We start from the raw sequence: 53,192 nt of genomic DNA on the forward strand, positions 1-53,192 counted from the left end.
GGAACTTTAGCATTGCCTGTTTTAGTAGTGGCGCAAGTGGCGCGGGCTGCCCTGATACTAAGCCATCGACCAGTCTAGGTGAGATGACACTGATACCGGCAAAGGTATATTTATCGGCATCAGCAATAGGCTGTTCGCTTGCCAGTCCATTATTGATAGCAAAATCTCCACCATTATTATGCTCAGGATTGTCAATTAATAATAAATGAGCCAGCTGGTCAGGACCCAACTTATAGTCCTGCAACTGAGCAAAATCATAGGTCGTCCAAACATCAGAGTTGACTAAGATAAAGGGCGCATCTTGCAGCTTGCCTGTTTGTAGCGCACTAAAAATCCCGCCAGCCGTTTCAAGCGGCTCATCGTCTTCTACTGACCAATGCAGCGTGACGCCATATTGGCCACCATCGCCCAATGTCTGCATCAGCTTATCCGCAAGCCATGACGCATTGATAGTAATATCAGTAATGCCAGCAGCTTGTAGCGCTTTGATATGCCAGACAATCAGTGGTTGCCCGCCGACTTCAACCAAAGGCTTTGGCGTTTCAAGCGTTAGCGGACGCAGGCGTGTACCCTTGCCAGCTGCCAAAATCATTGCTTGCGTTATTACTGACATACACGCTCCTTATCGTTGGCTGTATTACTGCCTATTTTTAATTTTTGACCGTTTTAGACTAAGTAAAAGCAGCTGATATTCTTAACCACTTTTAATTTAATATTGGGGTTTAAATGTATTGTTGCACAAATTTACTTTGATAAGCAGGCAAGATAACCTCTCGCAACCATTCGTTAAAAGGCTTAACTGCTTGCTTCATATCCGGATTACCGTATTCTGCAAGCCATTCTAGCTCAAAAATCAGGTCACGCATGACTTTTGGAATATTGGCTAGATAGCGATTTTTGCCATCACGTTCAAATAAACGAATAAAAATACCCAACACTTTTAGATGCCGTTGTACGCCCATGACATTCACATCATTTTCAAACTGAGCCGCATTATCAGCGGTCAAAAGCCCTGCATGTTTTTGCAATTGCCAACAATCCTGTACCCAGCTCGTCACTTGGCTCTCTGGCCATTCTACATAGGCGTCTCGTACTAACGATACCAAATCATAGGTATACGAGCCCACTACCGCATCTTGAAAATCAATGACGCCTAAGCGCGTATGATCTGCTTGGTCTTGCATGAGATTACGACTGTGATAATCACGATGCACAATGACCTGCGGCTGCGACAAAATTTCAGCTATTAAGGCAGATTTGAGGTTTTCCCATAGCGTCTGTTCAAGCTCTACGCCAATATAAGGGATAAACCATTCGCTAAACAAATCCATCTCACGGTTCAACAGCGCCGCGTCATAATCTGGTAATTGATAGTCGGCTTTTGCAGTTGCCACTGGTACCGCTTGTAGTGCCACCAAAGTACGCATCGCCAATTGATAATAATCGTTAATCTGAGTAGGCGGCGCATCTACCAACAGATGAGCAAACTCTACCGCTCCAAAATCTTGTAATACCAAAAAGCCTTTTGCTATATCTTGGGCAATTAGCGTCGGGACATTGATTGCTGGTGACATCAGCTTTGCCACATTAATAAACTGCTGCAACGCCTCTTGTTCATCAGCAGAATCCATGACAATATAGCGCGCGCTTTCTACACCATCATCATCTAATAGCTGGATACGGTGATATTGGCGTGCGCTGGCGTCACCGGGCAGACTATCAAGAATAAATGGTTGATTAGCAAATACTTCTTGCAGCCATTGTTCTAACTGCTGCTGTCGAGTAGCGGGTACGCTAGGTTCTAACATGGTTTTATCGGTCATAAGAAACATCGCAGGTTAAATATCAGTCGTAAACGACTAAAGTAGTGATAAGTGAGGCAAATAGTTGTTAAAATAGGGAGCGCTTGGCTTACCTTAACAATCGGCTCTAAGAAAATTAATCAATGTATATTTATAAATCTGCTTAAAGTAAGTCTGTATATATAAGCTACTAGCTATAACTTACTATCTGGGCTAGCTATTAACTAAGCTCGGCCAGTTTATTGAGCTATATTATAAATTTTGCTAAATAGTGTAGCTGATTTGGTTTTTTTTGACTATGATTAGTCGTCATTATATATAAAACGTTCTGATTTTCGAGATTATCATATAAATTACTGGTTTATTAGCCGCTAAATATCGCTAAAATACCCAAAGTGATTTAATGATCGCAATCCAATAGGCTCTACAATCATACATAGGTGTGCCCTTGTTATATTCTCCGCTTTACCAAAGCATCCGTTTGATTTTATTTGGCGCCTTAAGCTTATCTAGCTTGACTGTCAGCGCCGCTATTAATAGTAATGATGCACAGATAAATACGCAGACCACTGAGCCGTCAGCGGTTAACAGTGCTAGCGCCTATGAGCCAAAAGTAGCGGCTGACGTCAATAACGATCTCAATGACAACATTAATAGTGTCAATCAAGACATCAGTTATCAAAAGGTACAAAGGCAAAATTCTGGCTTTGATAATGCTTTAGATAGTAACACTATCGATATCACGGAAATTAATGACAGTATTGATGCAACTGATAATAATCAAAATAATGCCGCTGCGCCAGTAAATAGTGCTGCTACAGCTGAAACTAAAGCCGATAACCGCCAGGTTAACGACAGTGATGAAAGTATTCAAGAAAGTCTCAGACGCTTGGCAGAATTTTATGAATTAACGCCTGAAACTGATCCTGCAACGTTAAATAATAATAGCAATGCTAATGTAGCAGATAACAACCAAAATGATATTCAAAATACGTTTACCGCGCGAACCATTCCGGCGGTAGGCAACGACTTAAAGCTGCTGCCAAATAGCGTCGATAGTGCCCAACGCTGCGAAGGTCAATGGGTTTACCCAAAGAAAAATCCCAATTATCAGCGAGCAGTCAATGAAACCGGTGCAAGCAACGGTCAGCCAGCACCCAATCTAAATGGCATTCCCAACAATCAAGCACCGCTGTTTGCAGAATCTGACTATGGCTACTATGATAATGTCGATTATGCTGAGCTATCAGGTAATGTGATTGTTGATCAAGGTACGCAGCATATCGAAGCGGACAAAATTATTATAGACTTGAATAACAATGTAGCAGCCGCGCAAGGTAAAGTGATGTTTACCGATCAAGCTACGGGGAATGGCAATCAATCTTCTATTCCATCCCAAGCTGGCAATGCTCAAAACAGCAGACCTTACAACAACAATATTCAAAATAATAATGCGAGCCTCACTGACAAAGCCTCAAAAGGTGGACTTATCGGTGTCGCAGACAGTTTAAATTATAATACTGAGACTGGGCAATCAACCGCTAGCGATGTCGCTTTTGCCAGCGTAGAATTACAAGCACATGGCTATGCCAAGCGCCTAAATCGACCTAATGAGACACAGTACGAGCTCGACGAGGTAATGTTTAGCACCTGCCCGCCTACCAATCGTAAATGGCAGTTTGATGCCAAAAGTATCGACTTAGATACGGAAACGGGTCGCGGTGAAGCTTATAATACGACTTTTCGTATTGCCGATGTGCCGGTATTCTATTTACCCTATTTTAACTTTCCTATAGACGATCGGCGCAGTAGTGGGTTTTTATTACCTAATGCTAGTATCAGTAGTGAAAGCGGTCTTGAAGTTGATGTACCTTATTACTTTAATTTAGCACCCAACTATGATGCAACCCTTAATACCCACGTCTATACCAACCGTAACCCGATGCTCTCAGGTGAGTTTCGCTATTTGACTGAAGATTATGGCGAAGGTATTTTTAACGGCTCATATCTGCCTAATGATAAAAAGTATGACGGTGAAGATCGCAGCAGCTTATTTTATGATCATTATTGGGCATCTAAAAGCATTCCGCGTCTAAGTGGCGATGCAAAATACAGCTACGTATCTGATGCGGACTATCTCAACGACTTTGATACTTTAGGTTTGTCAGACAACACCTTAAACCTACCACGCCGTGCGCGAGTAAATTATTATAATGACTATGTCAATGGTGAGCTAAAGGTAGAAACTTTCCAAACGCTGGATGCCATTACCAATAGTGGGCAACCCTTACAGGATAAAGATAAGCCTTACTCGCGTCTGCCGCAGCTCACACTGGACTATCGTCTGCCATGGGCAAAAAGCTTTGATATCACAGGGGTAAGTGATACCGCTTATTTTAAAAAGTCTATCGATGATGGTTCTGAAAATGAAAAAAGTGGTACGCGAATTTATAATAAGCTCAGCGCCGTTTACCCTATGGAAAAATCTTGGGGTTATATCAAGCCAAAACTCAGCTTACAGCATCTGTATACCTCTTATGATGAAGACAGTTTAGCAGACAACGACCTAAATAAGGACGATGGTAGCCAATCGGTATTTGTACCGCAAGCCAGTATTGACGCGGGTCTGCATTTTTATCAAGCAGGCTCACCTTTTGGCGCGTTTGATGATACTTTGGGTGGTTATCGATTACTCAGTCCGCGCTTAAAATACACCTACTCGCCGTATAAAGATCAAAATGAGATTCCTAACTTTAATACCCGTATTGCCTCTATCAATTACGAGCAACTGTTTTCTGATAGTTGGTTTTTAGGACATGACCGTTTGCAAGATTTGCATGCTTTTACACCGGGTATTAATTATCGTTACATCGACGCAACGGGTGTGACACGTTTTGATGGTAGTATCGCAGAGCAGTTTTATATCGACGATGGGCGTGTGACCCTTGATGACGAAAAACCTGTATTAACTTCATCGTCTTCAGGAATGGTATGGGATACGAGTACTCAGCCTTATAACAATGTCTGGATCGATATGAGCGGTGCGCTTACTAATAACTATGATTTAAACTACATCACTACTGAGCTACGTTATCAGCCATCTGATAACAGCTTATTTAACGTCGGTTTTGTGAAGCGTATGCGTGATGAAAACACTGACCAATTACCTTTGTCAGCGTTTACCGCCTCAGCGGTTTTCCCGATCAATAATAACTGGCGCGTATTGGCGCAAGGTCAGTATGATTATAATCGTGATAAGATGCTCGATTCGTTAGTTGGTGTCGATTATGAGGATTGTTGTTTCGGTTTTGCCGTTTATGGTCGCCGTTACTATAATGACTTAAATATCAAAGACAAACCGACGCAAGCGATTATGGCAGAAATCAGACTTAATGGTCTTGGTAGCGGTAGCAGCCGTTTAACGCGCTTACTTTCTGACAAAGTGTTAGGATTTGAGCCCGTTCAAAGCGCCTGGAAGGATTAATAAAGTGTCGTTTATACGATTATATTCACGTATGATTGATGACGTTATTTATAGAGTAGTATTTGTGCTATAACAGCATATAACAGTGTTTGTACCCTATTTATTATAGACAACCTTAGCCGCTACTTTAATTAAGAGTATCGTCAATAGGCTTAACCGATTACCATCCGATGCAATGACATTGATGAGGAGCATCATGAGATTTTTTTCTTTACGTCAAACCAGCCGAGCTGTATTAGTTGCTATGAGTGTGACTGGTGCTATTGCCCTAAGCCTTAGTGCGCAAGCAGCGACCGTTAAGCCTGCAAAAGCGCAAGCCTCTCAAGCAAATGTCGCAGCTGGACAAAATAGCGTGAATCGTTTGACGCCTGCCAATAGTACAGACGGCATCATTGCATTGGTCAATGAAAATGCGATCTTAAAAAGTGATTTAATCGCTGCTATTGCGCAAACCCAAGCACGTGCGCAAGCGGCTGGCGAACCGATTGCCAATTCAGCCCAGCTGCAGTCTGAAGTATTAAACGCCCTTATCTTGCGCGAATTACAGTTAACCATGGTCAAACGTGTTGGATTAAATCCTGATGAAGCAGCCATCAATCAACGCTTGGCTCAAATTGCCCAAGCGGAAGGACTAAATAGCATTAGTGAACTGCAGCAACGTTTGGACGCTGCAAAACCAGGTAGCTATGCTACTCTGCGCGCGCAATTGATTGAAGATGCGGCTATCCAAGCTTTGCAACAACGCCAAATATCTAGCCGCGTGCGCATTAGTGAGCAAGATATCGATGCCTTTTTGGCCTCTCCTGAAGCTAAGCGTTTAAGTCAAAGCGAATATCAAACCGTTCATGTCCGTATCCCCTATATGGATGATTACAGCCGCTTGTCAGAAGCTCAGCGTAATGAGGCACTAAAAGTCGCGCAGCGTCTACGTACACGATTACAAGCACCAAATGTTGATGTAATAGAAGCTATCGCAGCAAGTCAAGGCAGCTATCCCATTCAGTTGCAAGGTGGCGACATGGGTTTCCATAAAGCAGCAGCTTTACCGACTGAACTGGCAAGCGAAATCACCAAGCTTGAGGTCGGCGCAGTGAGCGCGCCACTCATAACCCCTGAAGGCATTGATATTATTAAACTGGCTGATAAAAAATCCAGTGATACCATGCTAGTACCGCAGTGGCATACGCGTCATATCTTAGTCAAAGTCGATGAGTTGCAAACAGATGCGCTTGCTGAACAAAAAATCAATGACCTCTATGCCCAATTACGTAGTGGCGCTGATTTTGCTGGTTTAGCATCGACTTATTCAGATGATTCCGGCTCAGCAGGACGCGGTGGCGATTTGGATTGGGTTGGTGAAGAGCAAATGATTGGTCCGTTTGAAGCGATGATGAAAAATACCGCGGTCGGCGATTATTCTGCACCATTCAAAACGCAATTTGGTTGGCATATCTTAAAAGTTGAAGGTAAGCGTCAACAAGATGTCAGCGATGAGTACCGTCGTAATATGGCACGCCAAGCGCTATATCAGCGTCTTGCCCCACAAGCCAAAGAAGACTGGCTACAAGAACTACGCGCCGGCGCTTACATTCAGGTACTTGGTTAGTTAGTATTAAGTTAACCAAATATTAGTTAAAGTATTTTATAAAGAAGGGTATATGCCAATGCATATGCCTTTTTTTAATCTGGATCATTTGTTAAAAGTACGATTGTTTATGAGATAAGTTCTACCTTGGAGTTTTAATCCGTTAACGCCTCTATTAACAGTTGCAAAAAGCTTTAAATATATATAGAAATCACAAACAAAGAAAAGCCCCGAACCTAGGGCGATGGGTTCAGGGCTATGGCGTTTCATATTGTTGTTATTATCTCTTCCGTGTTGACTCATCCTAAGTCATAAACAGTAACTTATAAGACAGCGGGCTGACCTGTGCTTTTATGGCTACTGTCTCAACACTGCATCCTTGCGTATCCTTGTGTTGATGATTGTATTCTAGGCCAATTTATGCGAGACGACTAGAGGCTAAAGACCTTATTTGACGTAAGCATTTGCTTACGTCGCAAGTGCTTTTTATCAGCATTTTATCTAGATACTACAACCTTCTTAGCAATCGCTCTTCTATTCTGCTTCTGCGTGCTCTTTTGATACTTTGCAGCCTTCTTTCTTGCCGGCTTCAATGGTGTTTTTTGCCTCTTTGACATCCTCTGCTTTTTCGGTGGGCGCATTGTCTTCTTGTTTACTCGCCTGCTCTGGCTCATATTGTAGGGTCGTCATTACCGGAAAGTGATCAGAGCCAATAGACGGCATGCGCTTGATATCGACCACCGTAAAACAAGCACTGTGAAAAATATGGTCTAGAGCCCAGCGTAAAAATGGGTACTTAACGTGAAAGGTATTGATAAAATGCCGTCCGATACGTGGGTCTAGCAAGCCTGAGATACGCTGAAAACGACGGGTGGTTTTTGACCAAGCAACATCGTTTAAATCACCCGCCAATATAGCGGTTTGGTTATTCTCTTTAATATGTTTTCCAACCATCAGTAGCTCGGCATCGCGAGTCGTAGATTTATCCGCTTCTGTCGGACTTGGTGGCATCGGATGTAAGCAGTATAACCAAATTATTTGTCCGCTTTGCAAGCGCATCTGTGTATGAATAGAGGGTATGTCATCTATAATCAAATACTTTACTTCAGGATTTATCAGCTCAAGCTTGGAATACAGGTGCATCCCGTATAGATTGTCTAATGGCACTTTTACCGTATACGGATAATCTGCTTCAATTTGATTGAGCGCTGTTTCCCATTTCTCATCCGTCTCTAAAGTAATTAAGATATCAGGCTGTTTATCTTTGACCAACTCAATCAGTTTTTGGGTTTCATCATTCGGCGTCAATACATTTGAAACCATGATTTTTAACTGACAGTCCTGAACTTCCGGCTTATCAACGGCGTTTTTTACTTCTTTTTTCCACAGTTTGGTATAGGGCAATACCATACGCAGCTGAAAGGCTAAAGTAATGCTCAAAACGATAAATAGCAGCCACTGCCCCAGTTGCCATTCTGTGCCAAATACCAGCATACCAACCCATGCAATGATACCCAATATCATAATTTGAATACGTGGAAACTCAACACCGCGCACCCACCAATGATCAAGTGGTAACCAGCCCCAAATGGTGACAAATGCGATTAGTCCCGCCAACCACTGTGCGCCATAATATAATAGGGAGAAATCCATAATATGTATCGACCGTTTATTAAATGAATGGCTAAGCCAATGATGGTATTGATTAATTGTTTTTACTAGGGCGCGTCCTCATTTTAAAAATGGTGATAAAAATGAGATAAATTGCAGCCAAACAAGGAAAATAGTGCAGTTAATATCGGGATATTACCCAGCTATTTGACGAAGTTTGGCAAAATTTAGCCATTTTTAGACCATTTAGATGTCTATCGATTGAATTGAGGACAAGCCCGAACTGATATTAAATTTATTTAATGTCTTTGCTATCCAAATTGTCGATATTTAAACTTTTAATATCAACGTTAATAGCCGCTGCTTACTTTAGCATTTCATGACAGCAGCGCCTACTATTGAAGATAAATTACGTTATAGTCACTATAAAAAGTTACAATCTAAACCTCTCGTTAGAATATGAACCTATTAATAGAGCACCCTTTTACTAAGTAACTATTTCCATAAGTAGTCAGCTGCAGATTGGATAGCAAATCTGACTGGCATCGTTAACCAATCCATCACTCAATGTTATAATGAACATAGCGATAAGTGTATGAAAAACCCTGAAAGTTCTCTAAAAAACCTTGCTTTTTAGGGCTATTCACGGCATTGTTATCGGTTGACGATGCAACAATTTATTGTAAAAAGGATTAAGTTTCATGAGTAATTTAACAGTAGGCTTGGTAGGCTGGCGCGGTATGGTCGGGTCAGTATTAATAGAGCGTATGCGTGAAGAAAAAGACTTTGACGGTATGACACCGGTGTTTTTTTCAACCAGTAACGCGGGCGGCGACGCACCAAGCTTTGATGGTATCAAGACCAGCCAACTAAAAGATGCTCATGATATTGAAGCACTTGCTGCTTGTGATGTGATTATTACCTGCCAAGGTGGCGATTACACCTCAAAGGTTCATCAACCACTCCGTGATAGCGGTTGGACTGGCTACTGGATTGATGCGGCAAGCACCTTACGCATGGAAGACGACAGCATCATCATTCTTGATCCTGTTAACCGCAGCGTCATCGATAGTGCGCTTGCAAATGGTAAAAAAGACTTTATCGGCGGTAACTGCACCGTGTCACTGATGCTAATGGCTATCGGTGAGCTGTTTAATAAAGGCTGGGTCGAATGGGTCAGCGCCATGACGTATCAAGCAGCAAGTGGCTCTGGTGCGAACAACATGCGCGAGTTAATCGAAGGCATGGGCGTACTCCATGATGCTGTCAAAGATGAGCTTGCCAATCCTGCCAGCGCCATCCTTGAGATTGATAAGAAAATCGCTCAGACTCAGCGCTCAGACGATTTCCCTAAACAATACTTTGGCGTACCATTAGCGGGTAGCTTGATTCCTTATATCGATGCGCAATTAGAAAATAAACAGTCTCGTGAAGAATGGAAAGGTGGCGTTGAAACCAATAAAATCCTTGGCAACTCTGAAACAGATAAGATTGCTATCGACGGCATGTGTGTTCGCGTTGGGGCGATGCGTTGTCATGCACAAGGCTTAACAATTAAGCTTAAAAAAGACATTCCATTAGAAGAAATTGAAGCGGCATTGAAGAATAGCGGTAATGAATGGCTAGACGTGGTGGAAGACGATAAAGAAGCCACTATGAACCGTTTGACGCCCGTAGCCGTGACTGGTACTTTGACGGTTGCATTAGGACGCCTGCGTAAGCTTAATATGGGACCTGAATACCTCGGCGCGTTCACTGTCGGCGACCAGCTGTTATGGGGCGCAGCAGAGCCATTACGTCGTATGTTAAATATCATCCGTGAGCAAAACCGCTAAATTAATGGGCTTAATCTTAAATTAGAGAAAGACAGCGCTTGCTGTCTTTTTTTATGGAAAAATTTTCGTTAATAATGGGTTATTTTGCTTGATAAGCGATCATTACTTCATTGCGGCGCATAAAAGGTAATGTCCAAGGGGGATTATAACGTGCCAGTTCTGGTGTGCCTATTATGTTTAATTTTTGCATTTGCATCCAAGACTGCAATTCTGCTGTTTTTGCAGCTACCTTTTCAGCACCAGCTAGCCCTGAGAATTTGATAACACCATAAGTCTGCGGCGGCACTTCGATAATTGTGATGTCTGGATTATTTGGCTTCGGTAACGTTTGCATACTATATTGGCTTGGCATAGTAAATTGTACGCGCCATTTACCATCGTTTTGTTGCTGGTGCTCTTGTTTAATAGACACTGGTGCTGTCATAGCAATTTTTTGCGACCCTCCATTTTTCTTGGTTGCAGATTGCTTTGCTTCAAATTGCATGGCTACGGGCGCTGTCGTGCTAATTTTACTACTCTCGCCACTCGGCGCAGTATTATTACCGAATATATAATCCGCTAATATCTTAAATCCTGCACGACTAGCCGCATCTTGGTCACCAGACACCCAAGTTTGCGCCACCAGCTGACTCTCATAGCGACGTAACTCAAAGTCTTCGGTCTGTTTTAGTACAGTATATTTCGGCTCTTCGGTTGCCATAGCTACTCCTGATAGTAATAACGCACTGGTTAATAATACGCCACTTAATAGCGTTCTATTCAATACCGTTCCATTCAAAAGCGAATGTTTCGATGATAGGTAGCTTGCTTTGCTCATACTTTCTCTCCGCTGTGCAAAAATAGCGTTCAATACTCTTAAATTTGCAGCAGTTATTCATTTACTGTAGCAATTACTGGGCAAAGTTGTCTGTGTATTTTAGTTATATTCCTCTAATAGAAAATACTAATTTTTAACCCTATGATTTATATGCTGAGGCTATTTTTATAATTGCTTTTCCTATCTATGCAGATTATCTGACGCATAAATATCGTAGTCCCCAAAAACGCCCGATAATGCTATAATTGGCGTTATTTTCTTAGCTTAAATAGCGGTTAACTTATGCAATTTGTCTTACATAAAACGGCCAGCGGCATTACGCGTGCGCGCCGTGGTACGGTTCATCTCAATCATGGTGACGTGCAAACGCCAGCCTTTATGCCAGTGGGTACTTACGGTACCGTTAAAGGTATGCTACCTCGTGATATCGAAGCGATTGGCGCGGATATTATCTTGGGCAATACTTTTCATTTATGGTTACGTCCGGGTACGGATATTATTGATAAATTTGGTGGCCTGCATAAATTTATGCATTGGGATAAGCCAATCTTGACTGATTCGGGCGGATTCCAAGTATTTAGTCTGGGTGCAATGCGTAAAATTACCGAAGAAGGCGTAACTTTTAAATCGCCTATCGATGGTGCCAAAGTCTTTTTATCACCAGAAAAATCGATGCAGATTCAGTATAGCTTGAATTCAGACATCGTCATGCAATTCGATGAATGTACGCCCTATCCTGCCACTCATGACGGAGCTAAAAAATCATTGGAGTTGTCGCTACGTTGGGGACAGCGCTGCGTCGATGAGCACAAAAAACTTGGTAGTACCAATGCGTTATTTGGTATCATCCAAGGCAGTATGTATGCCGATTTGCGTAAGCAATCACTTGAAGGCCTGCTCGAGATTGGCTTTGATGGTTATGCGATCGGTGGTCTGTCTGTTGGCGAGCCAAAGGAAGAGATGATAGAGGTTCTAGATTACATCGCCAATGATATGCCAGCTGATAAACCGCGCTATCTGATGGGTGTTGGTAAGCCTGAGGACCTCGTTGAGGGCGTACGCCGCGGTGTCGATATGTTCGATTGTGTCATGCCAACTCGCAACGCGCGTAATGGTCATTACTTTGTCACAGGTGATGCCGATAACGCGGGTGTGGTGCGTATACGCAACAGCCAGTACCGTACTGATGAAGGTCCGTTAGACCCTGAATGTGATTGCTATACTTGTCAGAACTTTAGCCGCGCTTATTTATCGCATTTGAATAAATGTAAAGAGATGCTGGGCGCACAGTTAGCGACGATTCATAATCTGCGTTACTATCAACGTTTGATGCAAGGTATTAGAGATGCTATCGAAGCGGATAAATTTGATGAGTTCGTCAATGAGTTTTATGCCAAGCGTGGACAAACAGTGCCTGAATTAAATTTGCGTTAATTGCTTTGAATAGATTCTGACTTAATAATAAACCTGTTATTAAAATATTTTAAGTACAAAAATGCCAGTCGGCTTAAACTGACTGGCATTTTCTTTTATAACTCTTAAAAACTTTAACGCTTATAATATTCTATGCTTAAAGATTTAAAAGTTATCATCTGGTACTTGACTCATTGGCACATCTGGATTGTTTCTTAGATGTATGATGGAAGCAATCAAACCGCCCCATATAAGTACCATTGAGATAATCATAAAAATAATAGCTGAAGTGCTCATAATAAATTCCTATTGAAATGTTAATCTACCTGCTAACTATTTAGTTCACTAACTAGCGCGCCTCATCAATGGCACGAGCTTTAGCATCTTCATCATCATGGACACCCTTCATACGACTTAGTATAAATGCACCTAGACCGAAGAATACAACTACACCCCAACCAAATAGTAATAGGATAGTTGAAGAATAACCTTCATAAGGTGTTTTAACCAAATCAATAAACTTAAGACCCAAAGCGATAGTCAGTACCGTTGGTGTAATAACAGTTAGCATGAATATCCAAGCACCGCCTAGTTTGACGCTAGAGATACGATTGCTATGAGCCAATAGACTTGGAATTTTATTACGGTTAAACCAAGTGACCAATACAATTGACATTAAACCACCAGCAACGATACCGATATTATTAGCAAAGTGATCGATGACATCTACTAATACCAATGAGCTACCAGTAGAGAATGCTGAGATAGAGATCACCGCACATACGCCACATATTATAGAAACCGCTTTTTTGCGTGACCAATCAAATTTTTCTTGGAAAGCAGAAATAGGTACTTCTAAAATACTGATGAGAGAGCTAATACCAGCAACGACTAAAGAGCCGAAGAATAAGAAACCAACGATATCGCCACTCGATCCCATAGTAGAAATGATTTTAGGAAAGACGAAGAACGCAAGTCCAACACCGCCGCTAGCAACTTCAGAGACATCTTGACCTGTTGATACTGCCATAAAGCCAATAGCAGCAAAGATACCAATACCTGCAATAAGCTCAAACGATGAGTTCGCAAAACCAACGACTAAGCCTGCGCCTGTTAGGTTTGTATTCTTTTTAAGGTATGAGGCATAGGTGACCATAATACCGAAACCTACTGATAGCGAGAAAAAGATATGTCCATAAGCTGCTAACCAGACGTTAGGATCTTTCATTTTCACCCAGTTTGGCTCAAAAAAGGCATTGAGGCCGACGATAGCACCCGGTAAATTAACTGCTTTGTATACCATAATGCCAAACAATACCAGCAACAATGGCAAACAAATTTTATTGGCAAGTTCCACACCTTTACGGATGCCACCAAACATAATTAATATAGATACTGCCCAAACGATGACCAAACCTATGAACATCTGTGGTACAAATACCGAGGTTAAATCTCCTGTATGTCTTACAAAGTCGCTGACAAAAAAGTTCGTGGTGTCTTCACCCCACTTTTGCCCGAACGAGAAAAACATATAACTGCCAGCCCAAACAATAACAGCTGCGTAATAAATAGCAATCACGAAAGATACTAGCGTCTGCCACCACCCTACAAACTGTCCAGATGGTGAGAATTTTTTATAAGCACGAGGCGCCGCCGTACGATATTTATGTCCTATAATATAATCTAAAAATAATAGTGGGATACCTGCTGTTAATAAAGCAATCAGATAAGGCACCATAAATGCCCCACCACCATTATCATAAGCCACATAAGGAAAACGCCATATGTTACCTAAGCCTACCGCCGATCCAATAGCGGCTATGATAAATCCAGTTCTACCAGACCAATTTTCCCTTTGCTGTGCCATGTAACACTCCTAAAATTTATCAATCATCTCTTCGATTATTTTCAGTATTTATTTTAAATGAATTGGAATAATCAAAAAGATCACAAATCAGCTGTGAGTTAAAATAAGTTGCTGTAACCTTACTACAGGCAATAAGTCAGTTTCTGCTAAGCAACTAAAAAAGTCAAGTAATCATAAATATAAAAAGCCATAACTATTAGTTATGGCTTTTTATATTTATGATTAGTATTTATAACATTTAGTTTTTATAATAAAAAACGTTTAAAATGTATTATCTATCTATTAAAACAGGATTTAGCGCACAACCCCACGACGACTTTTCTGTAGAGAATCAATAAGCAAAGCGATTTTAGGTTCTTGTGGCAACAGCTCTTCCTTCAATATCTCTAGCGCTTGAGGCGTCGTTAAACCCGAGCGATAGACAGTACGATACGCTTGACGCAGTACATCGATGGTTTCTTTAGACCAGTCTTTACGGCGCATACCTTCGACATTTAAACCATGCGCTTTTGCAGGATTACCAGATACCATGGTAAAAGCAGCCACATCCTTTAGGATAAGACTGGCGCCCCCTACCAAACTGTAATCATCAACGGTACAAAACTGATGAATACCTGAGTTACCACCGATAATTGTATGATTACCGATGGTTACATGTCCTGCAATACCGACATTATTGGCCAACACATTATGGTCTCCAATTAAGCAATCATGAGCAATATGGGTATTGACCATCAAAAGGTTGTGACTGCCAATTTTAGTCAAGCCGCCGTCTTGTTCGGTACCACGGTGCAAGCTACACGCTTCGCGAATGGTATTATGATCACCAATCTCAAGCCAAGTGCGCTCACCAGCGTACTTTAAATCTTGCGGGTCTTCACCGATGCTGGCAAACTGATAAAACTGATTGTACGCACCGATACGCGTCAGTCTTGCCACTACTATATGCCGATGCAAAACAGTATGTGCGCCAATGGAAACTTCGTCACCGACAATACAATAAGGGCCGATAATTGCAGTTTTATCAATCTTAGCAGACGGTGAGATGAGTGCTGTTGGATGGATCTGACTCATAATAAGGGCCTTTGTATCATCTGATGCGAGTAAATGGTAAAACCAATACGGCCAGTTTAGCCTTAGGAATTATCCTAATACCAGCTCTGTGTAAAAATGCGATTGTGCCTAACAAACCGGTTCTGTCTAAAATACAGATATAATTGTCATCATATTTATTGACGACAAGTTTTAGCTGCTTTTACCAATTAGCTAATCTTACCAACTTGTCCGCACAATTCGTCAGTGTATTCTATTGTTCCTGACGGGCAATCATAATTTGAGCACTAGCAGCAAGCTCATCTTCTACATGGACGGTACAATCAAATTTATAAATACCCTGCTTTTGCATCACCGTTTTGGCACGGATAATCAGCTGATCACCAGGAATAACTTGACGCTTAAAACGCACCTTATCCACTCCGGCAAACAGATACAGATAACCATCCTCTGCCGTCAATCCTGCGCTAATAAAACCAAGAACCCCCGACACCTGAGCCATTGACTCAACCATCAATACGCCTGGCATAATCGGCTGATCAGGAAAATGGCCATTAAAAAACTCTTCATTAATGGTCACATTTTTGATAGCAGTAATACATTCGCCAGGTGTACAAGATATCACCTTATCTACTAGCAGAAAAGGATAACGATGCGGCAGATAATGCTTCAGGGTATGATAGGTTAATGGCAGTGCTAAGCCTTGTTCAGCCAAGCTTTTAATATCTTCATCACTAGGTCTATCAATATCAGTCGTGCTCATAATGGCGCTTCCTTGCTATATCCTAAGCTTTGCTTTTTTAAGCATTGCTGTGTTTTTAAACTCTATAAATAATTGAATATCGTATTAATTAAGCACTTATTGTCAGGTATTAATATCGCTGTACTAGTCACGCCCAAGCTGGCGAAAACGTACCGCCGCACGGCGCCAATTGGCAGTTGGCATGGCGGCTGTTCCAGAAGAGTACGAGCCCGACTTTGTAATGGATTTGGTCACCATAGTCATGCCAGACAATGTTACATCATCGGTAATGTCAATATGACCGGTAATGCCAACAGCGCCACCGATAATGCAGCGTTTGCCAATAGTGGTACTACCTGCAATGCCAGTTTGCGCCGCAATGGCAGTACCGTCACCGATACGGACGTTATGGGCAACTTGTACAAGATTGTCAATAATAACATGATTGCCAATCACCGTATCGTCTATAGCGCCGCGATCAATACAGGTTTGGCTACCTATTCTTACATGGTCACCTATCACGACGCGTCCAAGCTGAGCGATACGCTCCCAACCTGTGATACTAGGATTGCTCGTAGGCGCAAAACCAAAACCTTCAGCCCCTATGCTAACCCCAGCGTGCAATCTAACATGATTACCAAGCACACAATCATGCCCGATTACCACTTGCGATTTGATCACACAATCGGTACCAATATTGCTATTCGCTTCGATGACCACATTTGCATCAAGTACACTACGTTCACCAATTTGTACCTTTTCACCAATGACACAAAAAGGTCCAATAGTCACCCCATTACCAATTACAGCGCTTTCGGCTATTACAGCGCTTGGATGAATACCACTCATCAAGGACTGATAAGCAAAAAGCTGACTGGCGCTAGCATAAGCCAAATAAGGCGCAGAAACGACTAATGCGATAGTATTTTGACCAACTTTGTCCTGATGTTCTGTAGTGGTCAGCACAGCCCCTGCCTGACTATTAGCCAGACTAGGAATATAATGCGGATTGGCTAAAAAACTTAATTGCTGCGGATTGGCAGTGGTTAAATTACCAATACCGTCTAAATGTAGACATAATTGCGCAGCGCTAAGTTCAGCCTTGTTAAGAACAGGCTGACGCTGCTCAATCCGAGTGATGAGTTGCTCAATCGTTATCATAATTGTTATTAGTATATTGCTATAAGTGTCAGTATGAATAAGATGGTCGCCAAGTTGAGATATCATCTTGGCGACCGCTAAAATTTAAATGACTTTTAATTTACTTATTTATATAAACCAAAGCAATTAAATGATTATACAGGGATTGGTTAGACTAAAAAGTGTTACCAATTTGGAACTGAACTTTTTCAGTCTCATCGCCTTCTTTATCACCGATAGGCACCGCGTAACTGAGTGAAATTGGACCAATTGGCGTATACCAAGTGACACCTAAACCAGCACTAAAACGCATCTTATTATCTTGGGTTAATAATGGTACACCGGTATCTTTTCCAGTAGCCGGATCGATAAAGGTACGATCTTCTTTATCGGTCGTATCAAATACCTGACCACCCTCAGCAAATATTACTGGACGTACTTGATCTGCCCAATCGCCTTTGAATGGCATTGGTAAAATCAGTTCGGTACCGAAGCTAACGAGCGCGTTACCCCCAATCTCTTCTGGTTTCAATGATCCTGGCTTATCACTAACCGCATCATAATAGCTTTGCGATTTAGGTCCTAGCGTTGACGCTTCATAGCCACGTACTGAACCATAACCACCGGCATAGAAGTTTTCATAAAACGGCAAATCATTACCATAACCAAGCTTAGTATAACCGCGCGCCACCCAATCTTTATAGATAGGTTGATAAATATTGCCACGATAAACCAGTTTCTGATAACTGGCATCACCAAGACCAATGGTTGCATCGACCGTATGGCTCATGCCTTTATTTGGAAATACTGGGCGATCTAACGTGCTGTAATCCCAGCCAAATAGTAAGTTATAGCTTTGATATTCATTTTTAAAGCCGGTACGACCAGAGAATTCGTTGTCATCATTATTATATTTCTCAAACGTACCGCCATCGTCAATAATTTGCTGGACGTTTGAGACACCAAGGCGGCTACCACCACGTACGGTCGTATTATCAATATTCACACCCGCACTGACGCGTTTGGTTTCATCAACAGGGTAACTATAGTTCAGGGTAGCACCATAAGCATCGGTGACATAGTTACTTACGTTTCTGTCATCGTACTTGGTTTCACGATAATAAGCGCTGACACCTTGTGACACGCCATTCTCTGTAAAGTACGGGTCAGTATAACCTAAGCTATAAGAATCGCGCGTCTCAGAACGTGATAGTGCTGCTTTCACACGGTTACCAGTACCCATAAAGTTATTTTGGGTCAAGTCTAACTGGAACGTTACACCGCCGCTTTGTGAGTAACCGGCAGCAATGGTTGAGCTACCAGAAGGCTGCTCTTCAACCACATAATTCACATCGACTTGGTCTGGCTGATTAGGTACTGGTTTGACATCGACATTAACGCCTTTAAAGAAACCGGTTCGCATCAAACGTGTACGTGACAACTGAATTTTATCACTAGAGGCAAGTGTGCCCTCTAACTGACGCATTTCACGGCGCAATACTTCATCTTGAGTTTTTATGTTACCCGTAAAGTTGATACGGCGAACATAGATAGGACGCGCAGGATCAATATAATAATCGACATCGACCACTTTGGTTTCATCATTAATACGCGGAACCGGTCTGATTTGCGCTAAATAATAGCCTTCATTGCCATAACGGCTCTTAAGAGCGGCCGTTGTCGCATCAAGTTTGGCTTGTGAATATTTTTCATTGGGCGCAAACGTGACCAGCTCTTTTAGCTCATTGTTATCAAAGGTTGGCTTACCTAAGAAGTTCACGTCACCAAACTGATATTGTTCACCTTCACTCAAGCTGACTTCGATAAACACACTGCTTTTATCTTCGCTGATATTAAGGACGGCATTGTCTACTGAAAAACGCACATAACCATCGTTTTGATAAAGCGCTTTAAGGTTTTCTAAGCTGGCTGCCAATTTCTCTTTGGCATAGCGATCAGACTTAGACAACAGACGTGTCCATGAAGACTCTTTTACTGCAAAGACGTCCTTAATCTGCTCATCACTAAAGTGCTTATTACCAATGATATTGATATCGACTACTTTAGCAGGCTTACCTTCAATAAAGCGCACATCCAGTTTTACGCGATTGCCATCTAGCAGCGTTTGGTCGACTTCAATATTGCTATTGTAATAACCTTGACTGATATATTGCTGTTGTAGCTCGTTGGCAACACCTTGCAAGGTAGCTTGCTTAAGTACATCGCCGACAGATAAGCCCGCGTTACCAAGCCCTTGCTCAAGCCCTTCTTTTGGGATGAGTTTATTCCCTTCAAAGTTTACTTCAGCGATGATAGGACGCTCGACAACATCAAAACGTAGCTTGCCACCTTCGACACGGCTTTGAATATCGGCGAAGTTTTCAGTCGCATATAGCGCCTTAATACTGGCAGCCAAACTACTATCATTAACCGTCTCACCCACCGTAATCGGTAAAACTGGATAGAGACTATCAGGAGTTAGGCGTTGTAGACCATTGAAACCGATGTCAGTGACCACAAATTCTGCAGCCTGAACCGGCATACTCATCATTGCTACAACTAACGGCAACCCAGCCGCGCTCATAAATAAAGGCGTACGCATAAACACTATCCGTCAATAAAAAACTTGCTTAAGTTAAGGTAAAAAGCACATCTTGTCCAGCCTATTTCGCACACAATCATTTATGCACTCATGGCAGACTCAGGACACTTTATATAAAACGCATCATAAAATAAACTAAAAAATGAAATTAGTATAGTAGCGATATTAGAAAATAAACGCCGTATTGCTCTCATTGTTTGCTCTAGAGAAGCACACAAGCATTAATCTATCGCACCTTGGTTATCAAAGTGCCGTATCTTTTGTCAAAACAGCCGACTGATATCATTACCAATTGCTAACACCATGAAACCTGCCAGCAAGAGTAAACCGATATTAAGACCTACCATTTGCACGCCTTCAGAGAGTGGTTTACCGCGTATCAGCTCAATAAGATAGTAGACAATATGGCCACCATCTAAAACTGGAATAGGCAAAAGATTCAATACGGCTAGGCTTAAACTTATTAAAGCTGCTGTCGATAATACCATCTGCCAGCTAATATCAAAGCTTTGTTTGGCAACTTTAGCAATGGTAATCGGACCTGATAAATTCTCTAAACCAATCATGCCAGACAGCATCTTACCCATTGAGCTAACAGTCATCACCGCTAACTGTTCTGTCTTCTGGAATGACTTAACCAGTGACTCGCCCGGACCATATACGACAGTGGTTTTGTAGGCATCAGGAATGACGATTTCAGACTCTGCCACCATAGCACCAATTTGCCCATAATCGTTACCTAAATTGTCTTTTTTACCTTGCGGCATAATGGATAACTGAACCTGTTCGCCGTCACGCAATACGGTAAAATTGAGCAAAGTTTCAGGACTATCGCGAATGACACGCGTGGCGCTGATCCAGTCTTTAATCTGTTCATCATTAATAGCAGTAATGCGGTCGCCCACCTTTAAGCCTTGACGACTGGCTGCCCCATCGGGCGTTAAATCGCCAACTATCGGTGCGATGTTTGGTTGCCACGGTATCATACCAAAGCTTGATAACGCATCTTTGCCTTGCGCAGCGCCTTGCATAAACTCTTTAACAGGCGCTTGGTAGGTCTTGGTTGTACCTTTATCTACTTCTGATTGCAAAGTAACGCTTACATTAGCCGTCTCGCCCATGCGCCCAGCAAGGCGATAATTAATACCTTCCCACGTTTGCACGTCATGACCATCAATCGCAACAATTTTATCACCAATAGGCAACTGCGCTATCGCCGCAGGAGTATCGGGTAATACTTGCCCTATCTTTGTCGCTAATTGCTCAGATGGGGTCATAAATAACACCCAAAACAGCACAATAGCGATGACAAAATTCATGATAGGGCCAGCCGCAACAACCGCAATTTTCTTCAGCGGATGCTGACGATTAAAGGCCAGATGCAACTCGTCTGCTGCGACTTCGCCTTCACGCTCATCGAGCATTTTAACATATCCACCAAGCGGTAGCGCCGAGATGCGATAGTCAATGCCGCTTTTTTTACTGGTCCAGCCAAAGAGTTTGGGACCAAAGCCGATAGAATAGGTAAGCACTTTAACACCACAAAGACGCGCAACAATGTAATGACCCCACTCATGCAGGGCGATGAGCGGACCTAAGACAAATATTGCCGCAAGCAGCGTTAATAAAAACGTCATCATCTTTTCTCAGTATTAGCTCTTAGTATTGTCTCTTAACATCGTTTATGACTATCACTTCTTAGCGCAATGCTTCGCGTACTTTTTAGCATCGCTTATCAACATCACTTTTTAACAGCATTTTTTCGCAGAACGTATCAAATAACTGGATTTTTATAGCTTTATGCCAACTTCGCCACCAGCGTATTAGTATGCTGGCGCGCTATTTTATCAATCGCCAAAATATCTTCAATATCGGCAGTCTCATCTAATACGGACACTTGTATCTCATCTAATACTTGCGCATTAATATCCGCAATATCAGTAAGACGAATTTGACCATTTAAAAAGGCTGCAACGGCAATCTCATTAGCAGCATTTAACACAATCGTGGCCTGCGTACCCGCTTGCATGGCCTGCCTTGCCAAACGCAAACAGGCAAATTTTTGCAAATCAGGCTCAATAAACTCTAAACCACTTAACGCAAATAAATCTAATGGCTGCGAGCCACTATAGATACGGTCAGGATAACTGAGTGCATGGGCGATGGGCGTCTTCATATCGGGACTGCCTAGCTGCGCTAAGAAGCTGCCATCGCTATATTCTACCATTGAGTGAATGATACTTTGTGGATGAATAACCACATTTATCTTATTTTCTGGCAAATCAAATAAATGGCAAGCTTCGATGAGCTCAAGCCCTTTATTCATCATCGTTGCTGAGTCAACCGATATTTTTTGTCCCATCGACCAATTAGGATGTTTGACCGCTTCAGCGACGCTAGCTTGCTGCATCTGTGCAAAAGACTGCTGCAAAAATGGCCCACCAGATGCCGTCAACCATAATTTGCGTACCCCATGATTAGGCTTGTGAATTTGGGTATTGTCTTGTTGAATCGCTAAAGGTAAACACTGAAAAATGGCATTGTGTTCTGAATCTAACGGTAACAAGGTCGCATGATGCGTTTTAACCGCATTAATCATGACTTTCCCTGCCATAACCAATGCTTCTTTATTGGCCAATAAGATGCGTTTACCTGCGCGTGCGGCAGCTAAAGTAGAAGGCAGACCAGCTGCGCCTACGATAGCCGCAACCACGGTATCGGTTTGCGGGTCGGTCGCAATATCGACCAGCCCTGAGGCGCCACCTACCACATCGATATTTAAACCCGCGGCGCTAAGACGCTGAGCAAAATCATCGACCGCTGCTGTCGGTACACTAACGCGTTTTGGCGAAAATTGCTGGCAAAGCGCCAATAACTTATCTAAACGGTGGTAGCCTGATAAGGCATAAACTTCATAGTTCTGTGGTTGCGCCGCTAAAATTGCTAACGTGCTATCGCCAATCGAGCCTGTCGCGCCTAGTACGGCGATGCGTTGGGTCATAACCATCTGTGCCTATAATACGGTGAAATTAAATGAGAAGTAAGGAAAATAGATTAAGGTATAAGAATTAATAATAGGCAGCTTAGTCGCTATCAAATATATAAGCCTTAGCTGTTTTTATATTATTTTTAGTCTGATAGCTTTTTATTCTTAGACTACTTATTGTTATACGACAATTAAACCAAGCTGCTGTATCGCCCAAAAGCCCAGTGCAAATATCGGTGTGGCAGATAGCAGCGAATCAATGCGGTCCAGAACCCCACCATGCCCCGGTAAAATTGTTCCAGAATCTTTAACGTCAGCACGGCGTTTGAGCATCGACTCAAACAAATCGCCCAATACGGACGCTAAAATTGTCAACGCCGACAAGGCTACAAAAGCGATTAATGGAACACCAGTCAATTGTAGTTTAAAGACACTGATGACGATGACCACAAGCAAGCCTGTGATTAATCCGCCTGCCAGCCCTTCCATACTTTTATTGGGTGAAACATTTGGCGCCATCTTACGGCGACCGAACTTACGCCCAACAAAGTAAGCGCCACTATCGGCACACCAGACTAGTAAGAATACATACAATAGCCACCATGCTGATAGCTGCCATAAGTAAAACATGGCAGTAATGGCGGCAGTTAATATAACCGCACCCATCAATGCCAGTTTCTTACCGTACCAGTTGGTATGAGTGGGAAATACTCGTACCCAAGACAGCGCCATAAGCCAGATGAGAAGTGACGCCACCCACCAAAATAGCCAAGTGACTTTAAACATCAGCGATACGATGGTCAGTGCTAAAACCAAGAGTACAAATAGTGCAGGCTGCTGCCATTTCGGCATCAGTTTGGTCCATTCGTGGGCAGCGATAATGACACCAAGCGCTAGCAGCGGTGCAAATAAAATAGGGGTTTGGCTCGCAAACATTGCAATACCAACGATAATAACGAGAACAATTGCCGTCTTAATTCGTTGCCACATACTTATCGAGCCTTATATAACGAAGAATGTTTGGTCAAAATACATCATAATCATAAACTATAACAGTGAGCCACAATCATGAATCATAAGAATGAATCACAATCAGGCATTATGCCAGTGAACCATAATAGCCCATTAGTCATGATTACCGCTCATTAAAACAGCTTATCATTAACCAAACAAGTGTAATTCAAATTACTAGAACTTCTTAACCTATCATTTTTACAGTCTCTATTGCTTGCGCTCGTCTTAATGAGTTTGTTGCTCGATCACTACTTGTTCGCTGGTTTTGCCAAAGCGTCTTTGGCGCTGAGCAAATTCTGCTATCATTGCAGCCAGCTCTGCTACTTTAAAATCTGGCCACAGTGTTTGGGTAAAGAACAATTCAGCATAGGCAGATTGCCATAATAGGAAGTTCGACAGACGGTACTCACCGCCCGTACGTATCAACATATCGACCGCTGGTGCGTCGGCTAATTGGACATATTCACCGAGCATCTCTTTATTAATATCTTCCGCGCGTAAATTACCCGCTTCGACTTGCTTGGCTAACTGTTTGGCGGCATGGGCAATGTCCCACTGACCGCCATAACTAATAGCAATGACTAATGTCATAGCTTCAAAGTCAGCCGTTTTTGCCTCAGCATCTAGCATCAAAGCTTGCAAAGCTTCACTAAGCTGGCTGCGATCGCCAATAAAACGCAGGCGAATGCGATATTTGAGCATACGCGGCAATTGCTCATTAATCGTTAAGCTCAACAAATGCATCAGCAGTGCAACCTCACTCGGTGGACGTTGCCAATTTTCACTAGAAAATGCAAAGACGGTTAGTACTTCAATACCCGTACTGACACAGCATTCGACTATAGGATCTAGTGCATTTTTGCCAGCGATATGCCCTTGACCTTGACCTAAATGATTGATTTTACCGTAACGGTTGTTGCCATCCATGATAACAGCGATATGACGAGGAAGAAGAGCGGGAGTTAAAGCATCTGGAATAGACATAGGCTAACTTGCTTGTTATTTGGGTAAAGTGATGGTACGCGAACTAAATTTATGCCTTGCAACAATTATTGCCTATTTGCCAAAGCAATTATTAACAGACTTAGACGTATTAAAAGACATATACGTATTAAAAAATCTTGTATATAAGGTTTATGGCAAAATAAAAGCTTAATTTCTTATAAAGCAATAAACAGCCAATCACCATTTAGTATTGGCTGTTTTTTATAGAAAAATATGAATAGCATATCGTCTTCAATTGAAGAAGAAAGGTATCGCTTACACTGCCATCAAATCACTTTCTTTTTTGCTTAAGCGGCTATCGATAGTCTCAATATATTTATCAGTGATTTTTTGAATGTCATCACTGGCGCGGCGCTCATCATCTTCTGAGATTTCTTTCTCTTTCGCCAAATCCTTAATATCATTCATCATATCGCGGCGGATATTACGGATAGAAACGCGGCTGTTTTCAGCTTCGCTACGGGCAAGCTTTTGCATATCGCGGCGTGTGTCTTCAGTCAATGCTGGCATCGGTACACGAATCACGTCAGCGGTCATCGGGTTCAAGCCCAAGTCTGCTTCACGAATTGCTTTGTCAATCGCTTGTACCATAGTACGCTCAAATGGCTGCACCAATAGCGTGCGTGAATCTTCGACGTTGACACTCGCCACTTGATTCAGTGGCGTATCTGCGCCGTAGTAGCTGACCATCACACCAGATAACATACCTGGATGGGCACGACCAGTACGTACTTTACTAAAGGTGCTCTCAAGCGCTTCTAGCGTCTTTGCCATGCGCGCTTCGCCGTCTTTCTTAATCTCATTAATCATTACGTATCCTTATTTATCGCGAGCGACAAATCATTCATTGCTGTTAGGTATAAAGCTGTTAGGTATAAATCTTATTTAAATGCCGATGCTTAATACATCAGTAACTTCATATTCATATAAATGATAAAGCCTGTGCTTAATGATAAACGCGCGTGCCTTCATTTTCGCCCATAATAACGTTTAATAAGGCGTTAGGCTTGGTCATATCAAATACTTGTAGCGGTACGTTGTGCTCACGGCATAAAGCGATTGCCGTTAAGTCCATAACACCAAGTTTTTGCTCGAGCACTTCATCAAAGGTTAAGCCATCATATTTTTTGGCATCAGCATGTAGGCTTGGGTCTTTATCGTAAACACCATCAACCTTGGTCGCTTTTAAAATCAAACCCGCTTCGATTTCGATACCGCGTAAGCAAGCGGCAGTATCGGTGGTAAAGAAAGGATTGCCAGTACCCGCAACAAAGATACAAACTTCGCCGTTTTTTAAATAACGGATGGCATTACGACTGCTATAGCTTTCAGTGACTTCACCGATTGGCAAGGCTGACATCAAACGGGTTTTGATGTTGCGGCGCTCAAGGGCATCACGCATGGCCAGACCATTCATCACAGTGGCTAGCATACCCATCTGGTCACCAGTAACCCGACCGACCAAGCCTTCTTTTTGTAGCTGCGCACCGCGATATAAGTTACCACCGCCAACGACGATACCGACTTGTACCCCAAGTCCACGCAAGTGGGCGATAGACAAGCTCATCTTATCGAGCACTTCGGTATCAATTCCCATCTCCTTGCCACCAGCTAAGGCTTCGCCAGAGAGTTTCAGCAAGATACGAGAGTAACGCGGGTTTTTGTCAGACATGAGGGCACCTTGTTAGCATTGAATTATAAGTAAAATGAGCGGTAAAACACAAATAGAGTTCGCCTTTGAACTGACTCGAAATGCCATAAAAGCACTACCACTGATGACAAACGTGTAAAAAGGCTAAATTGCGCTAATTGTAGCAAAAACTGCCCACGATTGGGCAATTTTCACGCGCCTATTGTAGTGACTGCTTAGCCTTTATAACTGGCAAACAAATCATACTCGCTAGCGTCATCGATCGTGACGGTTAGGAACTGTCCAACTTTGACTTGGGCAGTGATCTCATCAACGTAGACGTGACCGTCAATCTCTGGGGCATCCGCGTAGCTACGGCAAATCGCAATACCCTCTTCACTATCAATCTCATCGACCAATACCATTAGAGTTTTACCGACTTTCTCTTGTAATTTCTGTGCTGAGATGTCCTGCTGTAACGTCATCAAACGCTCATAGCGCTCTTGCTTGACGGCTTCAGGCACATGATTTGGCAAGTCATTGGCAACCGCACCTTCAACTTCTGAATACGTAAAGGCACCGACGCGATCGAGGCGCGCCTCTACCAACCAATCAAGCAGGCATTGGAAATCTTCTTCCGTCTCACCAGGGAAACCAACCACAAAGGTTGAGCGAATAACGATATCAGGGCAGATCTCACGCCACGCTTTAATACGCGCTAAGGTATTTTCGCTATGCGCTGGGCGCTTCATTGCTTTTAGAATACTATGGCTAGCATGCTGAAATGGAATATCAAGATAAGGCAGTAGTTTTTTCTCGCCCATCAATTCAACGACTTTGTCCACGTGAGGATACGGGTATACATAATGCAGGCGTACCCAAATACCTAAATCATTTAATGCTTGGCACAAGTCATAAAACTTTGACTTGAGCGGCATACCATTCCAAAAACTGGTCTTATATTTCAAGTCCAGCCCATAAGCAGAGGTATCTTGCGAGATAATAAGCAACTCTTTTACACCAGCGTTTTTAAGCGCCATGGCTTCATTCATCACGCTATCAATCGGACGCGAGACCAAATCTCCGCGCAAACTTGGAATAATGCAGAAGGTACAACGATGGTTGCAGCCTTCCGATATTTTTAGATAAGCATAATGGCTTGGCGTTAATTTGATACCCGCCTCATTAATCAAATCTATTTTTGGATCGTAGTTAGCATCCTGACTGCGGTTTGGTCTAGGCACATGCTGCGCTACAGCGGTAATCACCTCGTCATAAGCATGCGCGCCGGTCACAGCTAACACGGCTGGGTGCATGGCACGAATTTTTTCCGCTTCTTTACCCAAGCAGCCTGTGACAATCACTTTACCGTTTTTACTAATCGCTTCACCGATGGCGTCCAATGACTCTTGCACTGCAGACTCAATAAAGCCGCAAGTATTGACCACGACCAAGTCTGCGCCTTCATAATCACTGGCCACTTGATAACCGTCACGGCTAAGTTCTGTGATAATGCGCTCACTATCGACCAAGGCTTTTGGACAACCTAACGACACAAAGCCAATCTTTGGCGCTGCGTTCACTGGCGCATTCATAGTCGCTGCTGTCGCTTTAGCTGATGCCGCTGCAACCACATCGCTGCTTTGCTCAATGCTACGGTTTTGATTGTGGTTGGCTTTATGGTGATAAGGTTGAACACTGTCAGTCGAGCTTTGCGCGGGCGTTGCTGTCGGCTTAGCAGGATTAAAAATAGTGGCAGTGTCTTTCGGCATAGAAGCTGTTGGCATAGAAGCTAATGATGTAGAAGCTGGCTTTGAAGTGGCAATAGTCGTATTAAGCGACTCGGTATAAGTTTTGGGCATGGCTGACCTTGCTAGAGAAAAATGGCTGTGCGCATTGTACGTTTTTTTTGCAAAAACCGCCAGTTTTGCCGCGCTATAGTGTTGATTTATGGTTAAATATTATATCGCGCATCTCTTTACTCTAGGCCGCAGTCATGACAGCTGATTTGATCACCGAAAAACCGACGCCAGATTTGATATTTATATCACAGCATTTATTTACGGCTATCTTATGGATTGACGATGAACTGTCTATCACTTGGCTAAATGCCCAAGCTGAACAATTACTGGCCATCAGTAGCGGACGCTTGCTTAATCAATCAATACTGACGCTACTTGCACCCGATGAGCTAACGTTAAAAGACAGTCTTATTAATAACAATCAAGAAGATAAAACTTACTCTTTGACTGAGCGCTTTTCTCAAGCCCAGCACTATCAACAGCCGTTTATCGATCATGACTATCTCATACACACCCAGCTCAATGGCGGACTGACACTCTCCGTAGATTATAGCGTGACACCGGTTATTTACGAGCAGCAACCTTATTTTATTATTGAGATGTGGGGAAAAGACCGGCAGAGTCGTATTTCAGAAGAACAGCGTCAACAGCAGCAATATAGCGTTGCCCGTCATATGCTACGTTCGGTCGCCCATGAAATTAAAAATCCATTGGCGGGCATTCGCGGTGCGGCGCAATTATTGCAGCGGCAATTTATCAAGTTTAGTGATATGTCTGCTTTTGACAGAGAGGCTACCGCTGCTATCCTCAATAAAAATACCGATTTAAATCAGAATAACAACCTGCAAAAAAATGCAGCAAAGCTCCGTAATTATACCAATATCATTATCTCAGAGACCGACCGTTTGACCCAGTTGATTGGGCAGTTCCTTGGCTCAAGTCAGTTACCAAAATGGCAAATGCTAAATATCCATGAGCCGCTCGAGCATGTTCTAGCCTTAATAGTTAATCAATATCCAGAAGTGATGCTACAGCGTGATTATGATTTGTCATTACCTGAGTTATGCGCTGATAAAGATCAATTAATCCAAGTGTTTTTAAACCTTATTAACAATGCTTGTGAATCCATGACTGAGTTTAAGCAAACGCTGCAGCAACATGTTCCAGCCATATCTAGTAATTTACCATCAGATATTGCGCAAAGTTATCTTGACGTTGATAGCAGCTATCAACCAAAACTGCATATCCAGACGCGGATTGCCTTTCAACATACTATCGGTAGCCAACAGCATAAACAGGTCTTGCAAATCACCATCACTGACAACGGCTCAGGAATAAATGATGCGCTAATTGGTCAGATATTTTTTCCGATGGTGACCAGTCGCGCCGCCGGTACTGGGCTTGGCTTATCTATTGTGCAAGATATCATCAGCCGCCATCATGGTATGATTGACGTCAGCTCAAATTCATCACAAAGCGATAATCCCAGTTATAATTACAACAACAGTCAGACCCGTTTTACCCTTTACCTACCTTTTCAGCAGCCAATCACTGCAATTTAATGCTGCCACCTACTTCTTCTCACTGCTTATTAGGCGAAACACATGAATCAGGATAATGATACTCAACACCACCTTACGAGCAATGAGCAAATCCCAATGGTCACCGTAAATAATGCGTCTGATGATAATCCTGCGACGTTATGGCTTATCGATGATGATGCGGCGCTGCGTTTGGTATTGGCAGATACTTTTGAGGATGCCGGTCTCAACGTTATTAGCTTTACCCAAGCGCAAGCGGCGTGGACACGCCTTAATGATGTCTTGCAACAGCACGAATCAGTCAACCAATTACCAGATGTGATATTGACCGATATTCGTATGCCGATGATGGATGGTTTATCGTTTAGTGATTGGGTACATAAGCACTTTCCTAAGCTGCCAATTGTCATTATGACAGCTCACTCCGATCTTACTTCTGCTATCAGTAGCTATCAAACTGGGGCATTTGAATATCTGCCCAAGCCCTTTGATTTAGATGACGCGGTCGCTACGATTTATAAAGCCATTAATTATCAGCCGAATAAGGAGCTAGTAAATCAGTCAAATGAGCCTGCTACCGATATAATAATTGACACTCCATCTGAGGCCATTTCAAAAACCAATGCTTATTCAAAATACAGTAATAAGACAAAGCAACCGATTAAACCTGTTAGCAAGATTCATACTATCAGTAAGCCTAATAAAACCACCAAAAATAACGCTGAATTTAAAAGTAATGCTAATAGCAATCCCAGCGGCATTATTGGTCAATCACAAGCGATGCAGACGGTATTTCGCGCTATTGGGCGCTTAGCACACTCACCTATTACCGTCTTGATTACAGGAGAATCAGGTACGGGTAAAGAGTTGGTTGCTAGCGCACTCCATGAGCACTCTCCGCGAGCGCAGCAACCTTTTATTGCTCTTAATATGGCAGCAATTCCACATGATTTGATTGAATCTGAGTTATTCGGTCACGAAAAAGGCGCGTTTACTGGCGCAATGACGACTAGGCAAGGTCGTTTTGAGCAAGCTGATGGCGGAACGCTATTCTTAGATGAAATCGGTGACATGCCGTATAGCACCCAAACGCGTTTGCTGCGCGTACTGGCCAATGGCGAGTTTTTTCGTGTGGGCGGACAGCAGCCGGTCAAAGTAGATGTACGCATCATTGCCGCCACCCATCAAAACTTAGAAGAGCTCGTCAAAAAAGGCAAATTCCGTGAGGATTTATTTTATCGCCTCAATGTGATTCGTCTGCCATTACCGCCATTACGGACAAGACCTGAAGACATTCCAGCATTAGCCAACTACTTTATGCAGCGCGCCGCTAAACAGATGAATAGCACGGAGAAGCAGCTTCATCCGACAGCGCTACAGGTGATGCAATCTTTTGAGTGGCGTGGCAATGTCCGTCAACTTGAGAATGTCTGCCTTTGGTTGACCGTGATGGCAACGGGCGATACTGTCATGGTAGAGGATTTACCACCAGAGTTACTTGAAAATATGCCCTCGCCTCTACATCACAAGCAGTCCTCAATAGAAGCAACTCAAAATCAGCAACACAGTGATGGCGCGTATAGTCCCAATAAAAACCATCAAAACAAGCAAAACGTTCAAAACAATCAAGTCAGTCAAAATAACCATAACCATAACCAGAGCTGGCAGCAGGCACTTGCCACATGGGCTGAGCAGTCTCTACAAACTGGTGAAACAGATATTTTGCAAACCGCAACGCCAGAATTTGAACGTGTGTTGCTTAAGGCTGCTTTAAACCATAGTGGTGGCAAAAAGATAGCAGCCGCTAACTTACTTGGTTGGGGACGCAATACTTTGACGCGTAAATTGCAGCAATTAGGGATTACCGCATCAGAGGCGCCAAATAATTGGAATTAAAACTACAAACTGCCGAATTAAAATATTAGTAATATCAATAATTTATAGAACCCATTAAAATTAACTGCCAAATAATTAAAAATAATCACAAATAGGGCTTGCCAAACCATTCAAACTCTATATAATAGCCAACCACTGAGACGCACTACCGAATCAGTTAACTATCTTGATAGCATTTGAATTTAACTGCTTTTGATGATAGAGTAACGAAAATGGGGCTGTGGCGGAATTGGTAGACGCACCAGATTTAGGTTCTGGCGCCGCAAGGTGTGAGAGTTCGAGTCTCTCCAGCCCCACCATTTTTCGATAGTGATTAGATTGTCTCAAACCTATATAGAACCTGCCCTCAAGCAGGTTTTTTTATGCCTAAAATTTGATGTGAGTATCTCCCGTGGGCTTAATTGTGGAATAGCATAAACTATACCCCTATCCTAAAAGCCTTGAAACGTAAGTGTTTGGAGAGTTTTTTGTAGCTCTAGCCCATATTCTTCCGTGGGCTAGAATCAGCTTTTACCTATGTTCCCTCAATTACATTATGTAAAGAGTATTTCACTAAATAACGCACCAAAAAAACAGCCTCATAAGTTAATAACTTATGAGGCTGTTTTTTATTCTAGACCGAACTGTTCGATCTAAGATTCAAAAAATTCTGAAGTGATAAATTGAGCAAAGCTTATAGTAGGAAATCTTTTTAACTCAATATCATCTATATATTCTATATCTTGAATTTGTTGAGAATTGACATACTCTCTAAGCTCTGTAGCAATTCTGACTTCATCTTGTTCTAAGTCATAGCAAAGTCCATTTGATCTCAAGAAATTCAAAAAACTGATGAATGTCGTAGGCTTTTTTTTATAGTATATTTCGTCTCTCAATGCGTAAGCTCTCACTTCTAAATTTAGCATTGACTCTTCAGATTGGTAATCTAGTTTAGCTTTTTCAATAATTTCTTCTTCGTCTTTGAGCAAAGACTCCAATCTTGAAATATCTTTATTCTTGATATTTTCAATATAATATTCAATAGCTCTTGCTAAAGTATGTATGTAGAAGCCTCTAAAATCTTTCGTAAAATTTTTCACATCTATTTTGAAGATCTCATCAGGATTGATCGAATCTGCTATAGCATGGTTAGCGAGCGCCATTGTTCTACCAAGTAGCTCTATCACTACCTTATTGTTTAGACTATCGTAGCCAAGATTATATGAATCGGGAGAACTATAGGAACTAGAAGAATCATAGCCAACTACCAAGGACCTATACATATTAGCTACTGACGACGATCTATCTAATTTCAATCCTAAGACTGACTTAACAGTAGCATAGAAGCTTTCTTCATAAACACGACCTGTATCATCTAAACCTATTACTAGCCCAACATAGTCATCTAGTAGCATATCCATATCATCTTCTCTATAAGTAGTTATTATTTCTAATAGTTTGACTGTATAAGTTAGCTCACCATTAAAAAATTGGACTTCTGTTTCCTTAATGATATTACCATCAGTGTGCTATAACTACATAGCAATATAATGCTCATTGGATAGAAAATATTATGGAGTATATTTGGGATATTTTAATTCTGAAACGGGCGGTTTTTTAATAGACTTATTACTAGACGATGTTTCTATTTCTCGACTTGTTACAGGTGCTTTATCATTTTCTGATGATAGCTGATACTGTTTACGCTCCGTTATTGGGTCGATTAAGAGAGCAACTATTAGTTCGTTTTCAGCTTTCTCGAGTACTTTACGTACTTCTTTATCGTCAGAATATGAGTTTAATTCCTTTATGTCTTTTAACTTATTTAACTGACGTCCATTGAACTTAGCTTTAGTTTCATTGTGGACTAGTGTCCCGGTGCTACCATTACCTGACCAATCACTTCTGACACCTGTATATTCATCGGTAAAAACTTTGATAAAGGTTAATACTGCTGTATCTAATCTGTATTTTTGTGCATCTTCCAAACTATTAATAGAGTCATCAGCACTGATAAAATTGTTGTTATCAACACTGACATACCCAACTGTTTCAATGGTTGAGACATCAATACGCTTATTAGCAACATTGTTACGACGAGGGATAGGATCATTGTTGCTATCGTGAGCAATTTTAAATGAGCTAAAATTGAAGGGGCTTGTGCTTGGGCTGCTAGCTGCTGTTGTGTTGCTAAAGCGCTTTGATAGTCTTTTACTACGGTTCTTAACCGTACTGCAAAGTCGTTCTCTTGCTCTTTTAATGTCAATTTCGTTTTCTCGTAGCTCTGCGCCTTCGCTTGTGCTATGCGATCTGCTAAGTTTTTCGACTTCAAATTCTCGCTCATATATCTCACCCTTGAATCGAATATTATTTTTGCCATCAGGATTCTTCACACTAATGCTTGTCTTTGTTTCTCTCGCCACTATTAATCCTAAACTATCGAGAGCTCTTAAAACCTCATAGCGGTTTGTTATGTGACCTTGTTCGATTTCTGAGACAATAAAATCATGAATATCTTCTCGTGTTTCAGCAGATTTTTTCGGTAAGTCTGAAACAATTGAAAGTATTCTTCTGCGTTTAGGGTCGTTTGGATCAGCAAGATCGTAAGTCGCATTTATTACATCACGCCATGAATCCACTAAATTAATATCGTTCCTATGAAAATAAACAGGGAGTGCTTTACCGCTCGTCAATTCAACATTAGCGAAAACGAAATTTAGTTCCAATCGTCTTTGCTTCTTACCTTCTTGATCAAGAACTGGATTACTGTCTTGATCGATTAACACCTTATCTGTATGTTCTACCCAGTACCCTGTATATTGATTTACGGTAAGATTGGGAAATAGTGTTTGCTCAAAGCTATCTATAATTTCAAGCTTCTTTTTATCGTTGAGCTTGTCCCCTTCCCCATAATCAAATGCTAAAACGCCACTTGTATATATTTTTGCAAAATTTAAACCGTTAATAACTTCAGTGGTGATTTCAGGCTCACCTTTCAAAACTCTTGAATATCTTCTGTTGTTATCCTTACCAAGTAAATAATCTCTTACAGCTTTCCCACCGCTCGACTTTCTGTTATCAGTCGTGCCACCTCGTCTATTGAAACTGACTAGCATATTTTTTCAACTCCTCTATTTCTTCCCGAAGTAACATAAGTTCTTCCCTTAACTCAATTTGTCGTAGGCCATAGCCATATGTATTGACCTGTTTAGCAAGCTGATTAATGTTGTTACAAGCACCTGCGAAAGCTCGCATGAATTCGGGATTTACTTTAGGAAGCACTTTACGTTTGGATATTTCCTTATTAAGGCAAATCTCACGCATGAAAGGAGCAAGTGGTCTGTCCTCTGCTCTCTCTTTAAGGTATTCTAGTTCGGCTAATGTAACTCGAATTTTTATTGATTTAGTTCGTAAACCGTTAGCCATATTTAATCCATTTATTCTGTTTTTTGCTTTTGGGGTTAAGGGGTTTCCCCTTACAAGAACGATAGCGATAACTATGAAACGAAGTGCAATAGGGGTCGCTGTCTGTGCTTGCTACAATACTATTTATTATACTGAATACTTAGTATGAGTCAATGATACCAAGGGATTCAGTGAAACACTTCACCTTATGTGCCGTATTCATCGCTAAATAATTTAGACAAAAAAAAGCCCATCTGAGGATGAGCTTTAAATTTAATATTACACTAAATCTAGTATCGTTTATTGTCGAAAATTAGCTAGATTGACTGTAAATGAAGGTATCACTCTATACTGATCAGTAGTCTCAAATAAAAGACATATATCAGTTTCGTACTTCTCTGCTACTTTTTTACCTACGTCTAAAGCTTCGTGGAAATCCTCAAAACGTAACCCTAACTCAGGAGATTTTGCGTAACTAACACGTCTCTCATCGACTGAATCACTAAAACTAGCCAAGTATTCATCCGACTCTACAATATTGATAACGTAGCCTAAGAAATCACTATCTTCAGGCAGATCAAATTCTTGATAAATCTCCTCCATCGGCTTTTGGCTGATATCAAGTGATTTCATCTGTTTCTCTCTAGCTTCAGCTATACGCTGCTCTTTAGTGCCTCTATTTTTTGCCTGTCCCATTTTGACATCCTATATATTTATATTGTTAATACTATATGATACTTATACTTATACTTTTTGCTTTTTCCTCACTCTGTCTTGTTCTAAACGGACAAACTCAGCTTCTAGCCATTCACAAAAACCTTCTATTAGCGAAGCTGTTTCATCAATTTTAGGCTGATCCACATAAACACGAGGGTAGCTAAACCATGTGTTTTTTGAGCCCAAATAACTAGGATCTACAAACGTAGGTGAAGGAAATCTAGCGAGCTCTTTGGGTAGGTGAGTAACAGTGTTGCTAGTTATATTATCGGCATGCTGAACCCTATTTCTGGCTAAAACTAGCTGCTCCAAAATATCTAGGTCTAACTTACAAGTAGTAAAATCCACTCCACAGTTTCGCATCGCTTTTTTCATAGCATCAAACCATCCCTTTTTACCCTTGCGTTTAGAACTCGGTACGTTAAAGCGATCCAACCATGCATTCATATATATCTGTAATGACGATGAAAGCATCGACAATGAAGCTAGACCTATAGACTCTATACCATCTCGTGCTTGTAGCCACTCACTCATAAACTGAGGCTCACCTGACTCATCATAGACAGGCACATACGGATGTTGTTCTCTCTCAATCAAATCTATAGTTTCTTGAAACGGAATACATCCATTCTCATAAAAGTACTTAGTAAATTTGATTCGCTCTTTCGTAAAATACTCAATATCCATATCTAGCCTACCCTAGTGCTTGTATTGGTTTTCAAGTTTGTAAAACATACATTTACTCAAGCACCAAATCAGGCAAACCATTCACTATCTTCTGAGTCTTTAAGCTCACGTTGATGACACGCAGTAGTAGCTCTAACGGGTAGCGTGCGTTATTCATGGTCTCAAGCGCCCAATCGTTAGCATCATTAGTTATCTCAGAATTTTTATCAGTCTTAACAGATTGACGCTCTATGATCCATTCAATTGCGGGCTTTCCATTTACCACGTAGTCATATGCTTCTTCAGGTATATGTTCTATCGTTATCTGATTGTTATAAACGATTTTGGTAGGATCATCTTCATTCTTACCTGTCTCATCATTTTTACGCTTAGCGTACTTCATCTTAGTAACATAAAACTGATCATCGCTTATATTAGATTTTGCCCAATTTTGTCCGTCTGCAAGCTTTAGGTTAGTAAGCTTAGAGTTGAACTTTACTCCTTGGTACATATCTACGTTTTCGTAGTTAATATGCAAGTCTGCTAAGTTACGACCGGCTTTGCTAAAATCGATAAAATCTTTGTATTTCTTAACTCTTGGAATGTTTGGTAGCTGCTTCATGAGATTTTCAGCATAGCGCTCACGGTAGTCTTCACTGTTGAGAAGTCCATAAATATAATAGAAAATATCTTCTTTAGTGATGCTATCGCCTTCATTCATTTGGCTACTATAGTAATTGGCAAAATGAGCTAGTCCTTCGTTAGTAATGGCATCTGTACGTTTATATAACGGAATACCATTTTTATCAGTTACGGTATACGCACTATTTACAAGTTCTTGCTTAGAATCTGTTAATAAATCAAAGTTTGCTCCTTTAAATGTTTCGTCATCTTCTATCTTTTCATACAAATATAAGGGAAAGCATTGACCATTACCCATTAACTGAATATCAGGTAAAGTATCAGTCATCAATGCAGAAAAATCCTTAGTAGTACCCAATCCCACTATAGAAATAACTAAGTTATCAAGATCAGCTGAAGGTTTAATCTTTGGGAACTGATAAACCCTTTCGTTAAGGGCTCTATCATAATAGATAAACGTTTTAGTATAAGGTCTATACAGAGCAGTAGTTATATTTTCTAGGTTTTTAGTTATGACTTCCTGTCGGGTTAAAGACTGTACAAGACCACCACTCCAACTAATAAGTTTTGGATCATTCTCAATATCATTCTTACCAAGAAACTTTTCAACATCTTGTAACTTAGCCAATTCACGATTATATGTATTCAAAGTAGTATCTAAATTATTAGAAAGTATTTTACGTGAGAAATTATATATCCATGCATCCCTATTCGTTTTTACTCCTGCAGAATAAGTATGAAATATGGTTGTAACTTTTTTATCTTTCTTATCACCTAAAGATATGTAATTATCGAAATTAAGATCGCGTTGGTTGATCCAGTCACCAAATTCGTTAGGCACAATATGCTGCCAACTATCTGTTTCAGTGACACCATTAAGATCTTTATACCTAGTGATTGTTTCTAGTTTTTGTTCGCGAGTTAGATAATCTCCAATATCATGTATTTTTATCTGACCTAAATGTTTAGCGTCAGGGTTTTTGATTAAAATGGATATAGCAATTGGTGCTCTACTACCTGACCCAAAAATTTTACCGCCTTCTTTTCTAGAGCGTTCACCGCTAGTACGCTGATTGCCTCGCAAATGAAAAATATATAGGTCACTAAACTCTTCAATTAGGCATTTTCTAATACCGTCAGCTGTACCACCTTCAATAAAACCTGCATTAGTAACAAATCCGATTACCCCTTTATCGCCAATACGATCTGAAGCCCAACGAATACCACGAATATAGCTATCATATAAAGAGTTTTTATTAGTGGCTGTAGATTTCTCTGCATACGTTTCTCGGATGCGCTCATCAAGCGCAGGGTAAGCAACATTGGCATTGTCATCATTAGCATTAGTTTGACCAGCTGAATATGGCGGATTACCCATAATTACCCGAATATCTAAAGCCTTTTGGCGCTTGCGACGTTCACTATTATCCTCTAATAGCTCACTGACCAAGTCCTCTTTCTCATACATCTCAAAGGTATCTGTTAGGCAGATGCCTTCAAAAGGTTCATAACCGACTTCATTACTCTTAGAGTTGTCTGTAGTGTCGCCAATCATCACAGAGTGATAGACCGTTTCGATATTGATACAGGCAATGTAGTATGCGAGTAGCACAATCTCATTAGCATGAATTTCATGCTTGTACTTATGAGCTAGCTTATCATTAGGAATAATGCCACTCTGCAATAGACGAGTGACGAAAGTGCCCGTGCCGGTGAAAGGGTCGATAATATGGACATTTTCGTCAGCGAGGCTAGAACCAAATTCATCATTTAAGACGTTTTCGATACTGTGGATGATAAAGTCTACGACTTCCGTAGGTGTATAGACGATACCTAGACGTTCAGTAATACGTGGGAAGGCGTTTTTAAAGAACTTATCGTATAACTCAAGGATGATGCGCTGCTTACCTTCAGCACTATGAATACCGCTAGCACGCATTTTTACTGACTCATAAAAAGACTGCAGCGTCTTGGCTTCTTTATCGATATTGTGCGATTGCATCACGTTAAGCAGATCTTGCATGGCAACTGATATAGGATTTTTCTTGGCAAACTCATATTCTTCAAACAGCGCATCAAAGACAGGCTTAGTGATCAAGTGCTGTGCTAGCATCTCAATTACTTCTTCGTCAGTAATACTACTGTTTAAATCATCACGTAGCTCGTTAGCAAAGCTATTAAATAATGCGATTTCCTTTTCATGGCTATCATCTTCTAAGATAGCTTTGATACGATCAATATGAGTATTGGCGATTTTAGAGATGTCATTCGCCCAATCCTCCCAATGATGTCGGTTGCCACATTTTTTGACGACCTTGGCATATAGGGCGCGTTCGATTTCACCAACTTCAAAATCCATTGGCAACTGTTCAGGTAAAGCGTCTACGCCTCTGTTTCCACCACCGATACCACGACCCTTACCTTTGGGCTTACCCTTTCCTTTACCACCACCACTCGTTCTCTTCTGAACTTTATCAGTAATTGCTATGACTTCCATCTTACTAGTGTCACGACCATTGAACTCTAGCTTATTAATCATAGCGTCAAAGCTATCATCATGTGAGCGTAGGGCGTTAAGTACTTGCCATACCACTTTATATACCTGATTGTCATTAAGCGCGTCAGAAGGATCCATTCCTGCAGGAACGACAACAGGTAAGATAACATAACCTTGCGTCTTTCCCGGGGCCTTACGCATCACACGGCCAACGGACTGCACCACGTCAACCTGTGACTGTCTTGGCGTCATAAACATCACAGCGTCAAGTGCAGGTACGTCCACACCTTCAGATAAACAGCGTACGTTAGACAGAATGTGACAAGTATTATCTTCTAGGTCTTGTTTTAGCCAATCTAGCTTTTCTTGCTTTTTACTAGCATTCATACTGCCATCAACATGCTCAGACTTACAGGATAAAGTTAGCGATTTAGATATAACTGCGTTTTCATCTGCTTCTAGTAATGCAGCAATTTCAGCTTGTTGATAAGCCTCAACAACATCACTAAACATCTCAGATATGAGTTTAGAAGATACCTTGTGTTTTTTACCTTTATAGTCAGTGTTGATAACTTGGCAGAAAGCAACTGCTCGCTGCATTGGGTCACCTTGACCTTCTAAACCTTGCTTTGATAAAGCTTTCCAACAACCAACGATTTTGGCAGCATCATCCACATTAAGCTGATTATTATCATCTTGAAGTAACGTTTGTAATCTTCGGTTAATCACACTTTCTTCAACGCTTAAAACAATTACCTTATAATCCACTAACAATCCCAACGAGACCGCAGTGGAAAAATTGAGTACAAATAGCTCTCGACCAAATAGCTTCTCATTATCCATAGAAACAACCGCGACCCCATCAGTCGCTTTTGCATCTTCACTATAAATACGCGGTGTAGCGGTCATATACAGTCGTTTTTTTGCCATGATATGGTCATCATTATGCACCATGACGAAATTGGACTCGTCTTCACCATCAAAGGTTGCGCCCGTAGTACGATGTGCTTCGTCACATATAATGAGATCAAACTCACCAATGTTGTAACTCATTTGAGCGTCTGATAGAACATTGATCGAATGATAAGTACTATAAACGACTGTCATATACTCATCATTATGTAATCCCTTAATGCTATTGGCTAAACTCTTCGCATTAGTCGTCGATGGAAAATCTAACTCTGAGCGAATAGCCACAACGCGGTCATCTTCACTTATCTTTTGCTTACCTATATCACTATCTGAACACACGGCAAAGTTCCTTAGCGGTAGCTTTGCTTGTTGCGTCCATTCGTTCAATGTTTGACTAAGTAAAGCTAAGCTTGGTACTAAAAAAAGCACCTTTTTGCCTTTACCTGCTAAAGTCTCAGCTATTCTCAATGAAGTGAATGTCTTACCTGTGCCACAAGCTAAAATCAGCTTACCTCTTTCAGCATCGGCTAAACCTTTGACAACCGCATCATGAGAGCTTTTTTGATGCGGTCTTAGATCGTATTTTTCGACGGTTTTTATTTCGTGATTCTTGTAATACAAATCCCAATCAATCACTGACTGTTCTAGATCGAATAAGTTGATTGTACTTACAGGTGGCATCTGATCTTCAAGCATATTACTTGCATTATCCGTCCAATCCGTAACAGTACTGATGATAATTCTGTAGCTGAAGTAGTTCTTACCTGATGCGCTCATAAAGCTATCTATATCAGACTTAGCCATCTTATGGCTAGGCATATAGTTCTTACATTGGATAGCGTGATGCTCTCCTGAATAATTGGTTGCCACTAAGTCGATACCTGCGTCCTTCTTATTAGGTATATTCAGCTCTTCTTCATATTTTTCTGCCCAATCCGCATAGGTTAAAACAGTCTTATACTCAGACTTAAACTTTGGCTCATTCTCAAAATACTTAATCATCAACTCTTCGAACAACGTACCTGAGTCCCTTTGACTTTGAGTCACTTCACGATAGTCATTAAGAATTTGTTGCAAGGTAGATGGTGTGACATTATTCATATTGGCTTCCAAAATATTATAAAACTAAAGTAGGTTTTTTTAATGAATATCCAAAATTTATCTCTATCATTCTACTTTAGAGAAGGCATTGTTAAAGCTATCTGCACGATATCCTTGAGTGTATAGTCTGTAATGCTCGTAGCCCCCGCTCTTTGCAGTGTATCTTCCACAAGAATTAATTTTTCCAAAACTTCGTCATACCTATTTTCATCTCTATTTGGCAACAAACGTTTACCAAAAGAAGGTTTTTCATCACCCCTAACAACGCTGTCTAGGTCATTAGCCCATTCACGCAATGTTTCACCTGTCAATATATACATAACATCAAAGCCCATCGCGCGTAGCTTAACTAGGAGAGAAATAGGCATATCTCGCTTACCTGTCTCATAGTTACGATAAGTACTTAAATGTATATCTAACGCTGAGCAAACCTCTGAGTTTTTTAAATTTAAACGTATTTTTTCTAGCTCTATTCTTTTACCAATCGACTCGTTACTCTCATTAATCATATAAATCTCCTATAAAATTTAAAAAATAACTCAGATAAATATTAATCACATATAAAAAATAAAGTTATACAACTAAATTTGGTCATTATATGTTCAGTAAAGATTGTCACATGTTCAGTAAAGTTCGTCATATGAAAAAATAATTGCCAATCGTCTATTAAAATGCTTGCATATCCCCTAAATACTCATTAGAATTTAATTATCGAAGCAGAGCACTTTAAACCAAAGCACAAGGTAACAGATCATGCATACACTAGATTCTACACCAAAGAAACAGCTACTCAAATCGAAGCGAGTCTCAATATCTATTCGTTTGTTAGATGATGATCACACAGAGCTGAAAGACACAGCTAATGAGCAACAAAGATCTATGAGCTTCGTCGCTATGAGACGTTACATGAAAGGTCGTAATCAAGAGTTATCAAGTATTGATATCTATCATGATAATACAAACCTAAAAGAAGGAGTTAAAAATGTTAAATAACGTCGATATCTATCCAACTCTTCAGGAACAAGAGTTATTAGCTCAAAAAGCTGCTCAATATAATTTGAGTGTAAGTGAATTTATTTTACTTATACTCCGTAGAGCAATAAATGAAAACAATAATGTTCATAATATGTAGATCTAAAAAATCAATCCGCATTTAATTATTATTTTTACTTCCAATAAATACCCATCTGTATAGCATCTAAAGAGTAAACAATGAAACTTATGAATATTCGAACTCGGGACGAGCTAATAACTCGTCTCATAGGGGATTTTGCACTCAAATTTTCTTCAGATGGTCAACATCTTGAATATGGTCGTTGCCCTTCATGCTTTGAAAATGAATTATTCATTGATGCTAACAGTCCCTACCTTATTCAATGTGGCCTAAAAAGCGATTGCAACTATGAAATATCAGCCATCCAACTTTACCCCGATATTTTTGATAATTGGTATGAGTCTTTTCCAACTACTATAACGAACCCAAGTGCGACTGTAGAGGCTTATTTACAGTCCGAGTGTGGTTTTAATATTGAAAAATGGCGTGGTAGCTATAGTCAAGAAGTTTATAAAAGTTACGAGTCAGACTTTACTTGCCCGACAGTACGTTTTCATATTACTAGTGAAGGCAATACAGTTGGATATTGGGAGCGCCTTATAGATGCTACGTCAGATATAAATAAAGATAAAATACAGATAGGCTTTAATTATAAAGGCCTAGCGTGGATACCTCCAAAGCTAAATTTGACAAATGGAGTATGGCCATATGTTGAAGAGCTTTGGATTACTGAAAGTATTATTGATGCTATGGCACTTACTGAGAATGGCATTCACGCAATCAGTAATATCACTGCCAATAACTATCCTAAAACTACCATAATCCAAATTAAAAACAGACTTGATGAACTCGGTATATCTTATCCCAAAATTATAATCGCTCTTAATAATAAGACTTCTAGAACTCAAACAGATAATTTAGTAGCGCTTGCTCGCCAACAAGGTTTTACAGCAACAGCTGCGCATTCAAGTAATGAGCATAATGAGTCAAGAAAATGGAGCGAATTACACAAAGACAAAAAGCTCAGTAAAACTGATATTCAACTTTATAAGTTTTATGGCGCACTTTTAATTGCTAATACCGCCAAAGATAAGGCTTTATTAGTCTACAACTATTATGGTAATACAAATTTTTCTATGTTTTTTAATCATTCTACTTATTGGGTAAAAGTAAGTATAGAAAATTTCGACAAAGCAAAGAAGGCGGATGCAAATAGTGAACCTAATGAAGACCAATTTTCTTCTGAAAAAGAATTTAAAGAAGCATATCAGCTTTGGAATGATGATTTGATGCAATCATGCATTACCTTAACTTTACTTATGAATTGTCAACCTAAAGCTTTATATTTTCAACGTAACCAAATCACAGATGAAAGTTGGTACTACTTTAGTATAAAGACAATCAAGGGTATTTCAAAAAACACGTTTACAGGTAGTCAACTGTCAACTGCTAGTGAGTTTAAAAAGCGTTTGTTAAGCATTGCGCTAGGAGTAATCTATCAAGGTGATTCAAAGCAGTTAAATGCCATCTTACTTAATCTACTTAAAGATATTAAAACTGTAGAAACTATTGATTTTATTGGCTTTAGTGAAGAACACAATACTTACGTATTTAGTAACATTGCCATTAGCAACGGTCAATCTTATTTGCTGAATAAAGACGACTACTTCGATTTACCTAACAATAAAAGTCTAAAGACATTGGCTTCTAGCCCGATTATAACTATAGAAGAACGACCAAAAAAGAGTGTTGATTGGCTTGGGGATCTAATATTAGGTTGGGGTGCTAAAGGCGTCATTAGTTTAATAGGATTTATAGGAAGCTTATTTGCCCAACAAATTCGCAGTAAGCAAGCTTCGTATCCATTCTTAGAGATTGTTGGGGAGCCAGGCACCGGTAAATCAACACTGCTTAGCTTTTTTTGGCGACTTTTAGGTCGTAAAGACTATGAAGGAATTGATCCCAATAAGAGTACGAAGGCAGGCCGCTTACGCTCATTATCGCAAGTATCAAATATGCCAAGCGTGTTTATTGAGTCAGATCGTGATGGTGCAGGAGTTGGCGGCAGTAATAGCCAATTCGATTGGGATGAATTAAAAAATTTATTTAATGGCGGCACTATAGGTACACGTGGGGTAAAAAACGGAGGTAATGAGGTTTATGAGCCTCCATTTAGAGGAACTGTTGTCATTAGTCAAAACTTGCCTGTTGTAGGTTCTCAAGCAATTATGAGTAGGATTTGTCACCTATTCTTCGATACAAAAGCTCAAACAACTGAGACTGAAATTGCTGCTCGGTGTATTGAAAGCCTAGGAACTGAGAGTGTAAGTCACTTTTTAATGGACGTTCTCAAACTTGAAAGCGAGATATTAGAAGCCTTTTTCAAAACAAAAATGACTCATGAAAAATGGCTTAAAGACATGGGTATAAAAAACTTTCGTGTCGCTCACTGTCATGCTCAATTATTGGCATTATTCGAAGCATTTAAGCTTAACCTCTTACCTGAGCTTGCAAAAATTGAAACTGAAGTTTGCGAAGAGGTATTAAACATGGCTAAGGAACGTGATCGTACTCTAAATATTGAGCATGCACTTAACATTCAGTTTTTTGAAGTTTTATATAGCTTGAATAGTATACCTAATACTCAAGTCGAAGTAGGTCATCATATAAGACGTTCGCATCTCAACCATTCAAGAGATGAAAATCTCCTAGCTATTAGTTTAGTAGATATATATCAATTATCTAATGAATATCGTTATAACTTACCACCGCAGAAAGAGATGGAACAAGTACTGAAAAAGTCACGTCAATTCAAATTTATTGCGGCAAACAAAGTTATAAGCTCAAGAATAACTGAAAAAAGCAAACGTTGTTGGGTTTTCGAACAGTCTAAAACAGACCCTATTATCTAATTATAAAATAAAAGAGAATAATATATGTCAGCCGGGATTGAAAAGCTTAAAACTAGTATAAGAGTATGGTGGCGTATTGATGGTGTTAGAGATCGAGAGACACTGTACGATACACCGCCCACACCAAAAAACATTAAGGATGCTCAAAATTTAGCAAATGCTATAAAAACTCAAATAGAAAGAGGCGTATTTGATAGAGATCAGATATTTCCAAACTCGGCTAAGAAAAAAGAATCCTACTTCGGACATTACATTAATCTTTGGATAGATACAGCATCAATCACGGTTGCGCCTTCATCATGGTCGTCTTATCTGAGTAAAGTAGAAAATCATGTTACGCCCTATTGGAACGATAAACAAATCGCTAAAATTAAAGCTGAAGACGTTGAAAAATGGGTTTATAAGGAGCTTATGCAAGCACTAAGTCCGAAAACCATCAAGGATATATTAGGCTTGTTTCAGACCATATGGACACTATGGGCACGTCATCAGAAGAACCCTAATGATCCTACTCAATATATTAAACTTAATAGACCTGATAGTGACGATATAAACCCTTTTACACGAGAAGAGATCAGCATTATCATAAGTAATGAAAAAGAAATATCATTAAGAAATTTGTGGACTGTTATGATTTGGTCAGGATTATCGAGTCATGAATTATTACCCTTAGCAGTCGAGGATCTTAACCGTCATAAAGGTCATGCTCATATCAGTAGAGGCTTTGTAAAAGGTGTTTATCGCGTAACCAAGAACCGTCGTCGCAAACGTCAGATTGAGCTACTACCTATCGTTTTAGAGGCCTTAAACAACCAATGTCAGAAAGTAGCAAGCCATAGCCCTGCATCAATCAACATTCTAGATAGAGATAACCATAGCTATCGTCAGCAAAATTTAACATTTTTGTGGCACAATCCTAATACTAATAGTCATTACACTTATTCTCAACTAGAAAAACGTTGGAAAAGACATCTTGATCAATGTGATGTGCCTTATAGGCCCTTAAACAATGGACGTCACACCTATGCTAGTCAAGTATTATCTACAGGCGAAGTATCAGCAGAATGGTTAGCAAATCAGCTTGGACATTCGAATACTGAGATGATCCATAAGCATTACGGTAAGTTCATACCTGAAGACTCTAAACACATTATTAGTAGACTATCGCAAGCTCTCTCAAGCGAGATGCTTGATACTTAGTTTCAGTACTCAACATACAATTAACAGGTAAAAAACTGAAAAGGAAAATATAATATGTTTTATAGAATGCAGATGATTGTAGAGCGTATGCAGGGTGGTGTCAGACGTTCCGAACACCCTCTAATAGCAGCATTATTTAATGCTCAGAACTATATAGATAATAATCGTATGCAGTTTCGCGTCGGTCATGTTTACGTGGGAAAAATAAGTATTCATGCTGATGAAGTGATGACATACACTAGAGAAAGTTTTGCTATTGTTAGTTCTCACATCGTAACTAGTCTAAGCACCGAAAAGTTTAAATCTCATTACTCTCAAGATGAAATAATAGGGTTTTTAGAATGGGCTAATCTTATCCTAAGTTATGATACTTGGGAGACACAAGAAGAACTTAGTGCAGATGATCGTAGTAAGCTACTTAATATAATATCAAAAAATTTAGATAGATTAAGGTTCAATAATATTGAAAGCTAGATATTAAGCGCTACATTCAGTGTATAGGAAAGAAAACAGTCGCTATAGGCTTCTGAACAACGGACTTCATACCTATGCTAGTCAAGTATTATCTAATGGCGTTGTTACTGCGGAGTGCTTAGCCAAGCAGCTAGGTCACGCTAATACCGACATGATCCACAAGCACTATGGTAAATTTATTCCTGAAGACTGTAGGCACTTAATTGATAGACTTTCTAAGGCATTAGAAAGTACAAAAACCAATATATAATCAGTCTTTTAAATAGTATATCTAAATCTTGAGTTGAATATTTCATCACCCAAAAATTTAGTATATTATCTATAAGACCCGTATAAAGTCTATTCCTAGACTTTACTTATAAATATTTTTTTTGAAAAACACTATATTGAGATACAGTTATGCAAAGATTAACAAAAACAATCGTAGCTCTATGCCTTGGTATGACTTTAACTAATGTTGCGATGGCTCGTGATGAGAGCATCTACTACAACATGAATAGTTGGGTCTTAGCAGAAAAATATTTTAGTACAGAAGAAGTAGAGATATATGATATTCCACTAGATCATAGAAGTAATACTTGGTATGCAACGCCTATGTATGTCATGTCGGTTAATAAAAAGACTAAAAAACCTGATCTTCTACAATTTTATGTTGAAGAACGTGGCTACTCAGGTATGTTTCAGGATGCGGTGGTAATAGACTGCACTTATCCAAGCAAATCTTTTATAGATCGTGGTGATAACGGTACAATAAGCTTAAAAGATTCTATGGCCATTGAACCCGGCCTTGGTGATCCTAACTATAAAGACTATATAGCGAGAGGAGCGGTAGAAGGTCTTTTCAAGCGTTATTGTAAATAATCCTTATATAATAAAATAAGAAGTTGTGGATTTAATTTTAATTATTTCTAATAATAGCCCTCGCAAGTCAGTAACTTGTGAGGGCTATTATTATGTCATGTCTTGAATACTATGTAAGCAATGTAATTCACTGTATTATTAATCTGAAAGCCTTTATTTTCAGTGCTTGAGCGATTACTGACTAAAAGTATTATTATGTAATAGTTATTATAACTAAATAATAAGACTATGATTTAATTAGTATTTTTACTAAAAGTAATGTTACTTATATATTTGTATTTAATTACTTATATATTACCTATAAATTACTCAATAATACCTTTAAAATCAATAACTTTACATTAATTACATACAATTCATGCATGCACCCAATTTTTTTTAGAGATAAAAACTAAATATTTTTTAATCAATTTGCTGATTATTCTTGAAATCATATGGGCTAAGCGTGGGCTAAAAACTTGCGCCTATATAACCAATAAACCCTTATAAAACATAGAGTCTGACAAACTTATAAATTAAAAAATGATGTTGTAGTGAATTCGAGTCTCTCCAGCCCCACCATTTTCGGATAGTACATCTTAGACCAAATATTAAAACCTGCCTTTGAGCAGGTTTTTTTGTGTTCGAGGTTTATGTAAAATACCGATACCTCATAAATAGTGTCATCCTTAACAAGACTGCCATTAGCGCAAATCAAACCATCTATTAGAGGCATAAAATGACTGGTTTAAAACCATGAATAAAGAATTTTGGCTAACGATAGGTCTACTAGTGATATTAGCAGGTGGTCTTGTCGGGCTTCGCAGTTTATATAAACCCGCTACTTCAGCTGACATTTCATCTGGTGTAGATACAGACTCAAATACCAAGATTATGATGAGCTTAGATAAATTTAGTGGCTTTCATCATGATGCAGAGATACTTTTAGAAAAATTAACCGTTCTAAAAAAGGGAATGGAAAGCGCGACTGCTAACCAAGATAACAAACTATTAGCAAGCACCATTAGCAATACCTATAGAATCATCGATAATGTGAATGTGAATCGTCTGCCCACGATTGCACCTTTTGAGGTTTGTGATGAGGCGTTAAACACATTAAACCTCTATGCTATTGGCACAAAAAATTATTACTCTGATACTGACAAAATGAATGTCGATCAGGTTCATGAATTGAGAGATGCTTTTAATACTCAGTTTGCTCAGTGTCAAAGCGTTGTTAATGATAAATCTGTTGAGCAGCTCTACCAATACTATCAATAATACGCTTTACCTATTATTTAATCATTAAAAATCCCTCAAAACTTCTTTCATACTTTGATAGCGCTTTTGAACCTGCTTCGCCAATACCTTATCAACAATACCTTGATAACGACTATATTCTAACGGTAAGGTTGGAATAGTCTGTTGGCAATGCTGAATAGCCCATTCTCTTAACGGCTCATCATTTAGTGAGTCTGTATTAAATGGTCGCTCGCCTACTAATATCTCAGTTATCATTACTCCAAATGCATAAATATCACTTTGCACCGTTGCGCCCTGCCCTTGCCAGCGCTCAGGCGCAAGATACGCAGGCGTACCAGCAAGACTAGCTCCTACTGATTTACTAATTGGCTCAGCTAAGGCAAAATCGGTCAATAATAAATTAGGAATGATACTGCTATTATCCGCATTACTTGACAAAAAACCATCTAGCAAAATATTACTAGGTTTAATATCATTATGTAACCAACCAGCGTTATGTAGATTGGCTATAAGTTGGGCAGATTGCACAATAAACTGATGCTTTCGTTGAAGGGTTAATAACGAATGATTTCGAACGTCAAGCTGAGTTGCCAAGCTACCATTTAGATAATAAGGCATAACAAGTATTGTTAATGGCAAAGACTGCGCTAAGATCTGCACCCTTAGGTTGTCATAGGCTAATATTGGCGGAGCGATAACGGGCAGGCGACTTTTCAGGTTATTTTTACTGGTTGATAAACTATTTATAGATTTTAAAATGCCAGCTTCATAGATTAAATCAGCCGAGTTTTGATTGGCATCAGTACTTAACTGCCATTTAATCATTACCTGCCCAAATTGTGGATGTTGGCCTCGTGTTAAACCTTGGTAATTAATCTCGCTATTATGAGTTTGCTGGCTGATACGCTGGTGAGCTATCTCGCTATAATGCCAATCTAAGAATAAACCAGTCAGTACTGGCAGAATTTGCTGCGCTTGCCTTTGTAACGCTTGTTTCGAAGACATTCTTTCTGTACTTGCTTGCGTCGCACACGCTTTTTCTGTAGATGGATTACTGCCACTATTTTTCATGGTAAAGTGATGCCTCTATCTATCTAATATGCCAAAAGACATTTTAATTTATATGAGCGACTAAGTATTATGCCCCAATCTACTAACACCGTTATGAATTATGCCCTACCCGAACATTTATTAGATTTACTTGGGCAGTATCTGCAAGAGCAGGTTACGCCAACTATCGAGATTGATCCTGCCCAGCTAGCCTATCGCTGGGTTGGCGGTCATCAGGGGCATCTAGAGCCATTGGCAGTTAACTTATTTTTAAGTTTAGATGACTTGCATGGTATCAATACGCAAAAGGCAAAACTGGTACAAAACACGCGCCAGTTTCTAAAAGGCTATCCTGCCAATCACGTCTTGATGACAGGCACACGTGGCGCTGGCAAGTCATCGCTGATTCGGGCATTGCTACAAGCCTATCATAACGAAGGATTGCGTATTATTGAAATTGCCCGTGATGACCTGCGGGTGCTTGATAAGATACGTGCCGCTATTAATGCGCTGCCAGCGGATTGTGGCTGCCACTATGTGGTGTACTGTGATGATTTGGCATTTAACGGTCAAGATGAGAGTTATCGGACGTTAAAAAGTGTGCTGGACGGCTCGCTAGATTCAGAGCAAGACAAGTTATTGGTCTATGCCACCAGTAACCGCCGCCACCTCTTGCCACAGCTGATGAAAGACAACGTCAATATTTATAATGGTCAAACCGATGAGGTCAACCCTTACGAAACCATTGATGAGACGGTATCGCTGTCTGATCGCTTTGGGTTATGGTTGTCCTTTCATCCAATGGATCAAAACACTTACTTACACATCGTGCGCCATTATTTATCACTTTCACCAAATCGCAGCCTAGATAATGCGAATGACGAAGAAAGTAATAATGAAGAAGAAAATAAGACGCTACCTGATAATATCAGAGCAGCGGCCTTACGTTGGGCATCAGAGCGCGGCGGACGTTCAGGACGAGTAGCATATCAGTTTAGCCGCTACTGGATAGGACAGACACGATTAGCCGCTGAGGACAATCAATCTTAAATATTGACTAAAAATTATCTTTTATAAATGCGTGCAGAGCCTAAATACTGCACGCGGCTACCCTCTTCTTCGCCTATCAAATCTACTGCCTCAATTGCGCCACTTACCATGTATTGATCGAAATCTGCTGCTAACCATAGATTGCCTGCATAGGCACTTTCGGCATCTAAGCGGATATGTGCCATATTGGGTGTATTACTATTTGGATTATCAAAGCTTTGATAGCGAGCGCTAAAATGGGTCAAAACTAAATTCTTAAGGCTGTTTTCTTGAGCGAACCTACCTACCATCTGTGCGCTGCTATGCATCGGATCAAAGTCTGGATTTTTTGCCTGAATCTTATTTAACACTTCATGCGTATAAGTGGCCTCATGCACCAGTAAATCGGTATCGACCACCGCAGCGCTTAGATATTCTGGCGTATCGTTATCGCCTGCAACCACTACACGTGTACGTTGCACTTCATTTTCGACATAATCTGCTGAATAAAGCTTACGTCCGTCTTTGGTCACAACATCCTCGCCCTGTTGCAGTCTGCCCCACAGTACGCTTGCTGGAATACCTGCTGCTGTTAATTTATCGGTATTAAGCGTACGTCGGCTGATAGTTTGCGTAAGTCCAAAACCGTAAGAGGCAACACGATGCGATAAAGGATGAATATCTATAACCAGCTGATGTTGATTGTCTAAGCTGATCATTACCTGACCTTTATTTTTACTATTTGGCTGAGACAGCAAATCTTCTATCGCCATAAAGTTAATAACAAATGGAAAATGTAGTTCAGTCGTTACAGTAATAGCTTCAAGCAGCGTTGCTATCGCTTTTGGCGCAATAAAGGTCAGCGGCTCACGGCGTCCTGACATTGCCGCACTCGCCAGTAATCCTGGCAGACCATAACAATGGTCGCCATGCACATGGGTAATACAAATCGCTTCGAGCTGATGTAAAGATAACTTGGTATGCAATAACTGCTGCTGTGTACCTTCACCGCAATCAATCAAAACCCAAGGACGCGACTTTTTATTTTGCTGTTGATTTGCCGCCGCGCTATAAGGATTCAAGCACTCGATGGCAAGCGCTGTGACATTACGCTGCTTGGTTGGCACCCCTGCTGAGGTGCCCAAAAAGGTGAGCTTTAACATAGGCAAGCTCTTATATCTAAATCGTTATTTCCTACAACGACTGACATAGCATGGTTCTTTGACCTTCAATCATTTGTCCACCATTAGCCGTACATTCATTGACCATATTGGACTCATAAGATTTCCAGCCGCCATAAAAGCTGGCCATGCATAGCAACACCACAAGTAGTTTTTGTGACCAAGCTTTGATTGATACTTGCTGGCTATGCAGATTAGCATCTGTAGTATTTATTACTTTTTTAGCAGCAATGCTAGTATCGGTATTAATATTGTCATCAAAATCGATATCGGTATTTTTGTCATTTGATTTATTCAAGTCTGTCATTTTTTATCCTACTTGGATTCAACATCGAAGTGCAACGCACCCGAAGCTAGATTTTACCTCAAGCGGTGTTCTAAACCCTAGCACCTTTCTAGGTCGATTATTTAAACTGTCTTCAATCGACTGAACTAAGTGCCTGCA

At 40.5% G+C, this 53,192-nt stretch carries 40 protein-coding genes and 1 tRNA gene (1 of these 41 only partly in view); 14 read left to right on the forward strand and 27 right to left on the reverse strand.

The features are described 5' to 3' along the window. Together murU and JMW39_RS02325 are read right to left on the reverse strand one after the other, a co-directional pair. Positions 1–613: the 5' portion of an N-acetylmuramate alpha-1-phosphate uridylyltransferase MurU gene (gene murU / locus JMW39_RS02320; protein WP_201543403.1), read on the reverse strand. The gene continues 116 nt to the left of window position 1, outside the view; the window shows 613 of its 729 coding nt (coding positions 1–613); the start codon lies at positions 611–613; the stop codon falls past the left edge of the window. Positions 614–722: 109 nt separating this feature from the next. Further along, on the reverse strand, positions 723–1,823 hold the full coding sequence (locus tag JMW39_RS02325) for an aminoglycoside phosphotransferase family protein (protein ID WP_227679141.1): 1,101 nt from the start codon (positions 1,821–1,823) through the stop codon (positions 723–725). A gap of 427 nt (positions 1,824–2,250) precedes the next feature. On the opposite strand from JMW39_RS02325, the gene JMW39_RS02330 reads away from it, so the two are divergent. Both JMW39_RS02330 and JMW39_RS02335 read left to right on the forward strand, forming a co-directional pair. Then, a complete protein-coding gene (locus JMW39_RS02330; RefSeq protein ID WP_201543407.1) occupies positions 2,251–5,286 on the forward strand; it encodes an LPS-assembly protein LptD in 3,036 nt (1,011 codons plus the stop codon). Between the two features lie 196 nt (positions 5,287–5,482). Then, complete coding sequence (locus JMW39_RS02335) at positions 5,483–6,892, forward strand: peptidylprolyl isomerase (RefSeq protein ID WP_201543409.1); 1,410 nt, start codon at positions 5,483–5,485, stop codon at positions 6,890–6,892. A gap of 513 nt (positions 6,893–7,405) precedes the next feature. Here JMW39_RS02335 and JMW39_RS02340 read toward each other — a convergent pair. After that, positions 7,406–8,524 carry an endonuclease/exonuclease/phosphatase family protein gene (locus tag JMW39_RS02340; RefSeq protein ID WP_201543411.1) on the reverse strand — a complete coding sequence of 373 codons (1,119 nt, stop codon included), beginning with the start codon at positions 8,522–8,524 and terminating at the stop codon, positions 7,406–7,408. Between the two features lie 659 nt (positions 8,525–9,183). Here JMW39_RS02340 and asd point away from each other — a divergent pair. Then, positions 9,184–10,317 carry an aspartate-semialdehyde dehydrogenase gene (gene asd, locus JMW39_RS02345; protein WP_201543413.1) on the forward strand — a complete coding sequence of 378 codons (1,134 nt, stop codon included), beginning with the start codon at positions 9,184–9,186 and terminating at the stop codon, positions 10,315–10,317. 79 nt (positions 10,318–10,396) lie between these two features. Here asd and JMW39_RS02350 read toward each other — a convergent pair whose 3' ends face one another. Further along, positions 10,397–11,134 (reverse strand): SOUL family heme-binding protein, encoded by a 738-nt coding sequence (locus JMW39_RS02350; protein WP_201543415.1) that lies wholly within the window; start codon positions 11,132–11,134, stop codon positions 10,397–10,399. Between the two features lie 282 nt (positions 11,135–11,416). Here JMW39_RS02350 and tgt point away from each other — a divergent pair, with 282 nt between their 5' ends. After that, positions 11,417–12,568 (forward strand): tRNA guanosine(34) transglycosylase Tgt, encoded by a 1,152-nt coding sequence (gene tgt, locus JMW39_RS02355; protein ID WP_201543417.1) that lies wholly within the window; start codon positions 11,417–11,419, stop codon positions 12,566–12,568. A 144-nt stretch (positions 12,569–12,712) separates the two neighbouring features. Here the strand turns inward: tgt and JMW39_RS02360 are convergent, their stop codons facing one another. From JMW39_RS02360 to rimO, 13 genes are all read right to left on the reverse strand, one after another. After that, complete coding sequence (locus JMW39_RS02360; protein ID WP_201543419.1) at positions 12,713–12,844, reverse strand: methionine/alanine import family NSS transporter small subunit; 132 nt, start codon at positions 12,842–12,844, stop codon at positions 12,713–12,715. A 52-nt stretch (positions 12,845–12,896) separates the two neighbouring features. Further along, positions 12,897–14,414 carry a sodium-dependent transporter gene (locus tag JMW39_RS02365; RefSeq protein ID WP_201543421.1) on the reverse strand — a complete coding sequence of 506 codons (1,518 nt, stop codon included), beginning with the start codon at positions 14,412–14,414 and terminating at the stop codon, positions 12,897–12,899. Positions 14,415–14,708: 294 nt separating this feature from the next. Beyond that, positions 14,709–15,488, reverse strand: coding sequence for an acyl-ACP--UDP-N-acetylglucosamine O-acyltransferase (gene lpxA / locus JMW39_RS02370; RefSeq protein WP_201543423.1), 780 nt, complete (start codon positions 15,486–15,488; stop codon positions 14,709–14,711). 232 nt (positions 15,489–15,720) lie between these two features. Continuing rightward, a complete protein-coding gene (fabZ, locus tag JMW39_RS02375) occupies positions 15,721–16,230 on the reverse strand; it encodes a 3-hydroxyacyl-ACP dehydratase FabZ (protein ID WP_227679142.1) in 510 nt (169 codons plus the stop codon). Positions 16,231–16,353: 123 nt separating this feature from the next. Continuing rightward, positions 16,354–17,370, reverse strand: a complete 1,017-nt coding sequence (lpxD, locus tag JMW39_RS02380) for a UDP-3-O-(3-hydroxymyristoyl)glucosamine N-acyltransferase (protein ID WP_201543537.1) — start codon at positions 17,368–17,370, stop codon at positions 16,354–16,356. A 154-nt stretch (positions 17,371–17,524) separates the two neighbouring features. Further along, positions 17,525–19,951 (reverse strand): outer membrane protein assembly factor BamA, encoded by a 2,427-nt coding sequence (gene bamA, locus JMW39_RS02385; RefSeq protein WP_201543425.1) that lies wholly within the window; start codon positions 19,949–19,951, stop codon positions 17,525–17,527. Positions 19,952–20,214: 263 nt separating this feature from the next. Next, a complete protein-coding gene (rseP, locus tag JMW39_RS02390) occupies positions 20,215–21,588 on the reverse strand; it encodes an RIP metalloprotease RseP (protein ID WP_201543539.1) in 1,374 nt (457 codons plus the stop codon). A 161-nt stretch (positions 21,589–21,749) separates the two neighbouring features. Next, positions 21,750–22,958, reverse strand: coding sequence for a 1-deoxy-D-xylulose-5-phosphate reductoisomerase (gene ispC / locus JMW39_RS02395; protein WP_201543427.1), 1,209 nt, complete (start codon positions 22,956–22,958; stop codon positions 21,750–21,752). A 159-nt stretch (positions 22,959–23,117) separates the two neighbouring features. Next, positions 23,118–23,927, reverse strand: coding sequence for a phosphatidate cytidylyltransferase (locus JMW39_RS02400; RefSeq protein WP_201543429.1), 810 nt, complete (start codon positions 23,925–23,927; stop codon positions 23,118–23,120). 249 nt (positions 23,928–24,176) lie between these two features. Continuing rightward, positions 24,177–24,935, reverse strand: coding sequence for a polyprenyl diphosphate synthase (gene uppS, locus JMW39_RS02405; RefSeq protein ID WP_201543431.1), 759 nt, complete (start codon positions 24,933–24,935; stop codon positions 24,177–24,179). Between the two features lie 276 nt (positions 24,936–25,211). Beyond that, positions 25,212–25,766 (reverse strand): ribosome recycling factor, encoded by a 555-nt coding sequence (gene frr, locus JMW39_RS02410; RefSeq protein ID WP_201543433.1) that lies wholly within the window; start codon positions 25,764–25,766, stop codon positions 25,212–25,214. 136 nt (positions 25,767–25,902) lie between these two features. Continuing rightward, complete coding sequence (pyrH, locus tag JMW39_RS02415) at positions 25,903–26,628, reverse strand: UMP kinase (protein ID WP_149489717.1); 726 nt, start codon at positions 26,626–26,628, stop codon at positions 25,903–25,905. A 194-nt stretch (positions 26,629–26,822) separates the two neighbouring features. Further along, on the reverse strand, positions 26,823–28,448 hold the full coding sequence (gene rimO, locus JMW39_RS02420) for a 30S ribosomal protein S12 methylthiotransferase RimO (RefSeq protein WP_201543435.1): 1,626 nt from the start codon (positions 28,446–28,448) through the stop codon (positions 26,823–26,825). A gap of 134 nt (positions 28,449–28,582) precedes the next feature. Between rimO and JMW39_RS02425 the strand changes: the two genes are divergently transcribed. The 3 genes from JMW39_RS02425 to JMW39_RS02435 all read left to right on the forward strand — a co-directional run bounded on the left by JMW39_RS02425 (position 28,583) and on the right by JMW39_RS02435 (position 32,124). Next, positions 28,583–29,950 (forward strand): two-component system sensor histidine kinase NtrB, encoded by a 1,368-nt coding sequence (locus JMW39_RS02425; protein ID WP_201543437.1) that lies wholly within the window; start codon positions 28,583–28,585, stop codon positions 29,948–29,950. A 42-nt stretch (positions 29,951–29,992) separates the two neighbouring features. After that, positions 29,993–31,825 (forward strand): sigma 54-interacting transcriptional regulator, encoded by a 1,833-nt coding sequence (locus JMW39_RS02430; protein ID WP_201543439.1) that lies wholly within the window; start codon positions 29,993–29,995, stop codon positions 31,823–31,825. 214 nt (positions 31,826–32,039) lie between these two features. Continuing rightward, positions 32,040–32,124: transfer RNA gene (locus JMW39_RS02435), tRNA-Leu, on the forward strand. A 333-nt stretch (positions 32,125–32,457) separates the two neighbouring features. On the opposite strand, the gene JMW39_RS02440 is transcribed toward JMW39_RS02435, so the two are convergent. The 7 genes from JMW39_RS02440 to JMW39_RS02470 form a co-directional block, all read right to left on the reverse strand. Beyond that, entirely contained in the window at positions 32,458–33,225 is a 768-nt protein-coding gene (locus JMW39_RS02440; RefSeq protein WP_201543441.1) for a hypothetical protein, read from the reverse strand. A gap of 150 nt (positions 33,226–33,375) precedes the next feature. Next, positions 33,376–34,920, reverse strand: coding sequence for a relaxase/mobilization nuclease domain-containing protein (locus JMW39_RS02445; protein ID WP_201543443.1), 1,545 nt, complete (start codon positions 34,918–34,920; stop codon positions 33,376–33,378). Then, a complete protein-coding gene (locus JMW39_RS02450) occupies positions 34,901–35,230 on the reverse strand; it encodes a plasmid mobilization protein (protein ID WP_201543445.1) in 330 nt (109 codons plus the stop codon). Before JMW39_RS02450 ends, JMW39_RS02445 begins: the two co-directional genes overlap by 20 nt. A 279-nt stretch (positions 35,231–35,509) precedes the next feature. Beyond that, positions 35,510–35,905, reverse strand: coding sequence for a hypothetical protein (locus JMW39_RS02455; RefSeq protein WP_201543447.1), 396 nt, complete (start codon positions 35,903–35,905; stop codon positions 35,510–35,512). Between the two features lie 48 nt (positions 35,906–35,953). Further along, positions 35,954–36,613 (reverse strand): hypothetical protein, encoded by a 660-nt coding sequence (locus JMW39_RS02460; RefSeq protein ID WP_201543449.1) that lies wholly within the window; start codon positions 36,611–36,613, stop codon positions 35,954–35,956. 52 nt (positions 36,614–36,665) lie between these two features. Then, positions 36,666–41,744, reverse strand: a complete 5,079-nt coding sequence (locus JMW39_RS02465; protein WP_201543450.1) for a DEAD/DEAH box helicase — start codon at positions 41,742–41,744, stop codon at positions 36,666–36,668. A gap of 71 nt (positions 41,745–41,815) precedes the next feature. After that, positions 41,816–42,253 (reverse strand): helix-turn-helix domain-containing protein, encoded by a 438-nt coding sequence (locus JMW39_RS02470; RefSeq protein WP_201543451.1) that lies wholly within the window; start codon positions 42,251–42,253, stop codon positions 41,816–41,818. Between the two features lie 244 nt (positions 42,254–42,497). Between JMW39_RS02470 and JMW39_RS02475 the strand changes: the two genes are divergently transcribed. The 6 genes from JMW39_RS02475 (at position 42,498) to JMW39_RS02500 (ending at position 49,505) form a co-directional block, all read left to right on the forward strand. Then, positions 42,498–42,737 (forward strand): hypothetical protein, encoded by a 240-nt coding sequence (locus tag JMW39_RS02475; RefSeq protein ID WP_201543452.1) that lies wholly within the window; start codon positions 42,498–42,500, stop codon positions 42,735–42,737. A gap of 219 nt (positions 42,738–42,956) precedes the next feature. Next, positions 42,957–45,710, forward strand: coding sequence for a toprim domain-containing protein (locus tag JMW39_RS02480; protein ID WP_201543453.1), 2,754 nt, complete (start codon positions 42,957–42,959; stop codon positions 45,708–45,710). A 24-nt stretch (positions 45,711–45,734) separates the two neighbouring features. Further along, positions 45,735–46,910 (forward strand): Arm DNA-binding domain-containing protein, encoded by a 1,176-nt coding sequence (locus JMW39_RS02485; RefSeq protein WP_201543454.1) that lies wholly within the window; start codon positions 45,735–45,737, stop codon positions 46,908–46,910. A gap of 54 nt (positions 46,911–46,964) precedes the next feature. Continuing rightward, entirely contained in the window at positions 46,965–47,384 is a 420-nt protein-coding gene (locus JMW39_RS02490; RefSeq protein ID WP_201543455.1) for a hypothetical protein, read from the forward strand. Positions 47,385–47,783: 399 nt separating this feature from the next. Beyond that, positions 47,784–48,245, forward strand: coding sequence for a hypothetical protein (locus JMW39_RS02495; RefSeq protein WP_201543457.1), 462 nt, complete (start codon positions 47,784–47,786; stop codon positions 48,243–48,245). A 735-nt stretch (positions 48,246–48,980) separates the two neighbouring features. Continuing rightward, complete coding sequence (locus JMW39_RS02500) at positions 48,981–49,505, forward strand: hypothetical protein (protein ID WP_201543459.1); 525 nt, start codon at positions 48,981–48,983, stop codon at positions 49,503–49,505. Positions 49,506–49,529: 24 nt separating this feature from the next. On the opposite strand, the gene JMW39_RS02505 is transcribed toward JMW39_RS02500, so the two are convergent. Then, complete coding sequence (locus tag JMW39_RS02505) at positions 49,530–50,558, reverse strand: protein kinase domain-containing protein (protein ID WP_201543461.1); 1,029 nt, start codon at positions 50,556–50,558, stop codon at positions 49,530–49,532. A 69-nt stretch (positions 50,559–50,627) separates the two neighbouring features. On the opposite strand from JMW39_RS02505, the gene JMW39_RS02510 reads away from it, so the two are divergent. After that, complete coding sequence (locus JMW39_RS02510) at positions 50,628–51,587, forward strand: ATP-binding protein (protein WP_227679144.1); 960 nt, start codon at positions 50,628–50,630, stop codon at positions 51,585–51,587. A gap of 14 nt (positions 51,588–51,601) precedes the next feature. Here JMW39_RS02510 and JMW39_RS02515 read toward each other — a convergent pair whose 3' ends face one another. Both JMW39_RS02515 and JMW39_RS02520 read right to left on the reverse strand, forming a co-directional pair. Further along, a complete protein-coding gene (locus JMW39_RS02515) occupies positions 51,602–52,729 on the reverse strand; it encodes a ribonuclease Z (RefSeq protein ID WP_201543463.1) in 1,128 nt (375 codons plus the stop codon). Positions 52,730–52,760: 31 nt separating this feature from the next. Beyond that, entirely contained in the window at positions 52,761–53,054 is a 294-nt protein-coding gene (locus JMW39_RS02520) for a hypothetical protein (RefSeq protein WP_201543465.1), read from the reverse strand. Positions 53,055–53,192: the final 138 nt, after the last annotated feature.

Source organism: Psychrobacter immobilis, assembly GCF_904846175.1.
Taxonomy (GTDB): domain Bacteria; phylum Pseudomonadota; class Gammaproteobacteria; order Pseudomonadales; family Moraxellaceae; genus Psychrobacter; species Psychrobacter immobilis_E.

Bases quoted from the DNA above. Each gene is read 5' to 3' on its own strand.
- JMW39_RS02325 (WP_227679141.1), bottom strand. From the start codon at position 1,823: ATGACCGATAAAACCATGTTAGAACCTAGCGTACCCGCTACTCGACAG.
- JMW39_RS02335 (WP_201543409.1), top strand. From the start codon at position 5,483: ATGAGATTTTTTTCTTTACGTCAAACCAGCCGAGCTGTATTAGTTGCT.
- JMW39_RS02340 (WP_201543411.1), bottom strand. From the start codon at position 8,524: ATGGATTTCTCCCTATTATATTATGGCGCACAGTGGTTGGCGGGACTA.
- asd (WP_201543413.1), top strand. From the start codon at position 9,184: ATGAGTAATTTAACAGTAGGCTTGGTAGGCTGGCGCGGTATGGTCGGG.
- JMW39_RS02350 (WP_201543415.1), bottom strand. From the start codon at position 11,134: ATGAGCAAAGCAAGCTACCTATCATCGAAACATTCGCTTTTGAATGGA.
- tgt (WP_201543417.1), top strand. From the start codon at position 11,417: ATGCAATTTGTCTTACATAAAACGGCCAGCGGCATTACGCGTGCGCGC.
- JMW39_RS02360 (WP_201543419.1), bottom strand. From the start codon at position 12,844: ATGAGCACTTCAGCTATTATTTTTATGATTATCTCAATGGTACTTATA.
- JMW39_RS02365 (WP_201543421.1), bottom strand. From the start codon at position 14,414: ATGGCACAGCAAAGGGAAAATTGGTCTGGTAGAACTGGATTTATCATA.
- lpxA (WP_201543423.1), bottom strand. From the start codon at position 15,488: ATGAGTCAGATCCATCCAACAGCACTCATCTCACCGTCTGCTAAGATT.
- fabZ (WP_227679142.1), bottom strand. From the start codon at position 16,230: ATGAGCACGACTGATATTGATAGACCTAGTGATGAAGATATTAAAAGC.
- lpxD (WP_201543537.1), bottom strand. From the start codon at position 17,370: ATGATAACGATTGAGCAACTCATCACTCGGATTGAGCAGCGTCAGCCT.
- bamA (WP_201543425.1), bottom strand. From the start codon at position 19,951: ATGCGTACGCCTTTATTTATGAGCGCGGCTGGGTTGCCGTTAGTTGTA.
- rseP (WP_201543539.1), bottom strand. From the start codon at position 21,588: ATGACGTTTTTATTAACGCTGCTTGCGGCAATATTTGTCTTAGGTCCG.
- ispC (WP_201543427.1), bottom strand. From the start codon at position 22,958: ATGGTTATGACCCAACGCATCGCCGTACTAGGCGCGACAGGCTCGATT.
- JMW39_RS02400 (WP_201543429.1), bottom strand. From the start codon at position 23,927: ATGTGGCAACGAATTAAGACGGCAATTGTTCTCGTTATTATCGTTGGT.
- uppS (WP_201543431.1), bottom strand. From the start codon at position 24,935: ATGTCTATTCCAGATGCTTTAACTCCCGCTCTTCTTCCTCGTCATATC.
- frr (WP_201543433.1), bottom strand. From the start codon at position 25,766: ATGATTAATGAGATTAAGAAAGACGGCGAAGCGCGCATGGCAAAGACG.
- pyrH (WP_149489717.1), bottom strand. From the start codon at position 26,628: ATGTCTGACAAAAACCCGCGTTACTCTCGTATCTTGCTGAAACTCTCT.
- rimO (WP_201543435.1), bottom strand. From the start codon at position 28,448: ATGCCCAAAACTTATACCGAGTCGCTTAATACGACTATTGCCACTTCA.
- JMW39_RS02425 (WP_201543437.1), top strand. From the start codon at position 28,583: ATGACAGCTGATTTGATCACCGAAAAACCGACGCCAGATTTGATATTT.
- JMW39_RS02430 (WP_201543439.1), top strand. From the start codon at position 29,993: ATGAATCAGGATAATGATACTCAACACCACCTTACGAGCAATGAGCAA.
- JMW39_RS02440 (WP_201543441.1), bottom strand. From the start codon at position 33,225: ATGGATATGCTACTAGATGACTATGTTGGGCTAGTAATAGGTTTAGAT.
- JMW39_RS02445 (WP_201543443.1), bottom strand. From the start codon at position 34,920: ATGCTAGTCAGTTTCAATAGACGAGGTGGCACGACTGATAACAGAAAG.
- JMW39_RS02450 (WP_201543445.1), bottom strand. From the start codon at position 35,230: ATGGCTAACGGTTTACGAACTAAATCAATAAAAATTCGAGTTACATTA.
- JMW39_RS02455 (WP_201543447.1), bottom strand. From the start codon at position 35,905: ATGGGACAGGCAAAAAATAGAGGCACTAAAGAGCAGCGTATAGCTGAA.
- JMW39_RS02460 (WP_201543449.1), bottom strand. From the start codon at position 36,613: ATGGATATTGAGTATTTTACGAAAGAGCGAATCAAATTTACTAAGTAC.
- JMW39_RS02465 (WP_201543450.1), bottom strand. From the start codon at position 41,744: ATGAATAATGTCACACCATCTACCTTGCAACAAATTCTTAATGACTAT.
- JMW39_RS02470 (WP_201543451.1), bottom strand. From the start codon at position 42,253: ATGATTAATGAGAGTAACGAGTCGATTGGTAAAAGAATAGAGCTAGAA.
- JMW39_RS02475 (WP_201543452.1), top strand. From the start codon at position 42,498: ATGCATACACTAGATTCTACACCAAAGAAACAGCTACTCAAATCGAAG.
- JMW39_RS02480 (WP_201543453.1), top strand. From the start codon at position 42,957: ATGAAACTTATGAATATTCGAACTCGGGACGAGCTAATAACTCGTCTC.
- JMW39_RS02485 (WP_201543454.1), top strand. From the start codon at position 45,735: ATGTCAGCCGGGATTGAAAAGCTTAAAACTAGTATAAGAGTATGGTGG.
- JMW39_RS02490 (WP_201543455.1), top strand. From the start codon at position 46,965: ATGTTTTATAGAATGCAGATGATTGTAGAGCGTATGCAGGGTGGTGTC.
- JMW39_RS02495 (WP_201543457.1), top strand. From the start codon at position 47,784: ATGCAAAGATTAACAAAAACAATCGTAGCTCTATGCCTTGGTATGACT.
- JMW39_RS02500 (WP_201543459.1), top strand. From the start codon at position 48,981: ATGAATAAAGAATTTTGGCTAACGATAGGTCTACTAGTGATATTAGCA.
- JMW39_RS02505 (WP_201543461.1), bottom strand. From the start codon at position 50,558: ATGAAAAATAGTGGCAGTAATCCATCTACAGAAAAAGCGTGTGCGACG.
- JMW39_RS02510 (WP_227679144.1), top strand. From the start codon at position 50,628: ATGCCCCAATCTACTAACACCGTTATGAATTATGCCCTACCCGAACAT.
- JMW39_RS02515 (WP_201543463.1), bottom strand. From the start codon at position 52,729: ATGTTAAAGCTCACCTTTTTGGGCACCTCAGCAGGGGTGCCAACCAAG.
- JMW39_RS02520 (WP_201543465.1), bottom strand. From the start codon at position 53,054: ATGACAGACTTGAATAAATCAAATGACAAAAATACCGATATCGATTTT.